The organism is Oceanospirillum maris DSM 6286 (assembly GCF_000422865.1).
In the GTDB taxonomy this organism is placed as follows: Bacteria; Pseudomonadota; Gammaproteobacteria; order Pseudomonadales; family Halomonadaceae; genus Oceanospirillum; species Oceanospirillum maris.
The window spans coordinates 126,412-184,082 of the sequence record NZ_KE383937.1; the positions used below are offsets into that span (position 1 = coordinate 126,412).

39 protein-coding genes and 1 other RNA gene (2 of these 40 only partly in view) are annotated in these 57,671 nt (G+C 45.4%); 29 read left to right on the forward strand and 11 right to left on the reverse strand.

Annotated features, from left to right (window positions below; genetic code table 11):
- Positions 1-605, forward strand: the 3' portion of a protein-coding gene (locus G517_RS20295) for a hypothetical protein (protein ID WP_051206469.1). Its footprint begins 283 nt before the window's first position; 605 of the gene's 888 nt are visible here — the last part of the coding sequence; its start codon lies beyond the left edge, outside the window; its stop codon occupies positions 603-605.
- 1 nt (position 606) lies between these two features.
- Here G517_RS20295 and G517_RS0115165 read toward each other — a convergent pair whose 3' ends face one another.
- The 4 genes from G517_RS0115165 to G517_RS0115180 all read right to left on the reverse strand — a co-directional run bounded on the left by G517_RS0115165 (position 607) and on the right by G517_RS0115180 (position 5,260).
- Positions 607-1,107, reverse strand: coding sequence for a chemotaxis protein CheX (locus tag G517_RS0115165; protein ID WP_028305106.1), 501 nt, complete (start codon positions 1,105-1,107; stop codon positions 607-609).
- A gap of 304 nt (positions 1,108-1,411) precedes the next feature.
- Positions 1,412-3,502, reverse strand: a complete 2,091-nt coding sequence (locus G517_RS0115170; protein WP_028305107.1) for a TonB-dependent copper receptor — start codon at positions 3,500-3,502, stop codon at positions 1,412-1,414.
- Positions 3,503-3,751: 249 nt separating this feature from the next.
- The gene (locus tag G517_RS0115175; protein WP_028305108.1) at positions 3,752-4,591 is read right to left on the reverse strand and encodes a hypothetical protein; all 840 of its coding nucleotides are present in this window, start codon (positions 4,589-4,591) and stop codon (positions 3,752-3,754) included.
- Positions 4,592-4,681: 90 nt separating this feature from the next.
- Positions 4,682-5,260 (reverse strand): YceI family protein, encoded by a 579-nt coding sequence (locus tag G517_RS0115180; RefSeq protein ID WP_028305109.1) that lies wholly within the window; start codon positions 5,258-5,260, stop codon positions 4,682-4,684.
- Between the two features lie 257 nt (positions 5,261-5,517).
- On the opposite strand from G517_RS0115180, the gene G517_RS0115185 reads away from it, so the two are divergent.
- Positions 5,518-6,420 carry a LysR family transcriptional regulator gene (locus G517_RS0115185; RefSeq protein WP_028305110.1) on the forward strand — a complete coding sequence of 301 codons (903 nt, stop codon included), beginning with the start codon at positions 5,518-5,520 and terminating at the stop codon, positions 6,418-6,420.
- A gap of 41 nt (positions 6,421-6,461) precedes the next feature.
- Here G517_RS0115185 and G517_RS0115190 read toward each other — a convergent pair whose 3' ends face one another.
- A complete protein-coding gene (locus G517_RS0115190; RefSeq protein ID WP_028305111.1) occupies positions 6,462-8,291 on the reverse strand; it encodes an ABC transporter ATP-binding protein in 1,830 nt (609 codons plus the stop codon).
- A 370-nt stretch (positions 8,292-8,661) separates the two neighbouring features.
- Here G517_RS0115190 and G517_RS0115195 point away from each other — a divergent pair, with 370 nt between their 5' ends.
- The 8 genes from G517_RS0115195 to G517_RS0115225 all read left to right on the forward strand — a co-directional run bounded on the left by G517_RS0115195 (position 8,662) and on the right by G517_RS0115225 (position 14,576).
- Positions 8,662-9,330: a 7-cyano-7-deazaguanine/7-aminomethyl-7-deazaguanine transporter gene (locus tag G517_RS0115195; protein WP_028305112.1), complete on the forward strand. Its 669-nt coding sequence runs from the start codon at positions 8,662-8,664 to the stop codon at positions 9,328-9,330.
- Between the two features lie 117 nt (positions 9,331-9,447).
- Positions 9,448-10,029 (forward strand): Tll0287-like domain-containing protein, encoded by a 582-nt coding sequence (locus G517_RS0115200; RefSeq protein ID WP_028305113.1) that lies wholly within the window; start codon positions 9,448-9,450, stop codon positions 10,027-10,029.
- A 315-nt stretch (positions 10,030-10,344) separates the two neighbouring features.
- The gene (locus G517_RS19490) at positions 10,345-11,745 is read left to right on the forward strand and encodes a sensor domain-containing diguanylate cyclase (protein ID WP_169447918.1); all 1,401 of its coding nucleotides are present in this window, start codon (positions 10,345-10,347) and stop codon (positions 11,743-11,745) included.
- A 131-nt stretch (positions 11,746-11,876) separates the two neighbouring features.
- Positions 11,877-12,281: a GFA family protein gene (locus G517_RS0115210; protein ID WP_028305114.1), complete on the forward strand. Its 405-nt coding sequence runs from the start codon at positions 11,877-11,879 to the stop codon at positions 12,279-12,281.
- A gap of 158 nt (positions 12,282-12,439) precedes the next feature.
- Entirely contained in the window at positions 12,440-13,000 is a 561-nt protein-coding gene (locus G517_RS0115215) for an LOG family protein (protein WP_028305115.1), read from the forward strand.
- Positions 13,001-13,101: 101 nt separating this feature from the next.
- Positions 13,102-13,198: signal recognition particle sRNA small type (gene ffs / locus G517_RS20565), an RNA gene on the forward strand.
- A gap of 213 nt (positions 13,199-13,411) precedes the next feature.
- Entirely contained in the window at positions 13,412-13,798 is a 387-nt protein-coding gene (locus tag G517_RS19495; RefSeq protein WP_036591795.1) for a YgiW/YdeI family stress tolerance OB fold protein, read from the forward strand.
- A gap of 100 nt (positions 13,799-13,898) precedes the next feature.
- Complete coding sequence (locus G517_RS0115225) at positions 13,899-14,576, forward strand: AcfA family outer membrane beta-barrel protein (RefSeq protein ID WP_028305116.1); 678 nt, start codon at positions 13,899-13,901, stop codon at positions 14,574-14,576.
- 80 nt (positions 14,577-14,656) lie between these two features.
- Here G517_RS0115225 and G517_RS0115230 read toward each other — a convergent pair whose 3' ends face one another.
- The gene (locus tag G517_RS0115230) at positions 14,657-15,508 is read right to left on the reverse strand and encodes an alpha/beta fold hydrolase (protein ID WP_211224312.1); all 852 of its coding nucleotides are present in this window, start codon (positions 15,506-15,508) and stop codon (positions 14,657-14,659) included.
- A 338-nt stretch (positions 15,509-15,846) separates the two neighbouring features.
- Between G517_RS0115230 and G517_RS0115235 the strand changes: the two genes are divergently transcribed.
- Together G517_RS0115235 and yghU are read left to right on the forward strand one after the other, a co-directional pair.
- Positions 15,847-16,932, forward strand: coding sequence for an alkene reductase (locus G517_RS0115235; protein ID WP_211224313.1), 1,086 nt, complete (start codon positions 15,847-15,849; stop codon positions 16,930-16,932).
- 90 nt (positions 16,933-17,022) lie between these two features.
- A complete protein-coding gene (yghU, locus tag G517_RS0115240; protein ID WP_036591798.1) occupies positions 17,023-17,871 on the forward strand; it encodes a glutathione-dependent disulfide-bond oxidoreductase in 849 nt (282 codons plus the stop codon).
- A gap of 357 nt (positions 17,872-18,228) precedes the next feature.
- Here yghU and G517_RS19500 read toward each other — a convergent pair whose 3' ends face one another.
- Positions 18,229-19,161 carry a LysR family transcriptional regulator gene (locus tag G517_RS19500; RefSeq protein WP_051206471.1) on the reverse strand — a complete coding sequence of 311 codons (933 nt, stop codon included), beginning with the start codon at positions 19,159-19,161 and terminating at the stop codon, positions 18,229-18,231.
- A gap of 508 nt (positions 19,162-19,669) precedes the next feature.
- Here G517_RS19500 and G517_RS0115250 point away from each other — a divergent pair.
- The 6 genes from G517_RS0115250 (at position 19,670) to G517_RS0115275 (ending at position 41,333) form a co-directional block, all read left to right on the forward strand.
- Positions 19,670-22,018, forward strand: coding sequence for a TolC family protein (locus tag G517_RS0115250; RefSeq protein ID WP_028305120.1), 2,349 nt, complete (start codon positions 19,670-19,672; stop codon positions 22,016-22,018).
- A gap of 14 nt (positions 22,019-22,032) precedes the next feature.
- Positions 22,033-23,715: a LuxR C-terminal-related transcriptional regulator gene (locus G517_RS20300; protein ID WP_051206472.1), complete on the forward strand. Its 1,683-nt coding sequence runs from the start codon at positions 22,033-22,035 to the stop codon at positions 23,713-23,715.
- Positions 23,712-27,614 (forward strand): peptidase domain-containing ABC transporter, encoded by a 3,903-nt coding sequence (locus G517_RS0115260; protein WP_028305121.1) that lies wholly within the window; start codon positions 23,712-23,714, stop codon positions 27,612-27,614. Before G517_RS20300 ends, G517_RS0115260 begins: the two co-directional genes overlap by 4 nt.
- The gene (locus G517_RS0115265) at positions 27,614-28,996 is read left to right on the forward strand and encodes an HlyD family type I secretion periplasmic adaptor subunit (RefSeq protein ID WP_028305122.1); all 1,383 of its coding nucleotides are present in this window, start codon (positions 27,614-27,616) and stop codon (positions 28,994-28,996) included. Before G517_RS0115260 ends, G517_RS0115265 begins: the two co-directional genes overlap by 1 nt.
- Before the next feature lie 114 nt (positions 28,997-29,110).
- Positions 29,111-40,183 (forward strand): hypothetical protein, encoded by an 11,073-nt coding sequence (locus G517_RS0115270; RefSeq protein ID WP_028305123.1) that lies wholly within the window; start codon positions 29,111-29,113, stop codon positions 40,181-40,183.
- A gap of 106 nt (positions 40,184-40,289) precedes the next feature.
- The gene (locus tag G517_RS0115275) at positions 40,290-41,333 is read left to right on the forward strand and encodes an OmpA family protein (protein ID WP_028305124.1); all 1,044 of its coding nucleotides are present in this window, start codon (positions 40,290-40,292) and stop codon (positions 41,331-41,333) included.
- 143 nt (positions 41,334-41,476) lie between these two features.
- Here G517_RS0115275 and G517_RS0115280 read toward each other — a convergent pair whose 3' ends face one another.
- The 4 genes from G517_RS0115280 to G517_RS20305 form a co-directional block, all read right to left on the reverse strand.
- Complete coding sequence (locus G517_RS0115280) at positions 41,477-42,862, reverse strand: sensor histidine kinase (RefSeq protein WP_028305125.1); 1,386 nt, start codon at positions 42,860-42,862, stop codon at positions 41,477-41,479.
- Positions 42,859-43,530: a response regulator transcription factor gene (locus G517_RS0115285; protein WP_028305126.1), complete on the reverse strand. Its 672-nt coding sequence runs from the start codon at positions 43,528-43,530 to the stop codon at positions 42,859-42,861. Before G517_RS0115285 ends, G517_RS0115280 begins: the two co-directional genes overlap by 4 nt.
- Positions 43,527-43,898 (reverse strand): PepSY domain-containing protein, encoded by a 372-nt coding sequence (locus G517_RS0115290; protein ID WP_157833205.1) that lies wholly within the window; start codon positions 43,896-43,898, stop codon positions 43,527-43,529. The genes G517_RS0115285 and G517_RS0115290 overlap by 4 nt, the downstream gene beginning before the upstream one ends.
- Before the next feature lie 66 nt (positions 43,899-43,964).
- Entirely contained in the window at positions 43,965-45,398 is a 1,434-nt protein-coding gene (locus G517_RS20305; protein ID WP_169447919.1) for a sensor domain-containing diguanylate cyclase, read from the reverse strand.
- 168 nt (positions 45,399-45,566) lie between these two features.
- Here G517_RS20305 and G517_RS19510 point away from each other — a divergent pair, with 168 nt between their 5' ends.
- The 11 genes from G517_RS19510 to cas7e form a co-directional block, all read left to right on the forward strand.
- Complete coding sequence (locus G517_RS19510; RefSeq protein WP_051206475.1) at positions 45,567-46,517, forward strand: mechanosensitive ion channel domain-containing protein; 951 nt, start codon at positions 45,567-45,569, stop codon at positions 46,515-46,517.
- Positions 46,518-46,676: 159 nt separating this feature from the next.
- The gene (gene dnaX / locus G517_RS0115305; protein WP_028305129.1) at positions 46,677-48,773 is read left to right on the forward strand and encodes a DNA polymerase III subunit gamma/tau; all 2,097 of its coding nucleotides are present in this window, start codon (positions 46,677-46,679) and stop codon (positions 48,771-48,773) included.
- A 148-nt stretch (positions 48,774-48,921) separates the two neighbouring features.
- Positions 48,922-49,248, forward strand: coding sequence for a YbaB/EbfC family nucleoid-associated protein (locus G517_RS0115310; protein ID WP_028305130.1), 327 nt, complete (start codon positions 48,922-48,924; stop codon positions 49,246-49,248).
- A gap of 130 nt (positions 49,249-49,378) precedes the next feature.
- Complete coding sequence (recR, locus tag G517_RS0115315) at positions 49,379-49,981, forward strand: recombination mediator RecR (protein ID WP_028305131.1); 603 nt, start codon at positions 49,379-49,381, stop codon at positions 49,979-49,981.
- Positions 49,981-51,123: a ribonuclease D gene (gene rnd, locus G517_RS0115320; RefSeq protein WP_028305132.1), complete on the forward strand. Its 1,143-nt coding sequence runs from the start codon at positions 49,981-49,983 to the stop codon at positions 51,121-51,123. Before recR ends, rnd begins: the two co-directional genes overlap by 1 nt.
- A 60-nt stretch (positions 51,124-51,183) precedes the next feature.
- Positions 51,184-51,471: a YcgL domain-containing protein gene (locus G517_RS0115325; protein WP_028305133.1), complete on the forward strand. Its 288-nt coding sequence runs from the start codon at positions 51,184-51,186 to the stop codon at positions 51,469-51,471.
- Positions 51,471-51,917, forward strand: coding sequence for a YcgN family cysteine cluster protein (locus G517_RS0115330; RefSeq protein WP_036591802.1), 447 nt, complete (start codon positions 51,471-51,473; stop codon positions 51,915-51,917). The genes G517_RS0115325 and G517_RS0115330 overlap by 1 nt, the downstream gene beginning before the upstream one ends.
- A 368-nt stretch (positions 51,918-52,285) precedes the next feature.
- Positions 52,286-54,979 carry a CRISPR-associated helicase/endonuclease Cas3 gene (locus tag G517_RS0115335; RefSeq protein ID WP_051206476.1) on the forward strand — a complete coding sequence of 898 codons (2,694 nt, stop codon included), beginning with the start codon at positions 52,286-52,288 and terminating at the stop codon, positions 54,977-54,979.
- Between the two features lie 370 nt (positions 54,980-55,349).
- On the forward strand, positions 55,350-56,972 hold the full coding sequence (gene casA, locus G517_RS0115345) for a type I-E CRISPR-associated protein Cse1/CasA (protein WP_028305136.1): 1,623 nt from the start codon (positions 55,350-55,352) through the stop codon (positions 56,970-56,972).
- Positions 56,965-57,543: a type I-E CRISPR-associated protein Cse2/CasB gene (gene casB / locus G517_RS19515; protein ID WP_051206477.1), complete on the forward strand. Its 579-nt coding sequence runs from the start codon at positions 56,965-56,967 to the stop codon at positions 57,541-57,543. The genes casA and casB overlap by 8 nt, the downstream gene beginning before the upstream one ends.
- A gap of 19 nt (positions 57,544-57,562) precedes the next feature.
- Positions 57,563-57,671: the beginning of a type I-E CRISPR-associated protein Cas7/Cse4/CasC gene (gene cas7e, locus G517_RS0115355; RefSeq protein ID WP_028305137.1), read on the forward strand. Its footprint extends 959 nt past the window's final position; 109 of the gene's 1,068 nt are visible here — the first part of the coding sequence; its start codon is at positions 57,563-57,565; the stop codon falls past the right edge of the window.

The following is a 57,671-nucleotide window of genomic DNA, read 5'->3' on the forward strand; positions in this document are numbered from 1 at the left end:
CGACCTACACCGCTGTTATTGAGATAGCCTCTGTTTGGCCAGAAGGGGAGGCTTATCCCACTTTGCGCCAGAGTAATATTCGCATTGTGCCTATTGATGCTGCGGTACAGTTAAAACCTGAGGGTGCGCGAGTTAGCCGTCAACAGAGTGCTGATACACTGGATTACTTCTGGCTCAATAGCGCCAATCTTAAGGTAATGCTTAGTATTATCGCGGAGGATCTGCTTCGGTTATGGCCAGAGCAGCAGGCGATTATTGAACGTAATCTACAGCGTAATCTTAACGGAGTGACTCGCTATGCCGTCGCAGTGGATGATCTTTTATGGCAGCAGGAAATAGAAGGGGTTTGTAGTGATGACCGTAACCTTACACCGCTGTTAAACAGTCTCAGTTTGCCCGTACTTAGTGATATGGTCAGCGATGTTCAGTCTGGGAATGATGAGGCAAAAGCAGATGCCGACTTTAACTGTCTTTGGATTAGCGATAAGCCAAGCAAGGGAGAGCAGGCGCAAGCGACGTGGTTGATTAACAGTCTGGATCGACCCTATAACGGCAGCTTGGAGCAATGGCTATCGCTTAATTTACAGCAGCTAAGGAATAAATAGCTTATAGCGCCTCGCCATGGGCGCCACGCATTTCACCTAATCCAGCAATACTAAATTCAGAGAAGCAGATCCCCGCTGGAGTTTCAAACTGCAGCATTAGCTTCGGCTCATGGCCTGCATGATGAATGCGTTGGCGAAAGCCCTGAAATACCTGAGGATTAGTCAGCATAAAGTGAGCATCTTTATTGGGTAAATACTGTTTAGCACCGTTGCAGGCAAGATAAGTCAAACGACCAGCAACATTTAGCGCTGCATTATCAATACGGCGAATAGACTGATGAGTAAGTTCGGAAGTGAGATATAAAATCAAATCTCGGCTGAAGCTCAGTGCTAATGAGCCTATGTGGTGGTCGATCTGAAGGTTCACTAAGCCTGTAACAACACCCTGAGAGAGTTCATGCCTTTTAAGCTTAACTTTGCCTGGATGAGGCTCATGGTGAGTAATTTGAGTTAGAGTTTCCATAACCGAAAAAAGTACAGGATTGATATAGTCCGCTCTCATGATATCCACCTGCTATTGCTATCTGCTATCCCTTGTTGGAAGCATCCCATTTTTTGCCTTGTGGGCTTAAAAAGGGTGTCTGAGCTTGATCATAGAATAATAATTTATAGATGTATCTATAAGGATACAAAACAAAAAGATTCAATCAATTCAGTTACATAAAGAATCAATTTGTAGCTATTTTTGGCTAGTTAGATATTGAACGGAACATCTCACGGCCAGACATGGCTGTTTATCGGAAGGAATCCCCCGCTAGAATCAGCTTGGCTGATTTAGCGGAGGGTAGTATCAGTGGAGAGCAGTATCAAAATGTATAATGCGCTTTAAGCCAAACACTGCGGCCCGGTTCAGCCACTTGAATAGGATTAGGGTTAAAGGTGTCGTTGCGGCTTTCGTGTAACGTATAGCTTTTATCAAATAAGTTATTGATGCCAGCGTCTAAGCTTAAGTTCTCTTGTACTTGATATTGGGCGTCCAGATTAGCAACCCAATAAGACGGTGTTTTTCTCACATCTTGCCCGCCACAATTTGCGTCATCGTACAAGCAAACCTCATCCTGCTTGGTTGCGGAGATTAGCTCTATACCTGTCTGCCAGTTATTTTGTAGGTAGCGCGCTTTGGCTCTCAGTTCCAGCGGTGATATCTGAGATAGGGCTTCGCCGTTATCATCATTTTCACCTTTAATCCAAGCTAGCTGGGTGCTAAATAACCAATTGGCATTGATACGGTGACTGGCTTCAGCTTCAATACCGATTAAGGTGGCATCTACATTGCTGTACCGGTCTTTACCGGAGATATTAGAGCGTAAAATATAGTCATCAACTTTATTCACCCAGCCACTCAACGAACCTTTAGCCGCCCCCATATCTACCGAAAGAATACCTTCTAACTGATGGTGTTTTTCAGGTTCTAGCTCTGGATTACCGATCCATTTAGATGTGGCGATATAGCGCTCTGTTGCATCGGCTGTACGTACACTACGGGAGGCAATGGTTTCCCATTGGAATAGGGCGTTAATATTGTGATTCCAGTGTATAAAGCCACCAATATTGGTCTCTTCTTGATCTGTATCACCGGTACCGTAAAGCATTTCTGGCGTTTTACTTGCCATCATGCCACCAGTAAAGGCTTCGCTAGCACGGTTAGCCTTGGCTTCTATTTGATCAATCCGTAGGCCGCCTTTGATACGATTTTTGGCATTTATTGTATATTCTGCTTCACCAAAGAGGCCTACTTGCTGGATCTCAGCATCAGGCCATTGAATACCTGCTACTTTGCTCATCATCATTGGCAACTGCTGATTTGCGTTTCGGGTGTTTTTTTGAAGATCTAAACCCGCTAGCCAATCAATACGATTGGAGACCCCTGTCAATACGATGCGCCCCCCTTGGGTGTCTGAGGTTGAAGGGGCATCCATTTTCATTGCTGCGGTTAAATCTCGCAGACTATAGTTGTCCATGAGGTGTTCAACATCACTTTGGTAAAGTTCTGCTTTTAGCGTTTTAACAGAACCATCGGTAAACTGGTGATCCAGCTTCAAGCGGATATTCTCTGCGCGCGCATAGGGGCTATCCATACCGGCACCAGGAAAAAGAACATCGGTTTCTTCCGCTTTTTCAAAACTACCTTGAATTCGGGTGTTATTACTCAGCGCATACCCAGCCATTAACGTGCCCGATTGGCTTTTATAAGCAGAGCGAACTTCGTTACCATCGCCATCATCATAGTTATCGCCTTCAGCGGCATGACCGATGACACGGATATAACCTTGATCACTACCTGCGGCAATGTCAGCGGCTAATTCCCATTTTTCACCTTGCGACTCATAGCTGCTGCTGGCAGAACCTGTGACCGGTTTATTGTTAAATTCGGGCCATTTACGCTCAAAAAGCACCGTTCCACCAGAACCGCCGCCACCATATTGCACCGTACGGTTGCCTTTTATAACCGTAATCCAGTCATAGCTATCTACGGCAGTATACGTGGTGGGAGGGTCCATACGGTTCGGACAACCACCATGTAAATAAGCGCCATCAAGCAAGACATTAATCGCTGTTTGTTTCTGGCCTCGGATAATAGGGTCAATCGCGCGACCACCCATACGCGTTCCTGAAATACCGTTCAAGCTTTTTAGCAGCTCACCACCATCGGTAACAGGGGCCGGTTGTAGCGTTTGCAACGATTGGCTTAATGCTTGTGGCTGGCTTTTGGTTATCTCAATCATCAACCCTGTTGGCGCGACTGAATAAGTGGGGGTTGATACGGTTGATGTTGAGGCTGTGTCGGTTTCTGTTGTATCAGCTTCTGCGGCATGAGTAACAATAAAAGGAGTACCCATTAATGCAGACGTTACGGCTAAAGAGAGTAGAGAGCGTATAGGGGGCAAAGATTTCATTGAAAGGGGTCCTTCTCTTCAAATAAGAATGCTTTTTTAACTAGAATGCTTGTTGCTTTTTTCTAGTGTCATTTCAGGTTATATCATTAGGAAGGGAGCATTTGGCTTTGCTGGGCTGTCGTAACAGCCCAGGAGGATCAAAGCCAGTTCGCTGTTAATGCATGGGAAGGAATATTAACGTATCGGCATTAAATGGAAATGTGGCCTAGTGTCACAGCGACAAACTGCCATAGGGGTAAATGGTCATGTTTAAAACAATGATTGGGCTGGCCATACAAGCCATAACGCTAATAAACCGGGGAGCAAGCTTAGCATTAACGTGGTACTGAGAGCTTTCCACCACGGCTGTGTATCGCTTGATTGGCGAGGCCACTTTATTAATATCGGTAAGGCCAGTAATAACAGCGCCCAGATACTCACATCGGCGTAGTAATGGGCGTAAGCCAGTACCATTAGCCAAACCGCCACAGCTCCTTGGGTGATTGCGAATAGGGTGCGTTCCTGAAATGTGATGACGCGAGCGAGTAACCAGATACCACCAAGGGAAGCACATAGGCCGCCAACCATTTGAGCAAGAGATAACGAACTGGAAATACCAATCACCACCGCTGAAAGTGCCATCATGGTGATAAGGCTAACAGGGAAGCGAAAGCTATTGCTTTGGCGATCAGAGGCCATAATGGCTATGCCGCCAACCAGTAAACCTCCAATGGTATGGCTGATAAGGTCAATAATCGACATACGGCCTACAATTGGCTGAGCAACAACGGCAAAGCTCAATACAAGAGCCACCCCGAACCCTGCCATGCGGATATGATGGGGAACCCGAATGGCTAAGGCAGGAACAAGTGGCATAAGTGCCAGCCAGTCCATTGCCTGGGCCGGAGGGAAACTCCAGCGCGTATGAATGCCTTGAAACGCCGTTAGCCAAGCAAACCATATTAAGGCTGGCGCTAAGAGATAAACGGCTTGGGTTTTACCGGCTTGCTCCAGTTTAAATATAATAAACCCAAGAATTAAGGCGCTAGCCAGCGGGTAGATCACCATGGGTAAAAGCATCATTAAAGGGGAAACCGATTCACCGTACATGGAATCTCTCTCTGTTAGCGGTTAGCGCTGTTGTTTATCGGATTATTTGTTTATTGATAGCTCGTTAATACGGCTGTTTTGTTAACAAAGTTATGGTTGGCCTTGGCTACGGATGCCTTCAATAAACAGCTCAATCTTAAGCTCGTCGCCAATAGCCCCTTGCATCTGATCAATACCAAAATCAGAGCGTTTAAGGGTTGCGGTGCCATTAAAACCGCTACGATAATTTTTCCAAGGATCTAAGCCTTCACCTATTTTTATGATGTCTAAGCTCACTGTCTTTGTAACGCCGTGCAGCATCAGTTCGCCAGTCAAAACACCTTGAGTCGCGCTTCCTTGGTAATGGGTTGAGGTGAAAGTGATCTCAGGGTATTGCTTGGTATCCAAAAAGTCTGGGCTTTTGATATGTTTGTCACGGGCTTCATGATTAGAATCTAAACTGTCAGCATCAATAGTAACCGATACGCGAGATGCCGCAGGTTTCTCTGCATCGTAGCTATATTCGCCTTCAAGCCCGTTGAAGCGCACAACTGTTTCACTGAAGCCAAGGTGATTAACCTTAAAAAGAACCGCCGTATGGGCCGGATCAATTTTATAATCTGCGGCAAAAGTAGAGCTGGATATAAGTGCTGTCGCGAGTAATGCCGGTTTAAGCCAAGTATTAAGCATAATGATGTTTTCCTGTGAGATCCGTTAGCTAAGATCGCGGCTTGCTAAAGGTCGTGCCTGTTTAGCAAGGGGCATGTTTAGCAAGGGCCGCGATGTAATAACGCTATTGTAGTAGAGAATTATTACCTTGATAATAGGTGCTAAAAACGATTCACTATTTCTTTTTAGTTAACAATGATTTGGCTTTTTTTTTGGCTCACTTGTGGCAAGTTAATATATAAGGTGATCGCTTTTACTCAGACAGGAAAGATGTATGTATGGATAAATATACAGCAATGCAGGTTTTTTGCCGTGTTGTGGAGCAGGAAAGTTTTGCCGCTACTGGGCGAAGCCTTAATATTTCAACGGCTATGGTAAGCAAACATATTGCCGCCCTTGAAAAAGAGTTGGGTATTCGCTTACTGAATCGTACCACACGTCGTGTGAAGCCTACGGATGAAGGTCTTTATTATTACAATCACTGTTGTCGTTTGCTCTCTGAAATTGAAGCACTCGAATCTTCTGTCACCCAGCAAGGGCAAGAACCCCGTGGTTTACTGCGCCTAACCGCCCCGATGGACTTTACCTTATTACATTTGATGGAGCCGATTCAGCAATTTCAGCAGGCATACCCGCTGGTGCGTATTGAATTAGAGCTGGATGACCGGCAGCGTAATCTAACCGCTGATAAGTTTGATGTGGCGATTCGTATTGCCAATCTAGCGGATTCAAGTCTTGTGGCACAGAAGCTAGCGACATGCCACGGTGGCGTGTATGTTTCACCAGGCTATCTTGAGCAGTACGGCACACCGAAACATCCACTAGAACTGCAACAGCATCGCTGTCTGTTTTATACCAATCATACGCAAGATAAAAACTATTGGGTCTTTCAAGATAAAAAAGGCCAGCGCCAAAAAGTGCGTATTAATTGGACGTTGGCACTGAATAATGGCCGTGCGTTATGTGAGGCTGCCGCTCAAGGCATGGGGTTAATTCAACAGCCTGACTTTATCACCGCACCCTTTGTGCAAGATGGCCGCTTAGTGGGCTTGTTTGAAGATTACCCTAGCCAAGAGCTTAATATCTATGCGGTGTATCAGCACCGGCAGTTTCTACCGGCGCGAATTGTTGCGTTTGTCGATTTTCTGAAAAACTATTTTGAGTGCAATAAAAGATGGTAATTTGGATGATTAAAGGATAAATCACTGGAATATCAAACGCCTTATTCTTCCCCTAAGAAACCACCGGTTTGGTGCGCCCAGAGTTGCGCATAAATGCCGTTTTGAGCGATAAGTTCGGCATGACTGCCCTGTTCAAGTACCTGCCCTTTATCCAGCACCACTAAACGATCCAATGCGGCGATGGTGGATAAACGGTGGGCAATGGCGATGACAGTTTTGCCCTCCATTAGCGTGTAAAGGCTCGCCTGAATGGCAGCTTCTACTTCGGAATCCAGGGCGGAAGTTGCTTCATCCAACAGCAGAATCGGCGCATCTTTCAGCAGCACCCGTGCAATGGCGATACGCTGGCGCTGACCGCCGGAGAGCTTCACGCCTCGCTCACCCACATGAGCATCGTACCCCTTACGGCCTTTTTGGTCGGTGAGGCCGAGAATAAACTCATGGGCTTCTGCCTTTTTCGCGGCGGCGATCATCTCTTCTTCGCTGGCATCTGGTCGGCCATAAAGAATGTTATCTCGTACCGAACGATGCAGCAGCGAGGTATCCTGCGTCACCATGCCGATCTGCGCCCGTAGGCTATCTTGAGTGATGTGTCGAATATCCTGACCGTCTACCTTGATTTGTCCGGACTCAACATCAAAGAAACGCATCAACAGATTTACAAGTGTTGATTTTCCCGCCCCAGAGCGCCCCACAAGACCGACTTTCTCACCGGGTTTTATTCTAAGGTTTAACAGCGGGATTACCGGCTTATCTTCACCATAATGGAAAACGACTTGGTCGTAATGAATACCACCTTCGTCCACGGTGATCGGTGCGGCATCGGGATGATCCTGTACCTGTAGGGGCTTAGATAGCGTGCTCATGCCATCAACCACAGTGCCAATATTTTCAAACAGTGCGCTGACTTCCCACATCACCCAGTGAGACATACCGTTTAAACGCAGAGCCAGTGCGATAGAAATCGCAATAGCCCCCACACCCACAGTACCGTTTAGCCACATCATGATCGACAGGGCTGCAATTGAAAAAGTCAGTAGGTGGTTGATGCCTTGCACACAAAAATTCAGCCAAGTGACTAACCGCATCTGTTGGTATACGGTGCCAAGAAACTGATCCATACCTTCTCGGGCAAAAGCGGCCTCACGGTTGGTGTGAGAAAACAGCTTCACCGTCGCGATATTGGTATAGGAATCGACAATACGACCGCTCATCAGTGAGCGCGCATCCGCTTGATCGGTGGAAACCGCCTTCAGCTTAGGTACAAAATAGACCTGAACTGCGATATAGAGCAGCAACCAGACCAGCACTGGCACCATTAGTCGCCAATCGGCCTGTGCCACCAGTACCAGCATGGCAATAAAAGAAACCGCAATATAAACCAGCACATTGAGCAGCTTCATCACGGACTCGCGTACCGCAAGGGCTGTTTGCATCACTTTAGTAGCGATACGGCCGGCAAAATCGTTGGAGTAAAACGACACGCTTTGCTTCAGCAGGTAACGATGTGCCTGCCAGCGAATCACCATAGGAAAGTTGCCCAACAGAGATTGGTGTACCACCAGAGAATGCAACAGGCCAACTAACGGCAGCGCCACCAAAGGCACCAGTGCCATCCAAAATAAAGTTGCACCTTCTTGTTCGAGAAAGGTTTTGGGGTCTTGAGTCGACAGCCAATCCACCAGCTGTCCCATAAAGCTGAACAGTGTCACCTCTAAAACCGCTACCCCCGCTGTTAACACTGACATTAAAAGGAGAGGAATCCCCATGCCTTTCGTGTAATGCAGGCAAAACTGCAGCAACTTAGCGGGAGGTTGTTGAGGCTCTTCCTTGGGAAAGGCGGGGATAAGGCGTTCAAAAAAAGAAAACATAGCAGCTCTCGTCAGCAGTTTATCTGAATCAGGTGGCTTAATCGGTGATGCATGGGATGGTGTAACAGGATGAGCATCATAGGGGAATCTGAGAAACAAGCCAGTGCTTACCGGGATTAACCGGAAGCTGTGGCCTGTAAAAATTAATCAGAGATTTTTTTACTGCTAAGACTTTTGGTTAAAGCTCGCTTCTGTATAATGCAGCGCCAGCGAAGCCGTTTGTTTATCGAATGATGTTAAGGTCAGCCTGTTATTGGTTAAGTCAGTCCGCTATTGGTTTTTTCAAAACGGATATTAACGTCCTCAAAAATAAAGGCTTCAAAAAATTTACTTGGGTTCCCTCACCCCAATCAATAAAAAGGTATCACTGATGAGTGCATTCACACCTGCTCAACAGCGCAAAGCGCTGACCTATTTGGTGGCTTTTCACCTACTGATTATTACCTCAAGCAACTATCTTGTGCAGTTGCCTTTTACTTTATTCGGTTTTCATACCACTTGGGGCGCTCTAAGCTTTCCATTTATCTTTTTGGCAACCGATTTAACCGTACGTATTTTAGGCGCCGCTGCGGCCCGAAAAATCATCTTTAAAGTGATGCTACCGGCGTTGGTTGTCTCCTACGTGCTATCGGTACTCTTCTTTGAAGGCGCGTATCAAGGCCTTGGCCAGCTGAGTGAATTTAATCTCTTTGTTGCTCGAATCGCCATCGCCAGCTTTATGGCTTATGTCTTAGGGCAAATTCTAGACGTACAGGTCTTTAATCGACTGCGCCAAACCGGCCCGTGGTGGATCGCTCCAACCTTATCTACCGTTGTGGGTAACGCCCTAGATACACTCGCCTTCTTCTCCATTGCCTTTTATAAAAGCCCAGATGCTTTTATGGCCGCCAACTGGGTAGAGATCGCAACCTTAGACTATCTGTTTAAAATAGTGATTTCCCTTTTGCTCTTTGTTCCTCTGTACGGCGTACTGCTTAACACCCTAAGCCGCAGACTGACACAGCTCAACAGCCCGTTGAAGACACAGGAAGCGCTTTAGCTTTAACTTTTTCTTATTTTGATCTTTTCTAATTTTGTGTGCTTCGATAGTATTAGGTGTTTCTAATTATAAAACACCTGACTAATACCTTATACCTTACCGAGATTAGAGCACATCATGAATAAATTACTCACAACCCTAGCGTTATTACCTGTCTTATCGACCTCCTCCTTTGTGTTGGCTGCTGATGCACAAACACCGGCTGAACTAAAAGCCGAAGCTAAAACGGTGATTCAAACACTGGCAAAAAATTTGATGGGCGAGCTTAAAACCACGGCACAAAAAGAAGGATTGCCTGCGGCGATTGAAGTTTGTAACACAAAAGCTATACCGATGACGGATGATGTTTCTGGTATGAAGGGCTGGCAAATCAGTCGTACTAGTCTAAAGCTGCGTAATCCACAAAACGCCCCAGATGCTTGGGAGCGCAAAGTGTTAGAGCAGTTTGCTGGACAGGCAACTCAGGGAGCTGATCTGAAAGCGCTAGCTTATTCAGAGGTGATCACGGATAACAGTGGCCAGAAAAAGTTGCGTTTGATGAAGGCTATTCCGGTGGCAGAGCAGTGCCTTGCCTGTCATGGCAGTGAGTTGAAACCAGCGGTTAGCCAGAAGTTACAAGCACTTTACCCCCATGATAATGCGAAAGGCTTTAAAGCGGGAGATTTGCGCGGAGCCTTCTCGCTTGAGAAAGCGTTGTAAGGTGTTATGCCAGACTAGGGATGGTCTTGGCATGAGTAGGACGGTCTCAGTATAGATAGTTGCCGAGCAATCTGTTGTATTTTGTAAGATTTCCCCATGGTTTTTTATCTTTTCTCGTTATGAATATAAATTCACCAATGCTAAAATTGGCTCATTTTTCTATCACATAATGATTATGTTCGCGAAAAAAGGTCTTTTATGGCGTTATCTCAGCAATATTGTCCCTATTGCCACCAGAATACTTTGGCGGTAGTCCAGACAAGTGACAATATGCATTTTTTAGGTTGTGATAGTTGTCATGCTCGGGGGCCTACTGTGCCTCTACCTATTGCCCCCCTCGTTGTGGCCCCTCCTACGATATTACCCCACCTGTCAGATGAGAGTCTGCTGCGTACCGTTATTGATGAATCGCCTGATATCATTTTGATGAAAAATTATGAGGGTGACTTTTTACTCTGTAACAGCGCCCTTGCACGTCTTTATGATTCAACACCAGAGCAGATGATTGGTAAATCTGATGCTGATTTTAATCCTGATACCGAGCAAGTTAAGTTTTACAAAGAGAATATTCAGGCCATTATTCGAGCAGGTAAGGTTGAAGTGGTTGAAGAAACATCCACCGACAATAGTACGGGTGAGGTGCGTTATTTCCAATCGATCAAAAAACCGATAAAAGCGCCTAATGGCCAAGATAGAATTCTTGTTATTGCCCATGATATTACCGAGCTAAAACGAGCGTACCAAGTTATCGAAGAGAAAGAAAAACGTTACGCTTATGCTATGGAGGCAGCTGGTGAAGGTATTTGGGATTGGGATATGGCGGCTAATACCGTACACCACAATAGAAAATGGTGTGATCTTTTAGGCTTAGACAGCGATTTGTCGGAACATAAGATGGATGTGCTCGCCTCCTTGATCCATGATGATGATCGTACCGAAATGATGCACTGCCTAAAAGCCGCCCTAGCCGGTAATGGTATTTATAGTCATGAGCACCGTATGCTGAAGTTCAATGGTCAAGAGATCTGGGTTTATGACCGTGGTCGTGTTGTGGAATATGACGCTCAGGGTCAGCCTTCACGTATGGTTGGCAGCATCAGTGATATCACCACCCGTAAAGAGTATGAGCAACGCCTAGCGGAAACCAAGCGGGATGTTGAGCAAAGTAATGAGCGCTTAGAGCATCTGGTTAATGAACGCACTGCAGCTTTAGCCCGTGTGAATCAGGAGCTAAAAGAGCTGGCCAACAAAGATGCATTGACTGGCGTCGGTAATCGCTTATTACTGAACTCTTGGCTAGCTAAGCAAGTGGCAAGTTTACCGATTGTTATTATTATGCTCGATATTGATCATTTCAAAAAAGTTAACGACCAGCACGGTCATAAAGCCGGTGATCAGGTGCTGCAATCCATAGCGGAAAATTTAAGTCAATTTGCCGGGTACCATAATCCGGTGATACGGTTTGGAGGAGAAGAGTTTTTACTAGTGTTATCTGAAGAATCTATAGAGCAAGCTCATCTTATGGCGGAATCATTGCGTCAGCATATAGAACAACTACAGCCCACTTCTGGTATCAGCGTCACCGTCAGCATCGGCTTGGCTAAAGGGTGTTGTGAGGCGTTTGATGCTACTTTGCAGGTCGCAGATAAGGCCCTGTATTGTGCTAAAAATCAGGGGCGAAATCAGGTGGTCGTTGGTTTAAGCTCTGATTGCTGATTAATTGTGTTTAACGGTAAAGGTCTGTAATTGATGCCATTTGTGAGCGTAAACTTGCCTATTTAGGTTAATGACAGTAAAGCTTGATGTAGCCTCTTATACTAAAAATACAATAAAAAAGGATTACTCTAATGGTCGAATATTCAGGTTCTTGCCTTTGTGGCGCAGTAAAATATCAGCTACGAGGCGACTTTCATAACTTCTTTCTTTGCCATTGTAGCTACTGCCAAAAAGGCACTGGTAGCGCCCATGCCTCTAATCTTTTCAGTAAAAATGCTCAGTTAACGTGGCTGCAAGGTGAAGATAAAATCACGTTCTTTCATCTCCCGGAAACTCGTCATGGCCGTAGCTTTTGCAGCAAATGTGGTTCGCCGTTACCAACGTCACTTGGCGATGGTAAGTTAGTTATGGTGCCTGCGGGCAGTATGGATACACCGGTTGAAATTAGGCCTACAGCACATCTGTTTGTCGCTAGTAAGGCAAGCTGGGAGAAGGATCTGGATCAGGTGCATCAGTTCCAAGGATACCCAGAATAAAATCAAGCAAGATGGCTATTACCAAAGTAATAGCCATAGCATCTACTTAATAAGCGCTAATCGATTCGATTATTTTTTTACTGTGATATTAATAAGTTAAATCAGTAAAATGGCTCTCTTTTGTCGAGCAGATTGATCATAGAGGGAGCAAAAAGCAGATGAGAATTGCCGTTTATTGTGGTTCTGCTAGTGGTAACAAGCCCGAGTACCTTGAGGCTGCTGTGCAGCTAGGACGCTATTTTGCCGCCCAAGGTATTGATCTGGTTTATGGCGGTGGAAAGGTGGGTTTGATGGGGGCTATTGCCGATGCGGTGCTGATAGCTGGAGGCAATGTTTATGGTTTTATACCTAAGGCACTGGAAGAGAAAGAGATCGCCCATAAAGGTTTAACGAAGCTGACCGTTGTGCCCGATATGCATACTCGAAAAGCTGCCATGGCTGATATGGCGGATGCGTTTGTTGCTCTGCCCGGCGGTGTGGGCACTTTTGAAGAGATCTTTGAAGCTTGGACTTGGGCACAATTGGGATACCATAACAAACCCTGCGCTTTTTATAATGTAGAAGGGTTCTATGAGCCTCTGTTCGCGATGATCGACAGTGTTGCTGATTCCGGTTTTATGAAACAGGACTATATTGAGATGTTGATTAAGACGAACCAACCCGAAGAACTGCTGGCCCAGATCCAAAGTTATCAAGCACCTAAAAAGAAATGGACGTAATTTTATCGAAAGAGCACAATCAAAGGTTGTGTCTAACTGTTTGATAGTGCTAGAATTACGCCCGTTGTTTGGTTAATGCCAAACGGTGATTGTGGTGGCCCTGTCGGTCCCCTCGCAACGATACCTCGTGAACCTGGTCAGGCCCGGAAGGGAGCAGCCACAGCGAATGACTCGTGTGCCGAGGTGTGGCTGGTGGGGTCATCTCCATTTCAGCCCCTCTGTTTTTATTTTTACCTTCTATTTATTGACTCTTCTAGGCTTCGCCTTTTCTAGCTAAATCGTCTTCTTATTTTTTTCGTAAGCTTTATTCTGTTTTTCCCCGCATTTGGTTTTTTCGGTCTTAATGCAAACTTAATCTTCTCTCACTCATACTGGCTCTATTAATCAACCTATTTAATAGGAATTCCAGATATGAGAACACTTTTACTTGCGGGCTTAGCCGTGATGTTATCAAGCTCGGCCCTAGCTAATGACAGCCATCTTATTTCCCCCAAACAGACCATTAGCCCTAAACAGATAGGCCCAGATCATGGCTATGTTTCCATGAGTGCGGCAGAAGCCAAAAAAGCTTCTGATGATAGCTTGGTGGTTATTCGAGGCCACCTTATTAAGCGTCTATCTGATGAGGAATACTTGTTCAAAGATGACAGCGGTACGTTGACGGTTGAAATTGATGACCATCTTTGGCAAAGCCATCAAATTACCGATCAAGATAATATCTTACTCAAAGGTGAAGTTGATCAGGATTGGGATGGGACTGAACTGGATGTTCGTGTCTTAGAGCTTCTCTCTCGATAAGCCTCTATTTTTTATTCTATATAGTCGAATATTCTATTTTATATCAAATAGTTATCATCAATAACGCATGGATAATACCTTTGTACTCATGGAGTCTAAAATGAAAAAATACTTACCTCTTGTCTTGTTGTTAACGTCCCCGACACTATTGGCTGAACCTTATATGCAGCTGGGTATGGGATTGATAGAGCTAGACCATGATGAAGATGTTCTCTTTTCTGATGGCACCGCCTTAACACCAGACAGCCAAGAATCTGCGTTCCAGATTACGGTGGGTAAGCGTTATGAAAAATTTGGTGTAGAGGTGAGCTATCGCCGGTTTGAAGGTGATGATTCTAAAGATGTATCAATGTACTCCAATCTTCCTGCGTTACCATCGGGAGTTGTTGGAGGAACGCCAAATGAATATGAGGAAGATTGGGATAGCAGCCTAAAAGCTCAGCAGTTGGCTCTTAAAGGTATTTATTTCCATGATCTGAATGAACAAATAACATTGAAAGGTGGCCTTGGATTAACCTATACCGACTATGAGCTTAAATCCTCTCATACTCAGTCCTGGGAGGAAGATAAAGCCGGCCCTGATTGGGAGTACGATAACGTTATTAGTCATGATAAAGCATCGGATACCGCGTGGGGCGGTATTGTGAGTTTAGGTGCCGATTACGTGCTAATGCCTGAGACCGCGCCTAATTTAACCCTAGGTGTTGAGGGTTCTGTGGCAATCGATGAATACAGCACCGTTTCTGCCTTGCTTGGGAATGTTGGCTGGAAATTCTAAGCTTAGTCTTAGACTTAAAAAGTTCGCATCTGATAAAACACTCAATGTCATGTTGGGTGTTTTATCAGGTATGGCAAAGATTACTCGTTAAGAAATTGCTGGATTTTTTCGAGTACTACTGCGGTATTTTCTCGATGGGGAACATGGTGTAGTGTCGGCAGTATCTCTAATTGAACAGCACCCTTTACCCCTGCGGCAATACTCTGTGGCTGGGCAATAGAACCATACTCATCCTCTTCCCCGTGCAATACCAATGTTGGACAGCTGACTTTGGGTAAAACCGGATCTAATGACCAGTGATCAAAATCCGGTGAAAGCCAGCTGTTAATCCAAGAGTCTAATATCCACCGTGTACGTTCGCCATGATAACGGGCTAGGCGATCAAATTGCTTTTGGTCTTTAAACAGCGCTTGTGCTTCTCGAATACCCGATCGGGTTAAAGGCTCGATAAAAGCCTGTGCTGATTCAGTAATTAAGCGCTCACAGCGCTCCGGATATTGAGCAGCGATATATACTGCCATGCAGCCCCCCACACTATGACCAAAAACGATAAAGTGTTTTAGCTGGAAAAAATCACAGAGTAACGGAATAAAACGCTCGGCTTCTTGGGGGATAAAGTTGTGATCAATCGGATGGGTTATCGGATCCGACTCACCAAAGCCTAGACGATCATAGGCGATTACAACGCGCCCTGTTTCTTGGGCAAGTGCTTGGGGAAAGTCTCGCCATAAGCCAATGGAACCCAGTGAGTCATGAAGCATGAGAATAGGGCTGCTGTTTTGGTTATGGCCGTTGCTCGGTGTCCAGCGTTTAGCGGCGATAGAGCCGTAGGCGGTCGGCAGGATAAAATCTTCTATTATTATAGATGTATCAGATTCTTCTGTTTTAAGTAGCGACTGAGACGCCATCGCTTGCAAGTTTTGAGTTGTCATTTCGTGTCCTTCTCGTATTTGTTTTTATTGTGATCGTTATCATGCCAATATTTTTCTCTGATTACTGCGTTTTCAAGCCAATTGAGTGGGACTGTTGAGTCACTCTGTTTAAATATCGTTATGCCCGCTATGCCAAGGGTTGAGGCGGATGTTTGCTTTTTTTATGGCAAAGATGATTAATTTCATCGGTCATGGATTGTTCTTGCTACGCTTTAAATCTTATCTTTTGTAACCACCTAGTTTGTAATCACCCAGTTTGTAATCACTGAGATAGTATCTAAGTAGGAACTATCTAACGAAATCAATCATTTTTCTGATGAAACCAATCGACTTTTAGGATGAGCTCCATGACTGATCTATTTTCCCCGCTAAAGCTTGGCGCTATTGAAATAAGTAACCGAGTGTTGATGGCTCCTTTAACGCGCTGCCGTGCGGATGAACACCATGTGCCGACAGACTTAATGGCAGAGCATTATGGCCAGAGAGCCTCCGGCGGTCTTCTGATTGCTGAAGCGACAATGGCGATGGAAGGTAACTCTGCTTTTTGGCGGGAACCGGGTATTTACTCTGATGCTCAAGTTGACAGCTGGAAGAAGGTAACGGATGCGGTACATGCCAATGGCGGTAAAATTGTTTTGCAGATTTGGCACGGTGGCCGAGCCTGTCATCCCGCATTGAATGATGGCAAGCAGCCGGTGGCCCCTAGTGCCATTGCGATCACAAACGTCGATGTGCACACCCCTGAAGGCAAGCAAAATTACACCGTGCCCCGTGCTTTAGATGATGCTGAGATTCCCGCTATTATTGATGGCTTTGTCCGTGCTGCTGAAAATGCGAAACGTGCTGGTTTTGATGGCGTTGAAGTTCACGGTGCAAATGGCTACCTACTTGACCAGTTTTTGCGTGATGGTGCGAATCATCGTGAAGGCCCTTACGGTGGGTCACTGGAAAACCGAGCGCGTCTACTATTAGAAGTGATTGAAGCGGTTAGCCAAGTATGGGGGGCTGATCGGGTTGGGGTTCGTCTTTCACCTCTGAATAGCTTCAATAGTATGAAGGATAGCGACCCTATTGGGCTAATGACTTGGCTGTCGCAAAAGCTAAGTGACTACGGTCTAGCATACCTACATTTAATGCGAGCTGATTTTCTGGGTGAGCAGCAGATGGATGTGGTAACACCAACCCGCGAGCACTATAAGGGCCATCTAATCGTTAATATGGGCTACAGTGGACAGGAGGCTCAACAGGTGATTGAAACAGGTCTTGCTGATGCCGTGGCCTTTGGTGTGCCTTTTATTGCTAACCCTGATCTGCCACATCGTTTGAAAATAGGCGCTGAGTTAAACCAAGCCGATCCGGCTACGTTCTATTCTCAAGGTCGTGAAGGTTACAATGATTATCCAACGCTTGAAGCTTTGAAATAATGGAGCTTTAAAGCAGAGAATCTTTAATGTACGCGCTTTAGAAAAGTAATGCTCAATTGAAGCCGTTAGCCCGAATTTAAGGGGAAGATGATGACCGATATAACATATACACCGCCTAAAATCTGGAAATGGGATGCAAGTAGTGGCGGCAAATTTGCCAGTATTAATCGCCCTATTGCAGGGGCAACCCATGAAAAGGCGTTACCAGTAGGTAAACATCCTTTGCAGATTTATTCTCTGGCGACCCCTAATGGTGTGAAAGTCACCGTAATGCTAGAAGAGTTGTTAGAGCTAGGCATTAAAGAAGCAGAATACGATGCTTGGTTGATCGACATTATGGAAAGTGATCAGTTTAGCTCTGGCTTTGTAGAGGTTAATCCTAACTCGAAAATTCCAGCGCTAATGGATCACAGTGTTACGCCGTCGCAGCGGGTTTTTGAGTCAGGTTCTATTCTCTTTTATTTAGCGGAAAAATTTGGTGCGTTTATCCCAAAAGATCCTGTTGCCAAAACAGAGTGCATGAACTGGGTATTTTGGCAGATGGCTTCTGCGCCTATTTTAGGTGGTGGTTTTGGGCATTTCTATGCTTACGCGCCAGAGAAGTTTGAATACCCAATCAATCGTTTCACGATGGAAATTAAGCGTCAGCTTGATGTGCTTGATCGCCATTTAGCCGATAACCCTTACCTGGCCGGTACAGAGTATTCCATTGCGGATATGCTGGTTTGGCCTTGGTACGGTGCTTTGGTATTGGGACGTTTGTACGATGCCGCAGAGTTTATTGAGGCAGATTCTTATACTCATGTTATGCGTTGGGCTAAGGCGATCGATCTGCGACCTGCAGTTCAGCGTGGTCGTATTGTGAATCGTACTTGGGGGGAAACTTACGAGCAGCTTCGTGAACGGCATAGCGCTGCGGATTTTGAGAATCTGAAATAAAAATAGTTGAGGTCTGAAAAATAAAAGGCTGAACTGCTTTTTTCCTGAGGTAAAGCAAGGCACAAATCCCCATATGCGGGCGGGCGAGAAGGATCTGTGCCTTGCTGTGTTACCTCAGATATGCGAATTCAGTCGCAATACTTACATTAAAGACAGTAAGCATCTCGAACTATAAGCCTATCGATCTTTATTGAACGAAGGACTCTTCGCTTCAGCAACTGCCGAAGAATGACCTATTAACATGTCTGGAAAAACAGGTTTTTTCGTTTTTATTATCAGTTTTTCTCGATGAATGCTTAAGAGGCTTGTTCTTTAAGTTTTTTTTCTCTTCTATTTTTACGCAGTGATTTTCTTATCTTATTGATTTTTAAATGATTTATTTATATCTGTTTTAATTGGTTTAGCGGCGGCTAAAACAGCTTTGATGCCAGGATGAATTGGCTCAGGTGTTCGAGTGATCGCATAATGACTAACGGATACAGATTGAATCTCCCCTGCCTCCTCTACCAAATATTGTCGACAGACTTCATCGCGAATAACGGTGGGTGCGGTAAACGTCCCCATCCCTTCTCTTGCAAAGATCTTAATTAGTGCGCTGTCGTTAATTTCTGCCTGAACTTTCATATCAATATTTTGCTGTTTTAGCCAAAAAGTAAGTTCAGAAAACCATTGAGTATCCGTGTCGTTCGTGAGTAGAGATTGACCGTGTAGTGAGGTAGGAAAGTCCTTACGCAGACTCCAAGCCAGCTTTGGCGCGGCAAACAACGATAAGTGGGAACTGAGTAAGTGCTTTACATGCACATCGCCAACCCGAGCTAATTTATCTGTAGTGATCGGTTGATCACTGATAACTAAATCCAGAGTTTGTCTTTTTAAGTCTCGTAAAAGATCCGGCAAATAACCACTAACTATTCTAAGCTGTAATGGATGACCACACTGCAGTGCTGGCTGAATAAGGCGGTAAGCGATCATCTTGTGGACTGATGCGCTAAAGCCGACGGAAAATTCAATGGGCTGGTCGCTGCTTGGATGACTCAATACTTGATCAAGTTCACCGGCGAGGGCAAAGATTTTATTGGCGTATTTCCGAACCTGTTCTCCTAAGGGAGTCAGCTTTAAACCTCTTCCTTTACGTGTAAATAGCGCTCCGGTTTTTGCTTCAAAGGCAGACAGTTGACCGCTTAGCGTTTGAGGGGCTAGATCCAGCTGATCACTCGCCCGTGCGATAGCGCCGGTTTCTGCGATCACCCAGAAGTAATACAGATGTTTCAGGTTGAGATCTTTTAGCATGTTCGTGTGCATCTTATTAGGGGCGTGCTATACAAAAAGCTCTATGTAATAGAAAGTACCGTACAAAGTCTTGACTGATGATGTTTCCAGGCTATTGCTTTGTAAGCAATTGTTAAAATTAAAGCTTACTAGATTACTCTGCTATAGCTTTTCAGTGTAGACTTTGCACTCTTGCCAGCAGTTGCTCTTTTACTTGGGATATACACTGCAATATTGTCGTATGTGCCTCATTATTTAAAATAAATAATAGCTGTGATATGTCTTGTATCATTCTTTTCTTTTATTTAAGAGTAAATAGATTTGTGACATATTTTGTCAGAAAAAATAGGTTTTAGTCTTTCCTGCCTTTTGTTACATTCTGTAATTCTGAAAAATAAGAAAGAGTAAGTCGACTGTTAGCGATAAAACGAGCAATAAAAATGGTGCGTCCTATTTTATGTTTATCCATTGAAATAAGTCATGCTTTTACAGGGTTTTGGAGAGATTAGTGGTGATAAGGGTCTGTTTTTTGCTGATAGCGCTAGGGTTGGCGGCTTGTTCATCTGCGCCACCGGAAGATGAGTTGAGCAAAGATATTGTCACTGTTCCTGAAATTGGCGATCAAGTGCCGTCGGTAACAAATACGGCAAAATTTGCGCCCAAAACACCGACAATTCGTGCACCTGATGATATCGCTTTTAATCTGTGGTGGCGGTATACCGGAAATAAAGAGTTAGAAATTTTAATTGATCGAGCGATTACAAATAGCCAAGTGTTGCAGATAGCCGCCCAGCGAGTGGTTCAAGCAAAGGCTCGCTTTGTACAGGCTGGCGCTCAAAATATGCCTACGGTAACGGCCCAAACAGGATACAGTATTGAGACACCTACGGATGGCTTAGGCTCTGTGCCTGTTGGTGTGACGCCGACAGGGAAGGGCGAATTTGAAGTTGGCTTAACGGGTAGCTATACCCTTGATCTTTGGGGGCAGCGTAAAAGCTTAGCTCAATCCGCAGACCTTAAATTGAAGCAGGCTGTGTTTCAGTACGATGCTCAGCTGCTAGATTTGATTTCTCAACTATCAAAGAATTACTTTGAATACCTTTCATTAAATGACCGTATTCGAAATACTAAAGAAACAGAAAAAGCCTTAACCTCAATGTTGCTTGCGATGGAAGACCGTTATCAGCTAGGTGATGCGACTATCGTTGAGATGCAAATTCAACGCTCCGCTATTTTTAGTTCACGGGTTCGCCTGCCAACACTATTAAAAGATCGCCAGCAACTTCGTTTCGAGATTGCACGCTTGATAGGAACCGCTCCCGGATCATTGCAGTTGTCAGAGAACGGCTTAAAAAGTGTTTCTTTGCCTAATGGGGTTCATGGTATTTCAACCGCTTACCTACTAAGACGACCTGATATCCGTACCATTGAATCCGGTATGTTAGCCGCAGATGCTGATTTAGATGTGGCTCGTAAGGCTCTTTTACCGGGGCTTACGCTCTCTGCAGACTTAAGCTCTGGAGCTCGAAATCCCGCCGATCTTTTTCAGCCAAACACATTGATTTGGAATGCGTTAGGTACCTTGAGTGCTACTGTTTTTGACGGTGGTGCGAAAGAGCAAGAAGTTAAGTTTGCTCAAGCGGTGCGTAATGAGCTGATCGAGAGTTATGTTAATACGGTATATAACGGCCTGCTTGCCGCGCGAACAGCGATTACTGAGCTTGAGTACAGCGGCGAACGATTAGCCATGCAGGAAGAATCCGCAAAAGCCGCAAAGATTGCTCAGGACTTTGGTTTTGAGTCATATTCTGTTGGCGGTATCGACTTTTTAACCTTCCTCGATTCCATGCAGTCCTATCAAGAGCGGCAAGACAGCTTGTATCAGTTTGAGCTTGAATATTATCAAGCATTTGTCGATTTTTACTCTGCTTTAGGCGGAGGGATTCCCTATCGAGAAATTAGTAAACAGAGTCCTGTCTTTAAGGCTGATGGTACGCAAATAAAGGGCGTTAAAATTTTACCGCCTACGACCGTTTCATCACGTAGCTACATGCAATCAGGTTGGTTAGATGAGCCTAAAGAATTTACTGGTAGCCCATGGCTGGTGAAATTGGCCGGTGTTTATGATCGCTTCGCTATTGAAGCTTTGATGCGTGATATGCCGCGACGATACGACCATTTACAGCCTGCTGAAGCCCTTGTCGTTGAGAAAGTAGGCGTTGATATATCAACCTCTACAGGCGATGCCGCTTGGTATTCGGTGAATTTTACAGGGTTTGATTATGAGCAAGATGCACTGGCATGGTGTGCAAAGTTAAGAGCGATGCAGCAGCGTTGTGTGATTTATCAACCTGATGAGAATTTTGAATACGTCGGCTTATTCAGCATTAATACCATTGAAACACGGGCATATCGTTCTGGTGATTCGCTGCAAGCTTTGCGTCATGCCGCAGAGCAAGAGGCTGAAAGTAGTAATCTGCCGAATAGCACGAAATATGGCCGATTGTATTCGCTATTAAAAATTGAAACCGAGCACGCATGGTTGATTGATAATCGAACCTATCGTCTGCAACGCATTCCCGTTGGAGAGCGGCTGATCCTTGGGGGGAAATTAAAGAGCGTGAACCCGAGTCGAGCGGTTGTTAGTTTCCAGAACAGAGATTATCTCTTGCGCCCTCTTTACAGTGTTGAAGGTGTAGAGAAAAGTGCCAGCGGCCAAATGTTTGCACGTATGCGCTGGGGCGGCCCCAGTGGTGAAATTTATTACCACAGAGCTGGAGAGCGTATCTATGGCGGTGGGCTTATCAAAAAAATCGATGCAAAACAGGTTAGCGTTGATTGGAAGGGTACACAGATTTCACTACCGGTCATGGATTGATCTGAGGTTATCGCATGACACGACATGAGAGTCTTATTATGCCAGAAGCTATTGTTATGGCTGGGTTAACACAGCGGCAACAACAGATACTACAGCTCATGCAACAGGGGAAAGTTAATAAAGAGATTGCGAGAGATCTTGATATTAGCTTAGGTACGGTTAAGCAGCATTTGGTGGCGATTTTCAAGAAGCTCAATGTACAAAACCGTACAATGGCTGTTGCTCGTCTGGCAGAATTTAAAGATCAGACCGGTTTTAATGCCGCCTTTGCTCAAGAGACGCTAATAGCACGCCGCCCTGCGATTGTTTTGAGCTTGAAAGTAAATAGCCAGCTGCCGCAGGCTGCGATGAAGTTATTTCATACCTGCATGGCAGACGTTGCCTTTGATAATCATGCTCTGTTTATGAGCCGGGAACGTGGTGATGGTGATCTGATCTTTGGCCTAAAGCGCTCATCAACTCATGATATACGAACGGCAATTCGCGTTGCCGCTCGTGTTTTTCATGAGATGAAAACTTATGTGACTGAGCAGCTTCAATATAATGACCCTAATGAAATATTAACGGGCGCCCTAGTGGCGGGGTTGATCAGTGTTAGTCAAAACCGTTTTGGTGGCTGGTCCGGCGAGACCGTCGGCAGTCATGTATTGACTTGGGGGCACAGGCTTAGAGATAGTGCGAATACAAACGGCTTGGTCTTTGACTTACCTGTTACCGCGATTATGCGGGCATTTGACTTAACTGTACCGGCTAGCCCATCGGGACAGCTATCGTTTACAGAACTTCACAGCCTAAATCATTGGGATGTAGAGTGTGACATCCCTTTAATAGGGCGCGATAAAGAGTTTTGTTATATTCGTGATTTACTGGCTGAAAAATATCGCGTGTTGTTGCTAGAAGGTGAGAGCGGCATGGGTAAATCTCGCTTATGCCGAGAAGCCGCTCGGTTAGCGATCCAAGAAGATCGGCAACTGTTTTATATTCGGGCGTTACCTTCAGGCTTTTTTGGTAGTGAAGATTACCCGTATTTAGAGCATTTAGATCTGGTTTTTTCTGACGTAAATAGCGCGAAAAAGAGCCTTTTAGTGCTAGATGATACTCATCACCTAACCGCTGATAATAAAGTCGTATTAACTGGTTTTCTAAATAACTTACCTGAAGGGACTCAGGTTATTGTTTGCGGTCGACAACCTCAACGCTATGCTCTCAACGAAACACTGCAATCGCTTTACCGGTTACTGCATCTTGCTCGGTTGGATGATGCATCTATTATGACGTTGATTGATAAAACGGTATCCTTGACAGGTAACCTCCCAGGGACTGATCTGTCCCATATTGTAGCGCTAGCGCGTGGCATTCCTATCTTCGCTAAAGAACTGCTGTTAAGTACAGATGATAGCCCTCTATCCCTTTCTCTAATGATTACGATTGCTTCTCGAATCGATAAATTTAAAGTTGATTGGAAGCTACTTTACTGCGTTGCAACCCATGATCAGCCGGTAAATTTAGAACGCCTTGGCGATTTAATGCAGGATGATTTGGTGTATATCAAAGCGGCTATCGAGCATGCAGAAGTGTTGGGGGTGCTCGTTTTTAGATCGGGGGTTACGTCGTTCCGGCACCCTCTAGTACAAAATGTTGTCAGCTATTTATTTCGACCTAATGATACAGTGAATGCAATAAGTGGATACCCATGAGCCCGAATCAAAGCAAACTATTTTCTAGAGCACAGCGCACGGAAAACAAGACGGCATCCAAGGTGAAAGTTACGGGTATCCGCTCGTTACGAAAGATTCTTGCGTCTCGAGATCTAAGACGGTTAGTGCCGATTATTGTTATGACATCCTTAATGACCAACCTACTTGCGTTGGCCTTACCCCTTGGTATGTTGCAAATTTTTGACCGTGTATTAAAGAATCAATCGGTTGATACTCTTGTGGTTTTAACTCTTGGCATCGTGTTGATGATGGTGTTAGAGGAGGTGCTTAAAGGCGTTAATGCAACGGTCACTAACTGGCTGGGTGCGCGATTTAAACACAAAGCCAGCATGCAAGTACTTAACAAGTTTTTTGAAATCCCTATGCGGCTTTTCAGCAAAGAAGAGCCGGGGGCGTATGCTGAGAAAATACAGACGGTGTCTAAAGTTGCTGATGTTTACTCAGGCAGCGCCTTACTCGTCTTGCTTGACCTACCTTTTGTTCTCATCTTCTTATCCGTGATCTGGCTGATTGCTGATAGCCTCGTTATTGTTCCCATTCTTTTGATTATCTTCTTTGTCGTGTCCGTGCTCTTCTTTGGACGCTGGATGTATAAGCAAATTATTATGCGAGATCTTAATGATGAAAGACGTATTAGCTTCTTAACGGAAGTACTTGCTGGTGTGTTGTCAATAAAAACGATGTCGCTGGAAAGTATTATGCAGCGCCGTTATGAACGCTTAAAAGAGAATAGTGCAGAGCAGGGCGAACGCTTATTTTTTGGTAATAATTTTGCTAATAATCTGGGCAGTATCATGTCGCAGATTATGATTGTTTTAGTGATCTTCTTTGGTGCGATGCTCGTGCTGGGCGGTGATATGAGCTCCGGTGCGCTTGCGGCATGCATGATGCTTTCTGTTCGAGCGTTACAGCCATTGCAGAAAGGCTTGAGCATTTGGATGCGCTATCAAGCCTTTATTGCTGGGGATAAGCGTTTAACGGATGTGCTGTCAATGCCGGGGCATCATGAGCATGGCCTGTCACCGCTGATGAACGTGCATCGTGGTCTTCGTTTGGATCATGTGTCTTTGGGGCATGATACGGCGGAAGGAAAAAAGTATCTGTTCAAAGATCTTTGTCTTGATATACCGAAAGGGCAATGCATTGCGATTCGTGGTGATAGCGGGAGCGGTAAAACGGCGCTGCTTTCTTTAATCAATGGTATCGAAGAGCTTGATGAGGGCGCTGTCCTTGTTGATGGCGAGTCTATCAAGCAGTTTCAGTCGGAGAGTGTGCGCCAAAAAATTGCCCTTCTACCGCAAGAAGGTGTTGTTTTTGTTGGTTCTATTTTAGAAAACTTAACGATGTTTGATCCAAGCCGAGAGACCCGAGCGCTGGAGGTTTCTGAACAGATTGGTTTAGACCTTATTGTTGCCAGTATGAAACAGGGGTATCAGACACCACTTGGTGAAAATGCAAGTGAGACACTGCCAATGGGGGTTCGACAGCTAATCGCGATTGTGCGTGTGCTTGCCTTTGACCCTGCTGTTATCTTATTTGATGAAGCAAACAGCGCTCTTGATTTTGAGGGCGATAAAAAGTTAAGACAGTATCTAGAAGCGCGTAAAGGCGAGCTGACGATGGTAATGGTTACTAACCGCCCATCAATGGTTAAGTTGGCTGATACGATCTATCGTATCCATAATGGCACGTTAGAGCTTGATGATGGTAAATTTGATTTTTCCCGTAAAGGCCAAGATGATGCGGGTTTCGTAAAACCTGAAAAAGATGACTCTCTAGAGACGGTTATTGGTACACGGGTATTTAATGAAAGCGACTTGTCGAGGTGCCTATTACCTTTGGCGCGCCATCTAGGGTGGGGAGGAAGCATTCGTGAGTTTGCTCAAGCTTTGCCGCACCTTGCTGACCATATCGACCTGTCTTATTTCTTTGGCGCTATGGCTAACATGGGGTTCAGAGCGCGCTATCTTGGTAATAAATTCAAAAAGCTTGATGACCGTTTATTGCCTTGTATTTTTATGCCTAATAACAAACCTGCGGTTGCAGTATTAGAGCTTTTGCCTGAGGGTGGTTATCGTGTTTTTAATAGTCAAAGTAATAGCGAAGAAGTTTGGCAAAAGCTACCGAGTGATAAAGGTGAGATTTTCATTTTCCAGCCTATTAAGCCGGAAGACGAGCGGAGCAAACTGACCTGGGTAAAAGAGTTATTTTGGAAGTTTCGTAAACACCTGTCGTTGATTTTTGTTATAACGATTATAAGCACTATTTTGGCTGTTGCGCCGTCTCTATTTGTGCGGTCAGTTTTTGATACGGTCATACCCAGTGGCGATATTGTCATGGGTGGTTTTTTGCTTATGGGGGTTGTTCTAGCGATCAGTATTGGCTGGTTCTTGAACCTATTAAGGGGTAAGTTGCTCGCTTATATCGGGGGCCGAATAGAATATGTGCTCGGAAATTCAATTTTTGAGCGGGTTCTTCATCTTCCAGTCTCTTCTTTGAACGGCGTATCGGTGAGTCGACAGATTAGTCGAATTAAAAGTCTGGAGCGATTGAGAGACCTATTCTTAGGCCCTTTAGTTACTCTTATCTTTGACCTTCCATCAAGTATTATTCTTTTGGTGGTTATTTTTGTGATTAACCCTTGGGCTGCTGGAGTTATGCTAATTGCCATTGCTGCCTTTGCCCTGTTGTTGATACTGACACGCCCTATTGTTGATAGAGCTGCTGAAAATGCCTCGGAATCATCGGGCAAAAAAAGCGAGCTGATTGATGAGTCTCTAGGGAAAATGGGGGGGTTGAGAACGCTGGGTAGTCAGAGTGTTTGGATGAGGCGTTTTCGTGATATTAGTGGCTCCTCTGCCCACACTGAGTTTACTGAGCAGCAGACGCAGCACAAAATATCGGCTGTCTCCCATCTTATTGGTAGCCTTACGGGTTTATCGATCCTAGTAACATCGGCTTATATGGTGATCCAAGCTGCAATTACTCCTGGTACGATTATGGCAACCATGATTCTAACGTGGCGCTTAATTTCACCACTGCAAAACCTATTTACAGCATTAACAAGCTGGTCACGTATCTCGACGAATATTTTTCAGGTCAATCAGTTAATGAAACTGGCCCAAGAAAATGATGGTCATAACCCTGAAGCTAACCGTTTTGTGAATAAAGGGGCGATTGACTTTAATCGGGTTTCCTTCCGTTATGCTTCAGATCTTGACCCTGTTCTTTTAGGGGTAACGTTTAAAGTACCTTCGGCAAAACTTTTGGGTATTACCGGCCCTGATGGCGCAGGTAAATCAACATTACTGTCGTTAATCTGTCGGCTGCATTATCCGCAGGCGGGTTCCATTCGAATTGATGCGATTGATACTCGCCAGATTTCATCGGATTACTTACGTTCTATCATTAGTTATATGCCGCAGAAATGTGACATTTTTTATGGAACCCTTGCTCAAAACTTAAGACTGGTTCACCCCGCTGCGACGGAAGATGAATTGTGGTGGGCCATTAAAATGGCTGGACTGGATGGCGATGTTGAGCGTATGGAAAAAGGTATTAATACCCGGGTTTCTAACAGCAGTACAGACCAAATGTCCAGCGGCTTTAGGCAGCGATTGTCCTTAGCCCGCACGATTCTAAAACCGGCATCAATCGTTCTGTTAGATGAACCAGGTAATGGTATGGATGATGCAGGGGAAGAGGCTCTTATGCGCTGCATTAATTGGCTTCAAGGGCGAGTTACTTTAATTCTTGTGACGCCTCGGCCAAGTCATCTACGGGGCGCTGATCATATTCTTTATATGGAAAACGGCACAATTACAGCACGAGGCAATTATGCTGAAGTCGAAGAAAAAATTATGGCAGGGTTGAGTTAATGGCTGATAACGCTAAACATAAAAAAGCAGATGTTGGTGATTACATGAATACGCAGGGAGCTGATGTTTCGTTTGGCTCTCGTCAGCGTAGACTTTTGTCTGAAACCATACAGGTTGAAGATGAACTCATACCGTCTTACGCCAGACCCGTGCTGTACCTTGTTGTCTTTATGGTTGTTGGTTTTTTTGCTTGGGCCTCTATTACTCAGCTTACTGAAGTGACGCTGGCACCGGGTGAAATTGTTCCTTCAGGGCAGATTAAAGTTGTGCAGCACCTGAGTGGCGGGACGATCTCAGAAGTGCTTATTGAAGAGCGGATGTTGGTCAAAAAAGGAGATATTCTGATTAAGCTAGATGATGCCAGAGCACTTTCTGACTTACGGCAAATAGAGGGACGTCTAGCATCACTCAAACTTAGAGCTGAGCGCCAAGAGTCTTTTATCATGGGGCGTGAGCCTGACTTTAGTGATTATGATGAAACGTATCCTGCGATGGTTGCAGTGCAAAAACAGCAGCTTAACAACCAAGTGCGCGTTAGAGAGTCTACGCTTGATGTTCTGAATCGTCAGATTCAGCAACGAGTCTCTCGACTAGAACAGTTAAACAAGTCTCTTGAATCCGCTGAAAAACACCGCGAATTGACAGAACAGATGCTGAGTATGCGTCAAGATATGGCTAAAAAACGGCTTGTGACCCGTATCACGCTGTTAGAAACAGAAAGAGCTGCGGTTACGGCTCGGGGTGAAGAAGATCGGATTCTGAAAGAAATCAATCTTATTAAGCAAGAACTTGCTGAATCAAGAAGCCGTTTCTATGAAAGCCAAAACCAAATTCTTCAAGAGCCTCTGGATCAGCTGGCGCAGCTTGAAGCCCAAATTGCCGAAACAGATGAAGAGCTTAGTAAGGTAAAAAGCCGTTTGAATGAGCTATGGGTAAGAGCTCCCGCCAGTGGCTTGGTCTTTAGTTTGTCGGTGAACAACCAGGGGCAGGTCATTCAGCCCGGTTCTGTATTGATGCAAATTGTACCTGACGATGTGGAGCTGCAAGCAGAAGTACGCATATCACCAGATGATATTGGTTATCTCCACCTAGGTCAGAAAGTTAATCTTAAAGTGAGCAGTTATGACTTTGCTCGTTATGGCTATGCGAAAGGTGAGTTGAGTCGAGTTTCAGCCTTTAGCACGCTGGATGAAACTGAGCAGCCGTATTTTAAAGGCTGGGTAACATTAGATAGAAGTTATTTAGGCAGTGAAGAAAATAGATTCCCTCTGATGCCCGGCATGGTTGTATCTGCAGATATTTTAACGGGTGAGAAAACATTGCTAGCTTATCTGGCTGATCCAATTACTAAAGGCTTATCAAATAGTTTCAACGAACGCTAAATTTATTTAGCCATAGTATAACTTATGGCTAGATGCTAGACGGCCCTCTTGGGGATAGTCTTGTGATAATCAAAATATTTTAAAATTTATCTCTGGAACTTGGGGTACTACGTCATGGCTGATCAAACTGGGAAATCAAACGAGTCTGTTAAGGGCAATACAACCGATCAAAATATGTCGGATGAGGCTTTATTGTTTGATGAATCAACAGTATTGAGCCGTGGCGAAAGAACGGAACCTGAAGAAGATGATCGTCTTGATACTTCTGACATTATAGGACGCACTCAGGAGTCTGGTAATGAAAATATCCAGACCTTTACTCCTGATGAAAGAGATGTTGACCGTGCCGCATACGATGACGGTTTGGTCTTGGAAGAAGAGCTTGCGGATCAAATAGTAGAAGAGCAACCTGCTGCTGACGATCCTTTACCTGATGCTATTGACCTTAGCGAGGGTGCACAGCGAAATATTCAGAACAACAGTACTCCTGTCAATGAAAGTCAAGCTGATCCACAAAGTCCAAACCCTGGTGTAGATGACGGCACGTCTAATGCGGTGGTTGATGATTTCATAGATTCTGTGGATTCTGTTGATGTCTCTCTGGCGAGTGCCGCAGATGAAGACGATGATCAAACAGGGGGAGAGCCTGAGGTTGAGCCAGACCCGGAAGTTGAACCTGAGATTGAGCCTGAGCCGGAAATCGAGCCAGAAACAGATCAACCTGAGCCTGAGCCGGAACCAGAACCTGAGCCAACAGAGATTGAGTTGCGTTTATTTGCGGTTGTCGATGGTGAATATGTTCCTGTTAACACTATTTATGAACCCGGCTACCAAGGTGATCCAAATTCTGAGCAAGACTTCCCAGAGTTAGGGCAGTATGTTGTTATCGCCTTTGATGGCGAAGGCAATCAACTTGATGTTCAGCCCGGTGGTACCGTAACGGTTTCTATCGGACAACCGACAGATAGCGCAACGGTTGGCGAAGATTTCTCTGGACCTTCTTCATTGGCAGTGACAGTTGGTCAAATTTTTGAAGTTAAAGCTGAAGATGATGCGTTGTCCGATACAGGGGAAACTTTCACTCTATCGTTAGATAATGACTGGAGTAATCCTCAAGACTACGATGTCGTCACCTATGGCGAGAATGTCACGACCACGATTGTTGATGAAGTAGCCAATGACGATACGAACAACCCTGTCAGTCAAGATGACAATGATAGCGCCTTTACCCTGAAACTATTCGCTTCCGATGAAAACGGCAACGTTATTACTGATCCTTCTGAGATCCATGAAGAAGGTGAAACCAGCGCCTACTACGTGGTTAAAGCGGTGGATGAGTCTGGTAACGTATTAACGAACCAGCCTACGGGTGAGGTCGATGTTGATTTTGGTAATAACACGGCAGGCGACGGTGATTATACGGTTAGTGGTACGACGGTTGCTGTAGGTACAGCCTTTAGTTCGACCGCAGTGGATGATGCCTTAGCGGATAATGGTGAAACCTTTACCGTGTCCTTAGTGGACGGTTCATACACTGAAGATGCTGCGAATACTACGGATGGCAGTGGCACCTATGAAACAGTTACTTATGACGAGGCGACCGTTACTACCACGATTATTGATGAGACCGATAATGACCCCTCTGATATCTCTGATAACGATAGCGCCTTTACTCTGAAGCTGTTTGCTTCCGATGAAAACGGCAACGTGACCAGTGATGCATCGGTAATCCATGAAGCTGGTCAAACCAGCGCTTATTATGTGGTCAAGGCTGTTGATGCTTCTGGTAATGTGCTAGAGGATCAGCCTATTGGTGATGTTGGCGTTGATTTTGGTAATAACACCGCAAGTGATGGTGATTATACCGTTAGTGGTACGACGGTTGCTGTAGGTACAGCCTTTAGCTCGACTGCAGTGGATGATGCTTTAGCGGATAACGGTGAAACCTTTACCGTATCTTTAGTGGATGGCTCCTACAGCGAAGATGCTGCGAATACTACGGATGGCAGTGGCACCTACGAAACGGTTGCTTATGCACCTGATACAGTAACGACCACTATTGTTGATGAAACCAACAATGACCCGACTGACCTGACTGATAATGACAGCGCTTTCACCCTGAAGCTGTTTGCCTCCGATGAAAATGGTAACGTTATTACTGATCCTTCTGAGATTCATGAAGACGGTGAAACTAGTGCCTATTATGTTGTTAAAGCCGTTGATGCTTCTGGCAATGTATTGTCGAACCAACCATCGGGTGATGTAAACGTCAGCTTTGGTAATAACACGGCAAGCGATGGTGATTATACGGTTAGTGGTACGACGGTTGCTGTAGGTACTGCCTTTAGCTCAACCGCAGTGGATGATGTCCTATCGGATAATGGCGAAACCTTTACCGTGTCCTTAGATGATGGCAGTTTTAGCAATGCTGATACCTATGAAGCTGTAGATTATGACGATGCGACTGTTACCACCACTATTGTCGATGAAACCGATAACGACCCTGCTGATACCTCTGATAACGATAGCGCCTTTACCTTGAAGCTATTTGCCTCCGATGAAAACGGTAACGTCATTACTGATCCTTCAGAGATTCATGAAGATGGCGAAACCAGTACTTATTATGTGGTTAAAGCGGTTGATGCCTCTGGCAATATATTAGCTGATCAACCAACAGGTGATGTTGATGTCAATTTTGGCAATAACACCTCAAGTGATGGTGATTATACCGTTAGCGGCACCACGGTTACTGTGGGTACAGCCTTTAGTTCGACCGCAGTGGATGATGCTTTAGCGGATAACGGTGAAACCTTTACCGTGTCCTTAGTGGATGGCTCTTACAGTCAAGATGCTGCAAATACTGCGGATGGCAGCGGTGCCTATGAAACGGTAACCTACGCGCCGGATACGGTGACGACGACCATTATTGATGAAACCAGTAATGATCCTGCTGATACCACGGATAATGATACTGCCTTTACCCTGAAACTGTTTGCCTCAGATGAAAATGGCAATATTATTACTGACGCGTCAGAGATCCACGAAGACGGTGAAACCAGTGCTTATTATGTCGTTAAAGCGGTGGATGCTTCCGGCAATGTATTGGCTGACCAGCCAGCCGGTGATGTGGATGTTAGCTTTGGTAATAACACCGCGAGCGATAGTGATTATACCGCCAGCGGCACCACGGTTGCCGTAGGCACAGCCTTTAGTTCGACCGCAGTGGATGATGCTTTAGCAGATAACGGTGAAACTTTTACTGTGTCTCTAGATGATGGCAGTTTTAGTAATGCCGCTGATTATGAAATGGTTGATTACGCACCGGATACAGTTACAACGACGATCATCGATGAAACCAGTAATGACCCTGCTGATACGACTGATAACGATAGTGCCTTTACTCTGAAGCTATTTGCCTCCGATGAAAACGGTAACGTCATTACGGATCCTTCAGAGATTCACGAAGATGGCGAAACCAGTGCTTATTATGTCGTTAAAGCTGTCGATGCTTCTGGCAATATATTAACAGATCAGCCTACGGGTGATGTGGATGTCAGCTTTGGTAATAACACCGCAAGTGACGGCGATTATACGGTTAGCGGCACGACGGTTACTGTGGGTACAGCCTTTAGTTCGACAGCAGTGGATGATGCCTTAGCGGATAACGGTGAAACCTTTACCGTATCTTTAGTGGATGGCTCTTACAGCCAAGATGCTGCAAATACTACAGATGGTAGCGGTACTTATGAAACGGTGACCTACGCGCCAGATACGGTGACGACGACCATTATTGATGAAACCAGTAATGATCCTGCTGATACCACTGATAATGATAGTGCTTTTACTCTGAAACTATTTGCCTCTGATGAAAACGGTAACGTCATTACGGATCCTTCAGAGATCCACGAAGCCGGTGAAACCAGCGCTTATTATGTCGTTAAGGCCGTCGATGCTTCTGGCAACGTGCTTGATGATCAGCCAATAGGTGATGTTGATGTCAACTTTGGTAATAACACCGCAAGTGATGGTGATTATACGGTTAGCGGCACCACGGTTACGGTGGGTACGGCCTTTAGTTCGACTGCAGTGGATGATGTTCTATCGGATAACGGTGAAACCTTTACCGTATCCTTAGTGGATGGGTCTTACAGCCAAGATGCAGCAAATACTGCAGATGGCAGCGGTACTTATGAAGCGGTGACCTACGCACCGGATACCGTGACGACGACCATTATTGATGAAACCGATAACGACCCTGCCGATAAAACTGATAATGATTCTGCTTATACTTTGAAGCTGTTCGCTTCAGATGATCAGGGCAATCTCTTATTGGATGATAATGGCGACCCTCTTGATGCTACCCAGATCCACGAAGATGGCGAAACGAGCGCTTATTATGTGGTTAAAGCGGTTGATGATTCAGGCAATGTATTGGCTGATCAACCGACGGGCGATGTCGATGTTAGCTTTAAAAATAACGGCACTACCAGTAATGCCGATTACAGTGTCAGTGAAACTAATGTTGCTATAAATACAGCTTTTAGTGCGACTGCAATTAATGATGCGTCAGCGGATAACGGTGAGACGTTTACGGTATCGTTAGTGGATGGCTCTTATAGCCAAGATGCTGCGAATACCAGCGATGGTAGCGGTGCATACGAAACGGTAACTTATGATGATGCCACGGTTACGACCACCATCCGTGATCTGGATATCCAAGAAGTAGAAGATAATAAGAACACCCAAGAAAATGGTGACTGGGATATTACTATTCTGGAGAATCTCGATCAGATCTATAGCGGTGATGAGTTCGCTTCGATCAAAATTTCTGGCATACCAACGGATGCCGTTCTAAAAGATGGTAACGGCGACCCTATTACCTTGACTGATGGCTCTTATACCATCAACAACTGGCAAGATGCGCAGGAATTAACCATTACGCCTGCAACAGACAGCAGTAAAGATATAGAGCTGGATTATGAAGCAACACTGACTGATGGTTCTGTTGATACTTTCACACAATCTATTGTGATTACTCCAGAAGCTGACCAACCTTGGACCTTGGGTGACTTAGAGTCTGAGACGGTCACTTATCAAGAGACGTTATTGGAGGATGCTGGCTGGGTTGCTTTAGATGCTGGCTGGACTGATGGTAGCGCTACTTATAATGAGCTAACAGCCTCTACCGGAGATGCTGACGGTAGTGAAGTAAATACGGTTGTTAGATTCTTCGCTGACGACGGTAGTAATGTACCCAATGGTACACAAATTCGTTATGAAGATGCTGGTGGTGTTGAAAGAACATTTACATTTAGTTCATCAAAGACATTTGTCGATATCCCTGCGGACAAGCTAGATACTTTACAGATCAAAACAGCCGACGATTTTAATGGTGAAATCAGCCTTAAAATAAAAACAGGGGTTATTGATTCCGATGAAGATGGCAGTGGTTCTGATAACCGTTGGAGTGATAATGGTCAAACGAATCAGCAATGGGGTGAAGCAGATACTTTAGTAATTAAAGTATCGGGTGACGTGGATCTTCATGAAAATCTGATATCAGCAACCAGTGTTATTGCTCCAGAAGATAGCGGTCGAGATCAGGATACAGGGGCGCTAAGTCAAAACCCAGATGGTACTTATGATGTTTCTGGTGCTATCGACTTAAAAATTAACTTTGATCAAAATAATTATACCGATACGGAAGTTATTGAGCTTGAAATCCAAGATATCCCAACAGACGCTTTTGTCCTTGATGCAAACGGCAATATGCTTAATGGTGCCGGTGAATCGAGTATAAAAATTGTTCTTGATACTGACGGAAACTACACAGCTCAACCTGGCGATGTTGTACTGACCTCTAAGTCTGCTTTTAACGACTATGTTGAAAGCCTTAAGCTTATTTCACCTCACGACAGCAATGAAGACTTTACGTTAACACTGCATCAAAAATCGACCGAGCCAGATTGGGATGGCAGCGTTGGTGGTGATCAAATAAAAGAAGTGACTGATACTTTTGAAGTGCAGTTGACTAGTGTTGCTGATAGCCCTGTTGTAAGTGGTACTGATGTGCCGTTAGAGCTTACCGAAAGCGGTGATTGGCAAAATATATCGGGTTTCCAGATTTCATCTGGCGAAGATCAAAATTACTCTGAAGATGTCTATGCTCTGATTCGTAATGTTCCTAATGATGTCGGTTTAAGACTTGTTGATGCCAGTGGTGATGAACTATTTGATCAAATGGTATTGGCAAATGCTGATGCTGGCGGTAAAGACTGGCGGATTGATAATGATACACTGCAGAAAATTGACAGTGGCGAGTATAAAATCCAGATAAAAACGCCTGATGCCGACATGAGTGGTGAGCTGTCCTTTGATATTCGTGTCACCGTTTTGGATACGGATAGTGATTCGGGTCAAGGAACCAGTACCCTGGTTGCAGATTACACTATGGACTTTATCGTTAAACCGGATGTTGAAAGTTATGGCGATAGTCAGTCATCGGGTGTTGAAGATAGCTGGATAAGTCTTGACCTTGATATCGGCTCAAAAGATGGCGATACGCTTGTAGAGGATCAGTACGATTTCAATGGTAATAGCTACGATCTAAAAATTGAGATTTCTGGGCTGGGTGAAACCGGCGAAGATATTCAGATTCAGGGTGATAATCTCGTTATTGACTATGCCAACAACACGGTTTATCTCAATCAGGAAGATTTAGGCTCTGTCGAAATTCTTCCGCCGATGCATTCTAATGAGGATATTTCTGATATCGATTTCTATCGTTATTTAAAAGACGATATGGATGACTCTAGTAGTACCGATGTGGATATTCAGGAAGTTGTCACCGGTCATACCGTTAAGGTAAGTGGTGTGGCGGACGGATGGGAGGATGTGGATAACAGCGATAACGCCACAACCGATGATACTAATGGCTCAGACAATGATGGTTTTGTAGTTAGCAATCCTGACGACAGCGGCAGCAATGAGACGACACCGCTAAGCTCTATTGTGACCCGTAATAGTAACATCGAAGATAGCTATCATGATGGCGTTGGAGGGACGGACTCCTCTGAATCAGAATATTACATTATTCAGAATCAAAGTGGTGTGTCTGACAACACAACATGGATGGTTGATGGTGGGATTAATGCTGGCAATGGCGTCTGGATTGTCCCTGGAGATGCACTAAGCACTGCTGATATCAAAATCCTTCAATTGGATGCTGGCGACGGATCTCTGAATCTTGAAATTATTCCTGTCAGCAAAGAAGACGATGGCGATATTCTCTTTGACCAAGCCCACACCTTCACCATTGGCTATGCCGGTGGATCAGAGCCTGTTGCCGGTGTCGATGGTGATGGACACTTAGTGGTTGATGACAGCAGTGGTGGTGGCAGTGGTAGTGCACCTTCCATTGTTGTTAGCAGTAAAGACTCAGGACAAGAAGATACATCAGTGACTGATGTGTTGAATGGAACAACAGCAGGTGGCGCAAGTCTGTCGTACGTTATTGACGGTAATGCAACAAACGGTTCTATTGATACCAGTGGTATGTATCAGCTACCCGATGGCAGCTTTGTCGGTACAGGCCCGATTGATTTTGATCCTGCCGGTGAATTTAATGGTGATGCCGAATTTTCGGTCGATATTATTGCAACGGATAGCAACGGTAATCAGTCCTTCGTTTCTGAAAATATCACTTTAGATATTGATCCTGTTTTGGATGCTAGCAAGGTTAATGCCTCCGGCGGTACAGAGACAGATGCCGCAACAGACAGTATTGCGTTGAATATTCAAATTTCTTCGTCAGATACCGACGGCTCTGAAGAGCTGAAAGGCGATGTTACGATCACACCAAAAGATGGTGGCAGCTTAACTGGGCCAGGTGTTACCGCTAACGCTGATGGCTCTTACACTGTTTCGCCAGATAACTTGGGTAGTGTTGCCTTTGTGCCAGGTGCTTATACCCACGGTAGTTATGATTTTGATATTTCTTATACTTGGGGTGATGACGATGCGAATGGAACCGTCGATGTTTCTGAAGCGATATCAACGACCTTTAGTATCAAGCTGGAATCCGAAGTTGATCAGATCGATGTTGAGCTAACGCCTTCTACTACTGCTGTTAATGAAACCGAAGACTACCCGCTCGATTTGTCTGTTATGCAGCAAGACAGCGATGGCAGTGAAATTGCCTCTGTTAAAATTAACGGTATTCCTGATGCCTTGATTATTCAGGACGCTAATGGCAATAAAATTGGCAACTACAGCGATAATGGTGATGGTACGGTTACTGTTGTACTAAAAGGCACTGAAGTGCCAGATGGCGGCGGCCTAACCCTTCACGACACCACTGAAACTTATGGTGGTAGCTTTACGTTAGATGTCACTGCCTTTAGTTTTGATAAAGAGAGCAAAGAGATTGAAACAGGTTCTGACAATGTCACGCTAACGATCAACCCTGTTGCTAGTGCAATCTTGGAAGTGGATGCTGGCAGTGCTCAAAGTAATAAAGTTGTTGGTGATGAAGATAACGGCGGTATGCCTCTAGATCTAGATGTGATCATGACGGATCTGGATGGTAGTGAAAAACTGAAAATTACGTTTAGTGACGAATATATAAATGAAGGCTTTAGTGCGGTTTACACTGATGCTGCTGGTGACCCGCAACCTTTAACAGATGGCAGTTACTTAACCGCAGAAGAAGCCCAGAGCATTAAACTAGTACCGCCATCGAACTATAGTGGTGACTTCAATTTGACGGTTAACGTTCAAACGGTTGAATTGGATGCTAGCGGTAATGTACTCGATCTTTTAGCGTCACCTGTCACGAAAACAGTTGCTGTGACGGTGAATCCTGAAGCAGACAATGTTCAGATTGCTGATATTACGGATATCACTATCGCAGAAGATAGTGCTGCCGTTAGTGTTGGGTTGGATTTAACGCTCGTAGATACTTCTGAGCTGATTAATCTAACCTTGACGGGCTGCGAGCCGGGTTCTGTGGTATCTATCGATGGCCGTGATATTACCGTTGGTAATAATGGTAAGGTGACTTTAAATAATCTGACTGTGGATGATGCTGAGTCACTAGAAATTACTCCGCCAGAAGACTATAGCGGCACGATGGCTATGAATGTTAGCGTTAAAACTGTTGATGGTGATGATGTTCTGGATACAGCGGTTACTCAGTCGTTTAATCTAGAGGTAACACCTGTTGCAGACAGCTTAACCATTGATTCTGCAGGTGCTAGTGGCGCGGAAGATACCGCTATCGGTTTGGGCTTAGACTTGACCCTTGAAGATAGTTCCGAGCAGGTTAATGTGACGCTAAGTGGTCATGAAACAGGTTCTACATTCTCTATTAATGGCAGCCCTATTACAGGTACTTCTGGTAGTGGTGGTTCTATTACCTTTGACGGTTTGACCGCTGCCCAGGCGGAGTCATTGGAAATTACTCCGCCGGAAGATTACAGCGGCACGATGGCGATGAATGTCAGCGTTAAAACCGTTGATGGTGATGATGTTCTGGATACAGCGGTTACTCAATCGTTTAATCTAGAGGTAACACCGGAAGCAGATCAACCTGATTTAACCTCTTCGGCATTATCAAATGAAACCGATAACGGTGATGGCTCCTTTACTTATGATCTTACCCTTGATGCGGCACTGACAGATGACAGTGAAACCTTGACGCTGAGACTTGATGGTCTTCCTGATGGTTCTGCATTAACTAATACTGCTGGTGATAGTTTGGTTATTTCGGGTGGCAGCATAGTGTTAGAGACTGACCAGTTAGCGGGTCTTAAACTAACCAGCCCTGATCAGCTTGCTGCGGATGGTGCCGGGGGCTTGAATATCGAAGCAACGGCAATCTCAACGGAAGATCAAGGTACTGCTGATACCAGTGATGATACGAGTGCAATACAGACGAAGACTATTGTTGACGGTGTGATTGAAGGTATCGCTTATACCACTTCTTCTGGACTCGTTGGTTTTACTGACGAGCAAGGAGATTTCCAGTACCGAGAGGGTGATACTGTTACCTTTAAAATTGGCGATGTGGTTATTGGTACTGCTACTCCTGAAGACTTAGCGCAATCGAATATTTTCTTACAGGATATTGCTGATGTATCCCGTGCAGATTTGAATGATGAATATGTTGAAAATATGGCAGTCTTCCTGCAGTCACTGGATGAAGATGGTAATGCGGATAATGGTATTACCATTACCTCGGAAACGCATGCAGCATATGAAGATGTATCTTTAGACTTGAGCACAGCCAGCGAAGCTGAGGTACGTGATGCTGTTGAGCTGGCAGGTAAAACAGCGATCTCTGAAGAACAGGCGATGGATCATGTTCAGAGAATGCTTCAGGAACACGGTGGGCAAACGGAGTTTGAAGAACACCTTGATGATGATTTACCGGCTGATGGTTCTTTATCTGCTGATGGCTCTTTATCTGCTGATGGTTCTTTACCCGTTGAGGGCTCTTTACCCGTTGAGGACTCTTTAATCACTGCCAGTTTTGCTAAAGCGCCTATTGAAGGGCTAACCTATGAAACTAATTCTGGCTTGAATGGTGAGCTTGATAATGGTGCTTTTAGCTATCAGTCGGGTGATGTTGTAAGCCTCTACGCGGATGATCAACTCGTTGCTGTTTTCGAGGCTGATGATGTTGGTAGTGATAGCATTATTACTTTTGAAGAAGCAGGCTTCCTTATGAGTCAAGAAGAGCTGAACCAACTGTTAGCCTCTGATGATGGCGCTGTGGTAGAAGAGCAACAAACAGCGGACTTGAGTGTCATGGCAGAACCTGAACCGGAAGCTGTTGTGGACTCTGAGCCAGAATCAGAAACTGTAATAGAGGTTGTAGCAGAGCCGGAGCCAGAATTAACCGTAGAGTTAGACAGCTCTGATAATGACTTTGGCGTACCGGAACAAGAGGAAGTTGACCTCACGGGTGAGAATGATCTCTTCTTGTTTGGTGAAAGTCAGCATCAAGGTTTGTTAGATGCCCTAGATAATGGTGTACAGCAAAGTTCAGCAGATCAAGGGTGGTTCTCGCAAGTTGAAGAGGATCAGAGTAACAATGATTCAAGTAACCTTGGTGACTTTGATGGTGCGGCAAGCAGTGATGACTCCGGTTATACCTCGGATGATGATCAGCCTTGTGAATGGTAAGTGTCTCTACGCTGTAAGCTAACAGCATAAAGATAGAGCAACGGTATAAAGCAGAGTTTGCTTTATGCCGTTTTTTTTCAGATATTTTTAATTTTTGAGGTTTCGAATGCGTATCAGCAAACTTCTGCTGCTAAGTTGTGTGTGTGCTTATCCTATTTTATCGCAAGCGCAGGAAGGCGTTTATATCGGTGGTTTTTATGAATCGGTAACCACCGATAATAAGAAAAAGGACAGCGCGGCTTATGACTATATTGATGATGGTGATGGTCCTGGCATAGAAATCGGTGTGCTTTTTACTCCAACATGGGGGGCACGTCTTGAATGGGCAGAGCAAGACTATAACCGTGGATCAGCTCTTGCCAGTGGCGGTAACGAGCGCCGTCTAGGTTTGGATCTGATGTATCGTTTTACTGAAAAAAATCATGCGTATACTTTTGCAGGTTTTAAAAGTGTGACACCGGCTGATGGTCATTCGGTTATCAATGTAGGGTTGGGGGCAAGTCTGCCAGTTGCTTCTCGCTGGTCTCTTTTTGCAGAGGGTGCTGTGTATCAAGGGATGAAAACGGATTTTACGGATTTTGGCATTAAAGCGGGTGTTCGTTATCAGTTTTACAACAGTGAAATCGATTTTATCCATCCCCATAAACCAGTGCAAACCGTGATAGTTTCAACGCCAGAGCAGGATTTAGACCGAGACGGTGTTATTGATCGTTTGGATCTTTGTCCGGGTACGCCAATAACCCATCTTGTTAACGAAGATGGCTGTACTATTGCAGAGCAGTTTGTAGCTTCTATGGATATTAATATCCTGTTTCCTAATAACTCTGCGGAAGTTGATCTGGCCTACTATCCTGAAATCAAAAAAGTCGCAGATTTTATGGTGGAGAACCCTGAAACAGCCGTTGAAATTGGCGGGCATACCTCGGCCCCTGCTTCAGCGGAGTATAACCTTAAGCTTTCTGCCGACCGTGCAAACTCCGTAGTTAAGGTTTTAGTGAATGAGTATGGTATTGATTCCGCTAGAGTGACAGGTAAAGGCTATGGTGAGTTACGCTTGCTGGATCTGAACGACAATGAGCAGGCCCATAGTACTAACCGTCGTATTGAAGCTGTTATCTATGCGGTAGAGACGCAAGCCTTAACACGATAGTTCTTAGTAAAAACGATCAAAATGATATAAACCCTCGCGCCGTGACGGGAGGGTTTTCAGCGAAGCTACAAGGTAAGAGGTGATAGCGTAAAGGTAAGAAGCTATAGCGTAAAGGTAAGAAGCTATAGCGTAAAGGTAAGAAATTATAGCGTAAATCGAGCACTCACTTTCAGTCCACCGAGTTTTGATTGTGAGAAGTTTAACTCGCCTTGATAGCTATCACAGATCGATTTACAGATCGATAAACCTAGGCCATGGCCCGCAGACGCTTCGTCGAGCTTTGTTCCTCTTAGGGTGAGCTGGTCTAATAAGTCTTGGCTAACGCCACTACCGTCATCTTCAATATGAAAGGCCACTTTTTGTCGATTACTCTCTGGGTCTGGTGTTTCCGCTATTAGGGTGAAATAAACATGCTTTGATGCGTACTTTGCAGCGTTATCTAATAAATTACCAATCAGCTCTAAGGCATCGTCCCGATCAATACCTAAAGAGCTGTTTTCAATATTTATCTGCTGCTTAAAGCTAATCGCAGGGTAAATGCGCTCCATGACCTGTAGTAGTGGCGTTATATCTTCTGTAGGGTGAAACGATTGACCTGGCAGGCAGCGGCCCGCAATACGGGCACGCTTTAGCTCGCGTTCTAATAGATATTGAATCTGATCTAAGGCTTGAGCCATCACCTCTTGTTCTTCTTGAGGCAAGGTTCTTTGTTGTAACCTTAGCTGTTGCAAAGGTCGCTTTAACTCGTGAGCAAAGTTGCCCAAGGCTGAGCGAGAACGTTCGGTCCGCTGTCCCAGCTGATCGACTAAGCGATTAATCTCATCGCTGAGCGGTTTAATCTCTTTAGGTGGCTGAAAGCCAGTCTCTTGCCCGCTTCCTTGGTGAAGGGATACCACCCTTTGTCTAAGCTGTTCGAAAAAACGAAAACTGTTACGCAATGTTCTGTGCTGCAGCCACCAAAGCGCCATAAAAGAGAGGGTTAAGAAACTGATAATACTCAGGTTAAAGCGCTTTATATTGTGGGCTAAAGGGTGAATATCTTCTGCAACCCAGATACGCACTGTTTGGTTATGGAGGGTCACCTTAGTGCTGTATGTTAGTAATAACTGACCTTTAATAATGTTGATCGGGCTTGTGATACGCTTAGATAGTAATTTTCTGGGAAGGTTAATATCCCAAAGTGATCGAGAGCGGATAATGGCATCAGGGGTTTTAATCAAGTAGTAATGCCCTGAAAAAGCCCGTTGATAAAGATCTGAGATACTATCCAGCTCCAGCTCCAATGTTGGTTTTGCGGTGCCGGTGATCGTCGCATCTGGTAATGATGGCGCTTTTAGCTCTAGGGCTGAAATCAAATTTTCTGCTTCGTTCTCTAGGCGATGGAGTACATAATTATGGCTGAACTCGCGGGAGAGCGTGTTCGTCAATAAAAGTGTGATCATCAATACAGCGATCAATACGAGCAGTAAACGAAAGTGAAGCTGTCGCTCGATTGAGGTGTTGTTGGCCTTTTTTCGGAACAGTTTCATTTTTTCGTCGCCACGGCGAGTAATTGATAACCTTGCCCGCGCAGCGTCTTGATCCTAGGTTTGCCTAGATATTGGCGCAGTTTGTTAATGTAAACCTCAATAACATTACTGTCTCTTAAATGGTCGTCTTCATAAATATGCTCACTTAGGCTGTTTTTTGAGAGTACTTGATTGGGGTGAAGTAGCATATAACGCAGTAAACGAAATTCAATGGCGCTGAGTAGCTGTTTCGTATCACCTAAAATTAGTTCTCGGGTGTCGACATTTAATGTGATGTCATTTAACGTAATTACATTGCTTGCTTGGCCGTGATGGCGGCGCAATACGGCGTCTAATCGAGCGAGTAACTCTTCCGTGTGAAAAGGCTTACCAAGATAATCATCCGCACCTGCTTTTAAACCATCGACGCGTTCGTGCCAGCTATCTCGAGCTGTTAAAATAAGAACCGGCGTTGAATTACCTTGTTCCCGTAGTTCTTTTAATACGTCAAGCCCAGGCTTTTTGGGTAAACCTAAATCAAGAATAATGGCATCAAAGTCCTCTTCTGAGGCCCAATATAAGCCATTAACACCATTGTGAGCTTGTTCAATCGCATAGCCCGCTCGGCGAAGATCAGGAATAAGCCCTTGGCATAAAGCCAGATCATCTTCCACAAGTAACAGCTTCATTCTTCCTGTTCCTTTCTTAGAATTTCCCCGGTAGAGGCATCGAGCTTATATTCCCATACCTCACCTTTATCGTTGAGGTATTCCAGCTCATAAATTAAACGATGGCGTCTACGTTCTAGCTCCGCATCCAATAAGTTACCCTCAAAGGAATGCTGCTTAATGAGATCAAGTAAGGGTTTTATTTTCCCTTCTTGCATTAATGCACGTACTTCATGGGCAGAAAGCCGTTTACCGGCTTTTGCCTCATGAATATCTGTCAGGAAAAGAATACTGATAAAGAAAAAGACGGCCGTTAGACTACCGAGTAGTGTTATACGACGATTGCTTTTCTTTTTAGCCATTAGTTTTAGTATGCTGACGTTAGTCACCTGTCTATCACCTGTATTTGAAAACTGCATATTCTTTCAATTTAAACCTGCTGTATTAAAACAAGCTTAACGGGCAAATACATAGCTGTTCTTACCTGATTTTTTAGCCTCATACATCGCATTATCTGCTTGCTGGACAAGGCCTTTACCATTTTTACTATTTTCTGGGTAAAGTGAAATACCAATACTGCATGAGATATGAATAGGCTGATCTAAACCTAGGTCAAAGGGTAAACGTAGGTTTGTTAGTATATGTTCTGCGATAATAGAGACTGATGCCATTTCTTCAATATGGTAAAGCAATACCGCAAACTCATCGCCACCCATTCGGGCGCAGGTATCTGAGTGGCGAATCGCATTCTGTAAGCGTGTGGCAACCTCTATCAGCAAATCATCGCCTATATGGTGGCCGTGTTGGTCATTGACCTGTTTAAAACCATCAAGGTCGATAAACATCACGGCAAACTGTGAAGGATCATGCGGTGCATTGGCTAAGGTTTTTTTGAGGTGATTGTAAAATAGTGTACGGTTTGCCAGATTGGTGAGTTGATCGTAAAGAGCCATATGCTCAAGCTGTAGAGACACCTTTTTTTCTTGGGATATATCTTGCCGAGTACCGCACATTTTTAATGGGTTACCGCTTTCGTCCCAAGCTGCAATTCGGCCTCGGTCGAGCACCCAAACCCAGTCCCCCAGCTTATGGCGCATACGGACTTCATTTTCATAGGCATGGCCTTGATGCGCAAGGCAGTAGGCGATTTTTGCATTGGTTTGTTCTATATCCTCTGGGTGGGCCAGATCCATCCAGAGATCAAGACTTAGAGGCTCTAATTCATCCCGTGTATAGCCCAGCATTTCAGCCCAACGGTCATTGATATGTATACGCCCTGATACAATTTCCCAGGCCCATGTCCCTGCATGTGTTCCCCAGATAATATCGTTTAGGCGTTCTTTCTCCTGATAGATTTTTTGGGCGGATTGGCGACGACGATACAACAGGTAGCCGAGGGTAATGGCAGTGCTGATTAGAGAGAGAATCGTCACACCCAATAGACTATAGATAAAAAACTCTTTAGCGTGAAGGCGAGCCATTTGTTGGTCAACCATCTCTTCAAGACGATTTTGATAATGCCATAGATTATCTTCAGCGCTTCTTAGGTTATTAATATCGGTGATTAAAGAAAATAGTAGCTGTTTGCCTGGCTCCACTGAAACAGGAGCTGAAGAGACTTTGACCGTGCGTATGGAACCATTAGAAAGGCGATGGCGGAAAATAAAATAGTTGCGGTTCTCCTTTCGCACCAGCTCTCTTTCAGCGGCAATCGCTTCTGGCGACAGCACATTAATTTGCTGAATTCGCATGGTGACTAATTTGTTTTTACTATAGCCATAATATTCAGATGCCGCTTGGTTAGCGGCTTTAATTTCGCCTGTTGCCGGATCAATCAACAGCATAGTAACCGGATGATTATCAAAAGCCTGATCAATGGTCTTTATCATATTATTAGCTTGAGATTGCAGTGAAAAAAATAGCAAAATTAAGCAAACATATATCGTAAAACAGCGCTTCAATACGGGCATAGTGGTAACCTTGTCATCTTTTGTCTCATTCCTGTGTCGTGCATTAAACCTTGTTAATGTACGCCTGGTAAATAGGTTTAAAGAGAAATGCTTATCCCCCATCTATTATCTGAGGTTGATATGAAAGATATCGTGAACAATAACCAATGGATTATCTCCATCGCATTCGTTGTTACCTGTTTGGTGCTGCGCTGGTTGTGTGTTCGCTTTGTGACTCGAATGGTAAAAGATGAAGAAAACCAACATCGGCGCTGGGCTAATACCATTACTAATATTACTAGTTTAGTCATTATTATTGGTTTGGTGATTATTTGGTTAAGTGAATTGCGTTTTGTGGCTTTATCTATTGCGGCTTTTGCGGTTGCTCTTGTGGTGGCCACCCGAGAACAAATACAGTGTTTTTTAGGTGCGGTGTATATTGCCAGTAGTCGAGCTTTTAGTGTGGGGGACTGGATTAAAGTAGGGCATCACTATGGTGAGGTCGTGCGAAGTGATTGGTTAACAACAACCTTGTTAGAAGTTGATATCGATAGTAAGAGCTACTCTTATACCGGTAGAAGCTTGATTATACCCAACAATCAGTTTAGTACTGGCGTAACCCAAAACCTGAATTTTATGCGTCGTTATGTGGCCCATAGCTTTAGCATTGTGCGCGAAGCTGATGCGATTCGTGTACGAGATGCACGGCTTTATCTACAGGATTTGGTGAGAGATTATTGCAGCCCTTTTAAAGAGGTCGCTGATCGCTACAGCAGTTTAATTGAAAAGCGATTAGGGATTGCATTAAGTGTATCGGATTCTAATGTGCGCATCGCCACTAACGATACTGCGCGTAATGTCTTTATTGTGACCATCTTCTGCCCTACGCAAGAAGCGACCCGAATTGAAGAAGAGATCACCGAAGATTTCTTGGACTATTGGTACAGTGTCACCCATAAACTGGATGAATTTTATGGCCCAGATCAGGCTCTGGATGAAGTTCCAGAGGTTATTGTCAGTGAAAGCCATGCCGCTAATCGTCTAAGACCTAAAAGGTGATATTGATAGCGCAAAATGCTTTTAGAGATAAGGTGAAATACACCCTGTTCGACATTTGATGTACAATACACCGCTTACTTTTGCTGGGTAAATTAAACGGTACCACGTAAATTAAACGGGGCTGCAACCCTTTCAATTCCTTTAAACAGACTGGTTAATATGAGTTATCAGGTACTCGCCCGTAAGTGGCGTCCTAAAAATTTCCATGAACTTGTCGGGCAAGACCATGTGCGAAAAGCCTTAGTCAGTGCTCTAGATAACGACCGTCTGCATCATGCGTACCTGTTTACTGGAACTCGGGGGGTGGGTAAAACCACCATCGCACGAATTATCGCCAAGTGTTTAAACTGTGAGACCGGTGTTACCTCACGTCCCTGTGGTGAATGCTCCAGCTGTCGGGAGATTGATGAAGGTCGCTTTGTTGACCTGATTGAAGTCGATGCGGCCTCGCGGACCAAAGTTGAGGATACCCGTGAGCTGCTCGATAACGTGCAGTACGCGCCTTCTCGTGGCCGCTACAAAGTGTACTTGATCGATGAAGTGCACATGCTTTCGACCCATAGTTTTAACGCGCTGCTAAAAACCCTAGAAGAACCACCACCCCATGTGAAATTTTTGCTAGCGACCACCGATCCGCAAAAGTTACCGGTCACGGTACTGTCTCGTTGTTTGCAGTTTAATTTAAAAAATATGCCGCCAGAGCGCGTGGTCGAACATTTAAGCCATGTGCTAACGGAAGAACATATCGCCTTTGATGATGCTGCGCTATGGCAGTTAGGCCGAGCGGCGGACGGCAGTATGCGTGATGCCTTGAGCTTAACGGATCAAGCCATTGCCTACGGGGAAGGAACGATTACCGCCAGCCAAGTAAGTGAAATGCTGGGCTTAGTGGATCATCGTCATGTTGCGGCCTTGATCGAGCATCTGATCAACCGTGATGCCAAGGCACTACTAAATGAAGTGGGCCAGTTATCGGAACAAGCCGCAGACTTTGAGACTATTTTGTCTGATATGGCGATGTATATGCACCGAATGGCTATTGCCCATGTTTTGCCCGACGCAGTTGATAATGCACAAGGTGATCGTGAGCAAGTCCTGGCTCAGGCGGCGCGTTTAACCGCAGAAGATGTGCAACTGTATTACCAAATTGCAATTAAAAGCCAAGAAGACCTACCGTTAGCACCAGATGCTCGCACAGGTTTTGAAATGGCATTAATTCGCATGGTTGCTTTTGCCCCTCAGGGTGTTCCTAGTGAAGGTGGTAATCCACTGCCAAGCCAAGCTGCGCCTATGGCTCACTCTGAGGCTAAAAAAAAAATAATCACTGAACAGGTTCCGGTTCCTACGGTTGCACCGATCGCGCCTGAACCTGTAGCGCCGAAGCCTGATTATAACCCTGAACCTGAACCTGAACCTGAACCTGAACCTGAACCTGAACCGCAAGCGGCGCCTACGGTACAAAGTGCTCGGGCTTCTTTGGGGAGTGGTTTACGTACGGTTAAATTTCCTAGCGTTACCGCAGGGAAGATCGCTTCAGCATCTTCAGTACCGTCGCCGGAATCTTTAGCGCATCCTTCCAAGCCAGCTCCAGCTCCAGCTCCCATTGCTGCATCAGCGCTGCCTGTGACTGATATTCCTCCTTGGGAAGAGCTTCCAGCATCCGCTGGACAGAGTAATCTCAATGATCAGCCGCGCTATGATCAACCGTATGATGACGAGCGCACACCGCCAATCGCGGATGAATACCAAGGTATGATGCCGGAGCCGGTCTCCCATGAGCCGCGCCAAGCACCTACCTTAAGAGATGCTACGCTGCCTGAGTCTACAGAATCTGAGATCACACCTTTGGTCGGCCCTTGTCCGTCTCAGCTAACCTGTAATCAAGAATGGTTAGAGGCTTTTGCTCATTTGCCTTTGCGGGGGCTTGATCGGTCTTTAGCAAAAAATGCAGCACTGATCACCCGTGAACAAAATCTGCTAAAGTTTGCTTTAAAGGCCGTTACCGAAAATTTTTTAACACCAGAGCGGCAAGAAAATTGGTTGAAAAGTATTCAAGTATTATTTGGTGCTGAGTTAACGCTTGAAATTATCGCCTTTAGTACCGATCTAGATACACCAGAGGACTACGAAATAGCGCTAAAGCAACGTCGACAGAAACAGGCAGAAACGCTATTTAGCAGCGACCCTGTTATTCAAGAATTGCAGCGTCAATTTGGGGCCGAGATTGATAAAGATTCCATCGAACCCTTAGTCTAGCTTACGTTGAATTAAGCCGTTCAAAGGGATAAAAAATTATCGGTGATAGAGGTTATTTCGCACTTGATAGTGGTTATGTCGTACTTGATAGTGGTTATGTCACACTGTTGCCAAATTATATTTGATGTCATGAATTGAGGATCACAACATGTTTAAAGATGGAATGGGTAACCTGATGAAGCAGGCGCAGGAGATGCAGGAAAAAATGCAGAAACTGCAAGAAGAAGCGGCTAATCAGACCGTTATCGGTGAGTCCGGTGCGGGCATGGTAAAAGTCACTATGAACGGTCGTCACGATGTTCGCTCGGTGTCTATCGACGACAGCCTGATGACAGAAGATAAAGAGATGTTAGAAGATCTACTTGCCGCAGCGGTAAACGATGCCGTGCGTCGTGTAGAAGAAACCTCACAGGAAAAAATGGCAGAACTCACCGGCGGTATGCAAATGCCACCGGGTTTTAAAATGCCATTCTAAACGGTGAAAGACTATTGAGAAAAGCCGCTAGCCAGCGGCTTTTTGCTTAATGCTGAGCTTTAGTGACATGCTATAAAAATATAAAAAAGACGGCGTTTGGTGCGTAACAAGGTGCCAATAAGGATCAACTATGTCATTCAGCCCTTTGGTTGAAGAACTGATTACCGCACTGCGCTGTTTGCCCGGAGTTGGGCCCAAATCAGCCCAGCGCATGGCCTTGCATTTATTGGAGCGAGAGCGTGAAGGCGGGTTTCGTCTTGCTGAAACATTAGAGCGCTCCCTAGAACATGTCGGCCAGTGCCGTGAATGTCGAACGTTAACCGAAGAGCCTATCTGTAGGCTTTGTCGTAGTGAACGCCGAGATGCACGCCTGCTGTGCGTTGTAGAAACACCCGCTGATCAGATTGCAATGGAACAAGCCGGTGGTTTTAATGGCCGTTATTTTGTTTTAACAGGGCATTTATCCCCCATTGATGGCATTGGCCCAGAGGCTTTAGGCTTAGATCAGTTACAACAGAAAGTGAGTCGGGATCAGGTACAGGAAGTTATTCTTGCCACCAACCCCACCGTAGAGGGCGAAGCAACCGCTCACTACATCTCTGAGATGCTACAACATTTACCGGTAACCGTAACTCGTTTAGCCCACGGCATTCCCGTTGGCGGAGAGTTGGAATACATCGATGGTGGAACCCTGAGTCGCGCAATGGCGGGCCGGTTACCTATGGCAAAATAATGACCGAAAATACAATAGCTTACCGTTTTATTGATTCCGATGACCTGCTGCAACAACACTGCAAGCATTGGCTTACCTGTGATGTTTTGGCGCTGGATACCGAATTTATCCGTGTCGACACCTATTATCCCAAAGCGGCTCTTATCCAAATACAGGATGATCAAGGCTGCTGGTTGATCGACCCATTAAAGATCAACAACTGGAATGCCTTTAAAGAAGTACTGCAAGCAGACAATGTATTGAAAGTGCTGCACGCTTGCTCAGAAGATTTAGAAGTTTTCTCCAACCTGACCGGCGCACTACCACAGCCGATGATGGATACGCAGACCGCATTAGCTTTTCTGGGTGAAACGCTTTCTGTTGGCTATCAACGTATGGTGGAAAACTGGCTTAGTATTAGCCTGCAAAAAGAAGAAACTCGCTCCGACTGGTTACAGCGCCCCTTGACCCATAGCCAATGCGCCTACGCCGCTGCCGATGTGTATTACCTGTATCAGATCTGGCCGAAGATTGAGCAGAAACTGCAAGAGCAGCAACGGGAAAGTTGGTGCCGCCAAGAGTGCGCCCAGATTATTCGCCTAGCCAAGCAAATACCCGATGATGAGTTTTATTTTTTACGGGTCAAGCAAGCTTGGAAGCTCAACCAAGAACAGCTTGCGGTTCTTCAAGTTTTAGCCGCATGGCGTGAACAAGAAGTGCGTCAGCGCAATATTCCCCGTGGCCGCTTATTATCGGACAATCTTTTATGGCTAATTGCCCTAAAATTACCGGCTAACCGCATGGAGCTGTCCCGTATAGAAGGTATTCGCCATAGCACCATCAAAAAAGATGGCGACGACGTGCTAGAGCTGGTCGATATCGCCCGCAACCGTGCCCAGGCCGTATGGCCAGACTCATTGCCATCGCCTATCGGACATCCGTATCGGGACTGGTCTAAAGCGATGAAAAAAACCGTGCGCGAGATCGCCGAAGCCAATAATCTACCGCCAGAGTTACTGATAAAAAAACGCCAGATGGAGCAAGTGCTTAACCGTGCTATTCGCGGCGAACTCAACGTTATACCGGATGAATGGAAAGGCTGGCGCGAAACCTTAGTCGGCGAACCCTTGATCAAGCTACTCGATAAGCTTCAAGGTCAGTAAGCCAAGGCGAACAATAAGACAAAACAAACGTCATAGAAGAAACATAACAGAGAAAACACCGTGAAAGTAATCTGCGAAGTATTTAAAAGTCCGCGTCAAGATGAGATGTACCTTTACGTCGACAAAAAAGAAGGCTTCAAACGGGTACCCGAACAGCTACTTGAGATCTTCGGTAAACCCAATGCTGTGATGACCATGTTGGTGCGTGAAGATAAGGATTTGGCACGGGCCAAATCTGAAGACGTACTGCGGGATATTCGCGAAAAAGGCTTTTACCTGCAAATGCCGCCGAAAAAAGAAGATTATCTGCTGGATCTGTATAAAACCCCCACCGAAGGCAAATACTAATGGGTCAGAACGAACGCTTCTGGGAACAGAAAGCACTCGCCGATATGAACCATGATGAGTGGGAATCTCTTTGTGACGGTTGTGGCAAATGCTGCCTGCATAAAATGGAAGATGAAGACGACGGCACCGTCTACTACACCGACGTTGCCTGCAAGCTGCTCGACATAACCCAATGCCACTGCAACGATTACAACAACCGCAAACAGCATGTACCAGAGTGTTTAAAGCTAACGCCAGAAGACGTACAAGCTTTTGACTGGCTGCCGCATACCTGTGCCTATCGGCTGATCAAAGAGAGCAAGCCCTTGCCGGAATGGCATCACTTGCTCACCGGCGATAAAAAAAGCATCCACAAAGCCCGCCAAAGTATCAAAGGCCGAGCCGTCAGCGAACAAGTGGTTCACCCCGACGAAATGGAATGGCACATCATCCAATGGGTTGAATAACCATCTCCCTCGGATATTCACCGCAATCGAGACAGTGGTGAATATCCGCTCTGTAGTTCCTATTTATTCCGTAGCCTCTACCCACCCCGTAACCCACCACTCTCCTGTATTGTAGGGTGACATAAGCGGTGAGGCACGAACCGCGTCATGTACCATAACATCAGATCAAAATACGACCCTCAAACTAAACGCTGCCCCTTTGCCTCTTGCCCCTTTGCCTCTTGCCCCTTGGTCTTAATGACCCTCTAAAAAAGAATTGTTATCGTGTATTTTAATTAAAGGATAAAAAAATAGCCTAGCGACACGGATTGACGCATCCGTAGGTTTACTATTTTTTGAGGATGCTAAGCCAAAACTAAGGAATGGATATGGACAAGCTCTACTACCGCTATTGGGGAAAGGCCAATAGTAAAGAAACATCAGGAGAGTCATTTCATTTGCTCGTGTACCACTGTCTAGATGTAGCCGCGTGTGGATATATGTACCTGTCAGGGAAAAATATCTGGGTGTATACTTTATCTAAACAATTAGGACTTCCTGCAGAGCAGCTGCGTCGGATTTTCACATTTTTTCTTGCTTTGCATGATATCGGTAAATTCTCCCGTAGCTTTCAAGGCATTGTTCAAGGGCTTTCGCAGGATTTAGTGCCCGCCATCAAAGGGATGCCCTATGATGAGCGCCATGATTCCTTGGGCTATTGGCTCTGGCGTGATGCGGATGCATTTAAAGCACTGTTTTCAGAAGAATTGGATCTAGATAGCAGAAAACTACGACGGGCTCAGCAGCTCAGTGTGTTATTTGAAATTGTTACCGGGCATCACGGGCAGCCGCCGAAAAACAGCCCGGTGTATCTGTCAAATTATTTTACTGAAGACGATATCGAGGCTTGCTGTCAGTTTGCGCAGGATCTGTTTACCCTTTGGCTGACAAGTGAAGATCGTCAGTGGCTGGCAGATAAAGAGAATGCTGAGCGTATTAAGCAGGCTTCATGGAGTTTAGCCGGATTGGCGGTTTTAGCTGACTGGTCTGGTTCGGATCAGGTATATTTTGCTTATCTTGCTAAAGCAATGCCGCTGGAAAAATATTGGGCTGAATATGCTTTAAAGAAGGCAGAAAAAGCCTGTCATGCTAACCCATTATTCACCTCGAAAATTAACCGATACGACACGATCCTGCAGCTTTTTCCTTTTATTATTCAACCAACGCCTTTGCAGCATTATACAATGAGCGTTCCCTTAGCCGATGGCCCTCAGCTTTTTTTGTTGGAGGATGTGACCGGTGCCGGTAAAACAGAAGCTGCTATGGTTTTGGTGCATCGCCTGCTGGATAAAGGTCATAGCAATGGGCTTTATGTTGGATTGCCAACCATGGCAACAGCTAATGCCATGTACGAGCGTTTGGCATCCTGTTATCAGTCTTTGTTTTCGGGTGAATCATTAGCTTCTTTAGTGCTTTCTCATGGTGCTCGGCATTTGTCAGAAGCCTTTACGGAGTCTGTCCAAGTCGAGAAGCAGCAGTCGGATACAAATTATCAGCAGGATGAGCTCAGTGCGTCTGCGTACTGTAATGCTTGGCTTGCGGACAGTAAAAAGAAAGCGCTGCTGGCTGATGTCGGTGTAGGTACGATTGATCAGGCTTTGTTATCGGTTTTGCCTGCCCGTCACCAGTCTTTACGTCTTCTGGGCTTGATGGGCAAAGTGCTTCTGGTCGATGAAGTACATGCCTATGATTCTTATATGCAGGTGCTATTGGCAAACCTGCTGCAAATGCATGCGCGGCAGGGCGGCAGTGTTATTTTATTATCGGCAACATTACCGCAATCGATGAAAGAGAAACTGGTAGCTGCTTATGCTGCGGGGCGTGAATTAGCCGCGCCAGATTTAAGCAGTAGCGCATATCCTTTAGCCACACAATACCCCGCTGTTACAGCTGTTCAGCAGCCTCTTGCCACGCGCCCACAGGTCGCTCGTACCGTCCAAGTGAGTCATCTTTCTGAATACGAAGAAGTGAATCGTCTTATTACCGATGCGGTAGCACAGGGACAAACCGTTTGCTGGGTTCGAAACACCGTTGATAATGTTAAACAAAGTTATGCCAAATTATGTGAGCAGATGCCGGAGCATGCCGAGCGTATTCATCTGTTCCACAGCCGTTTTGCCATGTGTGATCGCCAGAGTATTGAACAGAATGTACTGCACTGGTTCGGTAAAAAATCCGATGCCGATATGCGTAAAGGCCGTGTATTAGTGGCTTCTCAGGTTGTCGAGCAATCACTCGATTTAGATTTTGACCTGATGATTACTGATTTAGCGCCAGTGGATCTTCTGGTGCAGCGGGCCGGTCGTCTACACCGTCATCTGAGAGATGTGGCAGGTAACCCCCTGCCGGATGAAGAAACCGATCAGCGTGATAAACCGGTACTTTATCTATTTTCACCCCGGCCGGATGATAAAGCAGACAGCGATTGGCTGGATGATGAGCGTTTTCGTGGTTCTGCCGCGGTGTATCAGGATCTTGGACTGCTGTGGCGTTCAGTAAAAGTCTTAGTGGATAAGGGGCAATACCGGATGCCGGAAGATGCCCGTTATCTGATTGATAGTGTTTATTCCGATGAATGTATGCTGCCAACCCCGGAGAAAGTCGAGGAAGCGTCTTATGCGGCAGATGGGAAAAGGCGGGCAGAGGCCAGTATGGCAAACTTTAACCAATTGGATCTGGATGCTGGTTACTCCCGTGACAGTAATTCCGCCGGGTGGTCAGAGGAGACCCGGATTCCAACACGACTAAGTGACGAAACCTGTAATGTGGTGCTTGTGGTTCGCAGTGCGGATGGTCAATGGCAGCCCTATGCCGGAGATGTAAAATTTGGCTGGGATCTGAGTACGGTAAAGATCAGGGAAAAACTCTGGCAGGAAGTGGAGAAGTTGATTCCTGCGGAGATCGGGAAAGAACTGGATCAATTTCAGGAGCATACTCCGGCCCTGCGTTGGGTAAAACTATGCCCGCTGGAAGGTGGCTTAGCCGGTTGCTACAGTAAGGAATCGGGTTGGTTGGGAGTATGATCGCCGCAGAATTTTAAAGTCCCCGCTTGCGCGGGGAACGCATAACAGCGATTTGCTGCGTACAGGTTCATCTTCAAGTCTATGAAGAACGCCTCGGAGAATAAAGCAGAGTATGCCGTGAGTCAAAAAAAATAGATTTGCTTCGTACCTTATATTTTGTATTATAGCTTTCATCAAGGTTAATGAGGGGGTTGTATGCACGTTCTGTTTTTGCTGTCGGTTTTTCTTCGCGAGAGTCGTTTGTTTGTCCGTGAGCTTGACGGATTGGAGGCTTCGACAAAAATGCTGATTGCATTTGTGTTCTTTGTAGCGGGGGTTTGGAGTGTTCCGGGAATCATCGGTTTGATAGTTTGAGTAAAAGAGGGATTTTATGAATTTATTAAGTGAGGCTTGGATTCCGGCGGTACGCCGGGATGGGCAGGTATGCCGGATAGCGGTCTGGCAGATTGCAGAAACAGAAAACCCGGTTGTGGAATTGCAGGCCCCCCGGCCGGATTTTCAGGGCGGGTTGTATCAGTTTCTGATCGGTCTGTTGCAGGCCTGTTATGCGCCAAAAGATGCTGGAGCATGGGAAGATCTTTATCTTCAGCCACCAGCGACAGACACGCTAAAAAGCAGCTTTCAGAAAGCAGGCCACGCGTTTGAGCTTTTCTCGGATGTCGGCAAGCCTGCTTTTTTGCAGGATCTTCTGCTGAACGAGGGAGAGCAGAAGCCTCTTGCTGCACTACTGATAGAAGCCCCCGGTGGCAAAACTCTGAAAGACAATCTGGATTTCTTTGTTAAAGGCGGTCAGGTTGAGCAGGTGTGTGGCTGCTGTACTGCACAGGCGCTTTTTACGCTACAAACTAATGCTCCTTCAGGTGGCGTTGGTCACCGTGTAGGTTTACGTGGCGGCGGCCCGTTAACCACTTTGCTGCAGCCGAGCCATGATGATGCCACGCTCTGGCAAAAGCTTTGGCTTAATGTGCTGTATACCGAAAACAAAAAAGACCTGATTGCTGAACAACTTGACGCGTCTGTCTTTCCTTGGCTGGCCGAAACACGCTATTCCGACAAAACTGGGCAATCTACACTTCCTGAAGATACGCATCCTTTGCAGATGTACTGGGGGATGCCGCGCCGTATTCGCTTGGAAAAAGCAGACCACAAAGGCGTATGTGACCTGTGTGGTGATACCTCAGATCAGCTTTACAGCCATTACCGGACCAAAAATTACGGCATCAATTATGACGGCCCCTGGTTGCATTCGTTAACGCCCTATCGCCACGACCCTAAGCACGTCAAGCCTCCCTTGTCGCTGAAAGGGCAAAAAGGTGGATTAAGTTACCGCAACTGGCTTGGTTTATTGTTCCGTGATGATAACGGCGATCAAGCCGCAGAAATCGTTAAGCAATTTTTTGCTGAGAAATTTGTTGTGGCCGGAGCTGAGAAAAATAACGGAGAAGGTGCCAAAGAGCTGCGCTTATGGTGCTTTGGCTTCGATATGGACAATATGAAAGCCCGCTGCTGGTATGACCACCAGATGCCGGTGTTCAGTATTCCGCCGGAGCAAGCCGAAAAACTGCAAAGCCTGACCCGTGAACTATTGTCGGGTGCGAAGGACACGGCCAGCCTGTTACGCCAAGCGGTAAAAGAAGCCTGGTTCCGCCGACCTAAAGACCATAGTGGCGATATGAGTTTTGTTGATGCCGATTTCTGGTCAAAGTCCGAGGCCGGTTTTTATCAGGTGCTACGTTCGGCTGTATCTCATCTGGAGCAAAGCGGTGTAGATGAGGCGTGCTACAAGCGCTGGTACAACATCCTTCTGCAAACCTGCGAAACCGTATTTGATGAATACGCTTTGGGCACAACCGTTGAAGATCTCGATCTTAAAAGGGTGGTTTTGGCCCGCAGCGCGTTAATGAAAAAGTTCTACTCTCCCAAGCTTAAAACCTTACATGCCCTTAGGGAAAAAGCAGGCTTAAACGACAAAAAGGAAAAGGCCCATGACTGAGCAGAAGCAAAGCCGCTTCCGGCTGCATGATGCAGACCCGAAAAAATTGGAACGCTGGTGGCAGGCGCTGAATGGTGATGAGATCACAGAGCAACAATATCATGTGCAGAGCGGTGGTTTGGCAGCACGGGCGCGGCTGCGCCGGGCAGAACTGCCGGATGATGTCTTGCTGACAGAAGCATTCGCTTTGTTTCTTCGACAAGTACCGGATCGTTGGAAAAGTGATGAACACCTGTATGTCAGCGCCATGGTCGCGGCGCTGTTCAGTCACATTAAAAGCCAGGAAAGCAGCAAACACTTCATCACTCAGCTAGCAACCGGTGAAAAGAAAGATGATAGCGCCCGGATGAGTGAACTGCGCTTTAAGCAATTGCTGAAGAGCCGTACCCCGGAAGAATTTTTTCACCGAATGCTGCAGGCAATTCATTTGCTGAAAGGTAAAGTTCACCTGTTGTCACTGGTTGATGGCGTGCTGCGTTGGTATGACGAATACCTCTATGGCCCGGACAACAACCCGATGAATCGTTTAAGTGTCCGCTGGGCGCAAAATTATTACAAAGAATCCAAATAACTGTAAAGGAGTACATGAGATGAAACGTTTTATTCAGATCCACCTGCTGACCTCTTACCCACCGGCTAACCTGAACCGTGATGATCTGGGCCGTCCGAAAACCGCCAAAATGGGTGGTGTTGACCGCC

What these genes read in the sequence shown, in the direction of transcription:
- G517_RS0115210 (WP_028305114.1), top strand. Translation starts at nt 11,877, where the DNA reads ATGGTCGAATATTCAGGTTCTTGCCTTTGTGGCGCAGTAAAATATCAG.
- casA (WP_028305136.1), top strand. Translation starts at nt 55,350, where the DNA reads ATGAATTTATTAAGTGAGGCTTGGATTCCGGCGGTACGCCGGGATGGG.
- G517_RS0115285 (WP_028305126.1), bottom strand. Translation starts at nt 43,530, where the DNA reads ATGAAGCTGTTACTTGTGGAAGATGATCTGGCTTTATGCCAAGGGCTT.
- G517_RS0115265 (WP_028305122.1), top strand. Translation starts at nt 27,614, where the DNA reads ATGGCTGATAACGCTAAACATAAAAAAGCAGATGTTGGTGATTACATG.
- G517_RS0115280 (WP_028305125.1), bottom strand. Translation starts at nt 42,862, where the DNA reads ATGAAACTGTTCCGAAAAAAGGCCAACAACACCTCAATCGAGCGACAG.
- G517_RS20305 (WP_169447919.1), bottom strand. Translation starts at nt 45,398, where the DNA reads ATGATAAAGACCATTGATCAGGCTTTTGATAATCATCCGGTTACTATG.
- G517_RS0115180 (WP_028305109.1), bottom strand. Translation starts at nt 5,260, where the DNA reads ATGCTTAATACTTGGCTTAAACCGGCATTACTCGCGACAGCACTTATA.
- dnaX (WP_028305129.1), top strand. Translation starts at nt 46,677, where the DNA reads ATGAGTTATCAGGTACTCGCCCGTAAGTGGCGTCCTAAAAATTTCCAT.
- G517_RS0115185 (WP_028305110.1), top strand. Translation starts at nt 5,518, where the DNA reads ATGGATAAATATACAGCAATGCAGGTTTTTTGCCGTGTTGTGGAGCAG.
- G517_RS0115175 (WP_028305108.1), bottom strand. Translation starts at nt 4,591, where the DNA reads ATGTACGGTGAATCGGTTTCCCCTTTAATGATGCTTTTACCCATGGTG.
- G517_RS19495 (WP_036591795.1), top strand. Translation starts at nt 13,412, where the DNA reads ATGAGAACACTTTTACTTGCGGGCTTAGCCGTGATGTTATCAAGCTCG.
- G517_RS0115310 (WP_028305130.1), top strand. Translation starts at nt 48,922, where the DNA reads ATGTTTAAAGATGGAATGGGTAACCTGATGAAGCAGGCGCAGGAGATG.
- G517_RS0115270 (WP_028305123.1), top strand. Translation starts at nt 29,111, where the DNA reads ATGGCTGATCAAACTGGGAAATCAAACGAGTCTGTTAAGGGCAATACA.
- casB (WP_051206477.1), top strand. Translation starts at nt 56,965, where the DNA reads ATGACTGAGCAGAAGCAAAGCCGCTTCCGGCTGCATGATGCAGACCCG.
- G517_RS19510 (WP_051206475.1), top strand. Translation starts at nt 45,567, where the DNA reads ATGCTTATCCCCCATCTATTATCTGAGGTTGATATGAAAGATATCGTG.
- G517_RS0115215 (WP_028305115.1), top strand. Translation starts at nt 12,440, where the DNA reads ATGAGAATTGCCGTTTATTGTGGTTCTGCTAGTGGTAACAAGCCCGAG.
- G517_RS0115330 (WP_036591802.1), top strand. Translation starts at nt 51,471, where the DNA reads ATGGGTCAGAACGAACGCTTCTGGGAACAGAAAGCACTCGCCGATATG.
- rnd (WP_028305132.1), top strand. Translation starts at nt 49,981, where the DNA reads ATGACCGAAAATACAATAGCTTACCGTTTTATTGATTCCGATGACCTG.
- G517_RS0115235 (WP_211224313.1), top strand. Translation starts at nt 15,847, where the DNA reads ATGAGCTCCATGACTGATCTATTTTCCCCGCTAAAGCTTGGCGCTATT.
- G517_RS19500 (WP_051206471.1), bottom strand. Translation starts at nt 19,161, where the DNA reads ATGCTAAAAGATCTCAACCTGAAACATCTGTATTACTTCTGGGTGATC.
- G517_RS20300 (WP_051206472.1), top strand. Translation starts at nt 22,033, where the DNA reads ATGACACGACATGAGAGTCTTATTATGCCAGAAGCTATTGTTATGGCT.
- G517_RS0115275 (WP_028305124.1), top strand. Translation starts at nt 40,290, where the DNA reads ATGCGTATCAGCAAACTTCTGCTGCTAAGTTGTGTGTGTGCTTATCCT.
- yghU (WP_036591798.1), top strand. Translation starts at nt 17,023, where the DNA reads ATGACCGATATAACATATACACCGCCTAAAATCTGGAAATGGGATGCA.
- G517_RS0115335 (WP_051206476.1), top strand. Translation starts at nt 52,286, where the DNA reads ATGGACAAGCTCTACTACCGCTATTGGGGAAAGGCCAATAGTAAAGAA.
- G517_RS0115195 (WP_028305112.1), top strand. Translation starts at nt 8,662, where the DNA reads ATGAGTGCATTCACACCTGCTCAACAGCGCAAAGCGCTGACCTATTTG.
- recR (WP_028305131.1), top strand. Translation starts at nt 49,379, where the DNA reads ATGTCATTCAGCCCTTTGGTTGAAGAACTGATTACCGCACTGCGCTGT.
- G517_RS0115260 (WP_028305121.1), top strand. Translation starts at nt 23,712, where the DNA reads ATGAGCCCGAATCAAAGCAAACTATTTTCTAGAGCACAGCGCACGGAA.
- G517_RS0115225 (WP_028305116.1), top strand. Translation starts at nt 13,899, where the DNA reads ATGAAAAAATACTTACCTCTTGTCTTGTTGTTAACGTCCCCGACACTA.
- G517_RS0115170 (WP_028305107.1), bottom strand. Translation starts at nt 3,502, where the DNA reads ATGAAATCTTTGCCCCCTATACGCTCTCTACTCTCTTTAGCCGTAACG.
- G517_RS0115200 (WP_028305113.1), top strand. Translation starts at nt 9,448, where the DNA reads ATGAATAAATTACTCACAACCCTAGCGTTATTACCTGTCTTATCGACC.
- G517_RS0115190 (WP_028305111.1), bottom strand. Translation starts at nt 8,291, where the DNA reads ATGTTTTCTTTTTTTGAACGCCTTATCCCCGCCTTTCCCAAGGAAGAG.
- G517_RS0115230 (WP_211224312.1), bottom strand. Translation starts at nt 15,508, where the DNA reads ATGACAACTCAAAACTTGCAAGCGATGGCGTCTCAGTCGCTACTTAAA.
- G517_RS0115165 (WP_028305106.1), bottom strand. Translation starts at nt 1,107, where the DNA reads ATGAGAGCGGACTATATCAATCCTGTACTTTTTTCGGTTATGGAAACT.